This window comes from Sphingomicrobium nitratireducens, assembly GCF_026157035.1.
GTDB classification, from domain to species: domain Bacteria; phylum Pseudomonadota; class Alphaproteobacteria; order Sphingomonadales; family Sphingomonadaceae; genus Sphingomicrobium; species Sphingomicrobium nitratireducens.
In genome coordinates this window covers 274351-328790 of sequence record NZ_JANJZA010000001.1, presented here as the reverse complement: position 1 = coordinate 328790, position 54440 = coordinate 274351, and the positions used below count along the sequence as shown (strand labels likewise).

Annotated in this window: 59 protein-coding genes and 1 tRNA gene (2 of these 60 only partly in view); 32 read left to right on the top strand and 28 right to left on the bottom strand. The window is 67.5% G+C overall.

Translation table 11 applies throughout. The features are described from left to right. The 4 genes in view from purH to NNY25_RS01645 are tightly spaced (at most 18 nt apart) and all read right to left on the bottom strand, a layout consistent with a single transcriptional unit that may run on beyond the window. Positions 1 to 691, bottom strand: partial view of a bifunctional phosphoribosylaminoimidazolecarboxamide formyltransferase/IMP cyclohydrolase gene (gene purH, locus NNY25_RS01660; protein ID WP_265569616.1) — the start only. Its footprint begins 899 nt before the window's first position; only the first 691 of its 1590 coding nucleotides appear in the window; it begins with the start codon at positions 689 to 691; the stop codon falls past the left edge of the window. Between the two features lie 11 nt (positions 692 to 702). Next, a complete protein-coding gene (locus NNY25_RS01655) occupies positions 703 to 2355 on the bottom strand; it encodes a heparinase II/III family protein (protein WP_265569615.1) in 1653 nt (550 codons plus the stop codon). Next, a complete protein-coding gene (gene rpe, locus NNY25_RS01650; protein WP_265569614.1) occupies positions 2355 to 3014 on the bottom strand; it encodes a ribulose-phosphate 3-epimerase in 660 nt (219 codons plus the stop codon). The genes NNY25_RS01655 and rpe overlap by 1 nt, the downstream gene beginning before the upstream one ends. An 18-nt stretch (positions 3015 to 3032) precedes the next feature. Continuing rightward, positions 3033 to 4283: an RsmB/NOP family class I SAM-dependent RNA methyltransferase gene (locus tag NNY25_RS01645; RefSeq protein WP_265569613.1), complete on the bottom strand. Its 1251-nt coding sequence runs from the start codon at positions 4281 to 4283 to the stop codon at positions 3033 to 3035. Positions 4284 to 4311: 28 nt separating this feature from the next. On the opposite strand from NNY25_RS01645, the gene NNY25_RS01640 reads away from it, so the two are divergent. Continuing rightward, on the top strand, positions 4312 to 4479 hold the full coding sequence (locus NNY25_RS01640) for a DUF1674 domain-containing protein (RefSeq protein WP_265569612.1): 168 nt from the start codon (positions 4312 to 4314) through the stop codon (positions 4477 to 4479). On the opposite strand, the gene NNY25_RS01635 is transcribed toward NNY25_RS01640, so the two are convergent. Both NNY25_RS01635 and tsaD read right to left on the bottom strand, forming a co-directional pair. Continuing rightward, positions 4476 to 5465, bottom strand: coding sequence for an NAD(P)H-dependent glycerol-3-phosphate dehydrogenase (locus NNY25_RS01635; RefSeq protein WP_265569611.1), 990 nt, complete (start codon positions 5463 to 5465; stop codon positions 4476 to 4478). The genes NNY25_RS01640 and NNY25_RS01635 overlap by 4 nt on opposite strands. Next, positions 5462 to 6493 carry a tRNA (adenosine(37)-N6)-threonylcarbamoyltransferase complex transferase subunit TsaD gene (gene tsaD, locus NNY25_RS01630; RefSeq protein ID WP_265569610.1) on the bottom strand — a complete coding sequence of 344 codons (1032 nt, stop codon included), beginning with the start codon at positions 6491 to 6493 and terminating at the stop codon, positions 5462 to 5464. The genes NNY25_RS01635 and tsaD overlap by 4 nt, the downstream gene beginning before the upstream one ends. 92 nt (positions 6494 to 6585) lie before the next feature. Between tsaD and hemC the strand changes: the two genes are divergently transcribed. From hemC to NNY25_RS01600, 6 genes are all read left to right on the top strand, one after another. Then, positions 6586 to 7500 carry a hydroxymethylbilane synthase gene (gene hemC / locus NNY25_RS01625; protein WP_265569609.1) on the top strand — a complete coding sequence of 305 codons (915 nt, stop codon included), beginning with the start codon at positions 6586 to 6588 and terminating at the stop codon, positions 7498 to 7500. After that, positions 7497 to 8183, top strand: a complete 687-nt coding sequence (locus tag NNY25_RS01620; RefSeq protein WP_265569608.1) for a uroporphyrinogen-III synthase — start codon at positions 7497 to 7499, stop codon at positions 8181 to 8183. The genes hemC and NNY25_RS01620 overlap by 4 nt, the downstream gene beginning before the upstream one ends. Then, positions 8180 to 9034, top strand: coding sequence for a hypothetical protein (locus tag NNY25_RS01615; RefSeq protein ID WP_265569607.1), 855 nt, complete (start codon positions 8180 to 8182; stop codon positions 9032 to 9034). The genes NNY25_RS01620 and NNY25_RS01615 overlap by 4 nt, the downstream gene beginning before the upstream one ends. Before the next feature lie 94 nt (positions 9035 to 9128). Further along, on the top strand, positions 9129 to 10205 hold the full coding sequence (locus NNY25_RS01610) for a serine hydrolase (protein WP_265569606.1): 1077 nt from the start codon (positions 9129 to 9131) through the stop codon (positions 10203 to 10205). After that, a complete protein-coding gene (locus NNY25_RS01605) occupies positions 10189 to 10818 on the top strand; it encodes a prolyl hydroxylase family protein (protein WP_265569605.1) in 630 nt (209 codons plus the stop codon). The genes NNY25_RS01610 and NNY25_RS01605 overlap by 17 nt, the downstream gene beginning before the upstream one ends. Before the next feature lie 42 nt (positions 10819 to 10860). Then, entirely contained in the window at positions 10861 to 11616 is a 756-nt protein-coding gene (locus tag NNY25_RS01600) for an inositol monophosphatase family protein (RefSeq protein ID WP_265569604.1), read from the top strand. Here the strand turns inward: NNY25_RS01600 and NNY25_RS01595 are convergent. Genes NNY25_RS01595 through NNY25_RS01555 form a run of 9 tightly spaced genes read right to left on the bottom strand, consistent with a single transcriptional unit; the run spans position 11613 to position 19581 of the window. Continuing rightward, entirely contained in the window at positions 11613 to 12785 is a 1173-nt protein-coding gene (locus NNY25_RS01595) for a BaiN/RdsA family NAD(P)/FAD-dependent oxidoreductase (RefSeq protein ID WP_265569603.1), read from the bottom strand. The two genes, NNY25_RS01600 and NNY25_RS01595, sit on opposite strands and share 4 nt — an antisense overlap. A 33-nt stretch (positions 12786 to 12818) precedes the next feature. Next, complete coding sequence (hisIE, locus tag NNY25_RS01590) at positions 12819 to 13415, bottom strand: bifunctional phosphoribosyl-AMP cyclohydrolase/phosphoribosyl-ATP diphosphatase HisIE (protein WP_338112453.1); 597 nt, start codon at positions 13413 to 13415, stop codon at positions 12819 to 12821. Continuing rightward, positions 13412 to 14179 (bottom strand): imidazole glycerol phosphate synthase subunit HisF, encoded by a 768-nt coding sequence (gene hisF / locus NNY25_RS01585; protein WP_265569602.1) that lies wholly within the window; start codon positions 14177 to 14179, stop codon positions 13412 to 13414. The genes hisIE and hisF overlap by 4 nt, the downstream gene beginning before the upstream one ends. Then, complete coding sequence (locus NNY25_RS01580) at positions 14166 to 14888, bottom strand: 1-(5-phosphoribosyl)-5-[(5-phosphoribosylamino)methylideneamino]imidazole-4-carboxamide isomerase (protein ID WP_265569601.1); 723 nt, start codon at positions 14886 to 14888, stop codon at positions 14166 to 14168. Before NNY25_RS01580 ends, hisF begins: the two co-directional genes overlap by 14 nt. Then, complete coding sequence (gene hisH / locus NNY25_RS01575; protein ID WP_265569600.1) at positions 14885 to 15469, bottom strand: imidazole glycerol phosphate synthase subunit HisH; 585 nt, start codon at positions 15467 to 15469, stop codon at positions 14885 to 14887. The genes NNY25_RS01580 and hisH overlap by 4 nt, the downstream gene beginning before the upstream one ends. Beyond that, a complete protein-coding gene (gene hisC / locus NNY25_RS01570) occupies positions 15466 to 17100 on the bottom strand; it encodes a histidinol-phosphate transaminase (protein ID WP_265569599.1) in 1635 nt (544 codons plus the stop codon). The genes hisH and hisC overlap by 4 nt, the downstream gene beginning before the upstream one ends. Further along, positions 17097 to 18389 (bottom strand): histidinol dehydrogenase, encoded by a 1293-nt coding sequence (gene hisD / locus NNY25_RS01565; RefSeq protein ID WP_265569598.1) that lies wholly within the window; start codon positions 18387 to 18389, stop codon positions 17097 to 17099. Before hisD ends, hisC begins: the two co-directional genes overlap by 4 nt. After that, positions 18386 to 19270, bottom strand: a complete 885-nt coding sequence (gene hisG / locus NNY25_RS01560) for an ATP phosphoribosyltransferase (protein ID WP_265569597.1) — start codon at positions 19268 to 19270, stop codon at positions 18386 to 18388. Before hisG ends, hisD begins: the two co-directional genes overlap by 4 nt. Continuing rightward, positions 19267 to 19581 (bottom strand): YerC/YecD family TrpR-related protein, encoded by a 315-nt coding sequence (locus NNY25_RS01555; protein ID WP_265569596.1) that lies wholly within the window; start codon positions 19579 to 19581, stop codon positions 19267 to 19269. Before NNY25_RS01555 ends, hisG begins: the two co-directional genes overlap by 4 nt. 313 nt (positions 19582 to 19894) lie before the next feature. Between NNY25_RS01555 and trpD the strand changes: the two genes are divergently transcribed. The 4 genes from trpD to trpA are packed head-to-tail and all read left to right on the top strand — an operon-like array spanning position 19895 to position 24333. Then, positions 19895 to 20962 (top strand): anthranilate phosphoribosyltransferase, encoded by a 1068-nt coding sequence (gene trpD / locus NNY25_RS01550; protein ID WP_265569595.1) that lies wholly within the window; start codon positions 19895 to 19897, stop codon positions 20960 to 20962. Beyond that, positions 20955 to 22331 carry a bifunctional indole-3-glycerol-phosphate synthase TrpC/phosphoribosylanthranilate isomerase TrpF gene (gene trpCF / locus NNY25_RS01545; protein ID WP_265569594.1) on the top strand — a complete coding sequence of 459 codons (1377 nt, stop codon included), beginning with the start codon at positions 20955 to 20957 and terminating at the stop codon, positions 22329 to 22331. The genes trpD and trpCF overlap by 8 nt, the downstream gene beginning before the upstream one ends. Continuing rightward, a complete protein-coding gene (gene trpB, locus NNY25_RS01540) occupies positions 22325 to 23503 on the top strand; it encodes a tryptophan synthase subunit beta (protein WP_265569593.1) in 1179 nt (392 codons plus the stop codon). Before trpCF ends, trpB begins: the two co-directional genes overlap by 7 nt. Next, positions 23500 to 24333: a tryptophan synthase subunit alpha gene (gene trpA / locus NNY25_RS01535; protein WP_265569592.1), complete on the top strand. Its 834-nt coding sequence runs from the start codon at positions 23500 to 23502 to the stop codon at positions 24331 to 24333. The genes trpB and trpA overlap by 4 nt, the downstream gene beginning before the upstream one ends. A gap of 17 nt (positions 24334 to 24350) precedes the next feature. Here trpA and NNY25_RS01530 read toward each other — a convergent pair. After that, positions 24351 to 24425 (bottom strand) — tRNA-Gly (locus NNY25_RS01530). Between the two features lie 170 nt (positions 24426 to 24595). Here NNY25_RS01530 and NNY25_RS01525 point away from each other — a divergent pair. From NNY25_RS01525 to NNY25_RS01515, 3 genes are read left to right on the top strand one after another with little or no spacing between them, the layout of a single operon-like run. Continuing rightward, complete coding sequence (locus tag NNY25_RS01525) at positions 24596 to 25492, top strand: tetratricopeptide repeat protein (RefSeq protein ID WP_265571427.1); 897 nt, start codon at positions 24596 to 24598, stop codon at positions 25490 to 25492. Further along, the gene (locus NNY25_RS01520; RefSeq protein WP_338112452.1) at positions 25489 to 26121 is read left to right on the top strand and encodes an LON peptidase substrate-binding domain-containing protein; all 633 of its coding nucleotides are present in this window, start codon (positions 25489 to 25491) and stop codon (positions 26119 to 26121) included. The genes NNY25_RS01525 and NNY25_RS01520 overlap by 4 nt, the downstream gene beginning before the upstream one ends. A gap of 39 nt (positions 26122 to 26160) precedes the next feature. Then, complete coding sequence (locus NNY25_RS01515; protein ID WP_265569591.1) at positions 26161 to 26559, top strand: hypothetical protein; 399 nt, start codon at positions 26161 to 26163, stop codon at positions 26557 to 26559. Here NNY25_RS01515 and NNY25_RS01510 read toward each other — a convergent pair. Next, positions 26539 to 27762, bottom strand: coding sequence for an FAD-dependent monooxygenase (locus NNY25_RS01510; protein ID WP_265569590.1), 1224 nt, complete (start codon positions 27760 to 27762; stop codon positions 26539 to 26541). The genes NNY25_RS01515 and NNY25_RS01510 overlap by 21 nt on opposite strands. A 117-nt stretch (positions 27763 to 27879) precedes the next feature. Between NNY25_RS01510 and NNY25_RS01505 the strand changes: the two genes are divergently transcribed. The 4 genes from NNY25_RS01505 (at position 27880) to ribA (ending at position 33042) form a co-directional block, all read left to right on the top strand. Further along, positions 27880 to 30216: a DNA translocase FtsK gene (locus NNY25_RS01505; RefSeq protein WP_265569589.1), complete on the top strand. Its 2337-nt coding sequence runs from the start codon at positions 27880 to 27882 to the stop codon at positions 30214 to 30216. 98 nt (positions 30217 to 30314) lie between these two features. Then, positions 30315 to 30932: a LolA family protein gene (locus NNY25_RS01500; protein WP_265569588.1), complete on the top strand. Its 618-nt coding sequence runs from the start codon at positions 30315 to 30317 to the stop codon at positions 30930 to 30932. Positions 30933 to 31213: 281 nt separating this feature from the next. Next, complete coding sequence (gene xth / locus NNY25_RS01495) at positions 31214 to 32002, top strand: exodeoxyribonuclease III (RefSeq protein WP_265569587.1); 789 nt, start codon at positions 31214 to 31216, stop codon at positions 32000 to 32002. Continuing rightward, a complete protein-coding gene (ribA, locus tag NNY25_RS01490) occupies positions 31999 to 33042 on the top strand; it encodes a GTP cyclohydrolase II (RefSeq protein ID WP_265571424.1) in 1044 nt (347 codons plus the stop codon). The genes xth and ribA overlap by 4 nt, the downstream gene beginning before the upstream one ends. Before the next feature lie 3 nt (positions 33043 to 33045). Here the strand turns inward: ribA and NNY25_RS01485 are convergent, their stop codons facing one another. Beyond that, entirely contained in the window at positions 33046 to 33693 is a 648-nt protein-coding gene (locus NNY25_RS01485) for a YggS family pyridoxal phosphate-dependent enzyme (RefSeq protein WP_265569586.1), read from the bottom strand. Positions 33694 to 33714: 21 nt separating this feature from the next. Between NNY25_RS01485 and NNY25_RS01480 the strand changes: the two genes are divergently transcribed. Continuing rightward, positions 33715 to 34227 carry a thiamine phosphate synthase gene (locus tag NNY25_RS01480; RefSeq protein WP_265569585.1) on the top strand — a complete coding sequence of 171 codons (513 nt, stop codon included), beginning with the start codon at positions 33715 to 33717 and terminating at the stop codon, positions 34225 to 34227. On the opposite strand, the gene NNY25_RS01475 is transcribed toward NNY25_RS01480, so the two are convergent. Then, positions 34217 to 34966, bottom strand: coding sequence for a hypothetical protein (locus tag NNY25_RS01475; RefSeq protein ID WP_265569584.1), 750 nt, complete (start codon positions 34964 to 34966; stop codon positions 34217 to 34219). The genes NNY25_RS01480 and NNY25_RS01475 overlap by 11 nt on opposite strands. 197 nt (positions 34967 to 35163) lie before the next feature. Here NNY25_RS01475 and NNY25_RS01470 point away from each other — a divergent pair, with 197 nt between their 5' ends. The 4 genes from NNY25_RS01470 to holA are packed head-to-tail and all read left to right on the top strand — an operon-like array spanning position 35164 to position 39643. Continuing rightward, the gene (locus tag NNY25_RS01470; RefSeq protein WP_265569583.1) at positions 35164 to 35604 is read left to right on the top strand and encodes a DUF3576 domain-containing protein; all 441 of its coding nucleotides are present in this window, start codon (positions 35164 to 35166) and stop codon (positions 35602 to 35604) included. Positions 35605 to 35607: 3 nt separating this feature from the next. Further along, positions 35608 to 38127 carry a leucine--tRNA ligase gene (gene leuS, locus NNY25_RS01465; RefSeq protein ID WP_265569582.1) on the top strand — a complete coding sequence of 840 codons (2520 nt, stop codon included), beginning with the start codon at positions 35608 to 35610 and terminating at the stop codon, positions 38125 to 38127. Then, positions 38124 to 38621 carry an LPS assembly lipoprotein LptE gene (gene lptE / locus NNY25_RS01460; RefSeq protein WP_265569581.1) on the top strand — a complete coding sequence of 166 codons (498 nt, stop codon included), beginning with the start codon at positions 38124 to 38126 and terminating at the stop codon, positions 38619 to 38621. Before leuS ends, lptE begins: the two co-directional genes overlap by 4 nt. After that, on the top strand, positions 38618 to 39643 hold the full coding sequence (holA, locus tag NNY25_RS01455) for a DNA polymerase III subunit delta (protein WP_265569580.1): 1026 nt from the start codon (positions 38618 to 38620) through the stop codon (positions 39641 to 39643). The genes lptE and holA overlap by 4 nt, the downstream gene beginning before the upstream one ends. Here the strand turns inward: holA and NNY25_RS01450 are convergent. From NNY25_RS01450 to hemE, 9 genes are all read right to left on the bottom strand, one after another. Continuing rightward, positions 39640 to 40515 (bottom strand): ParB/RepB/Spo0J family partition protein, encoded by an 876-nt coding sequence (locus NNY25_RS01450; protein WP_265571423.1) that lies wholly within the window; start codon positions 40513 to 40515, stop codon positions 39640 to 39642. The two genes, holA and NNY25_RS01450, sit on opposite strands and share 4 nt — an antisense overlap. Next, positions 40515 to 41297: a ParA family protein gene (locus NNY25_RS01445; protein ID WP_265569579.1), complete on the bottom strand. Its 783-nt coding sequence runs from the start codon at positions 41295 to 41297 to the stop codon at positions 40515 to 40517. The genes NNY25_RS01450 and NNY25_RS01445 overlap by 1 nt, the downstream gene beginning before the upstream one ends. Next, on the bottom strand, positions 41294 to 41917 hold the full coding sequence (locus NNY25_RS01440) for a 16S rRNA (guanine(527)-N(7))-methyltransferase RsmG (protein ID WP_265569578.1): 624 nt from the start codon (positions 41915 to 41917) through the stop codon (positions 41294 to 41296). The genes NNY25_RS01445 and NNY25_RS01440 overlap by 4 nt, the downstream gene beginning before the upstream one ends. Then, positions 41907 to 43712 carry a tRNA uridine-5-carboxymethylaminomethyl(34) synthesis enzyme MnmG gene (gene mnmG, locus NNY25_RS01435; protein ID WP_265569577.1) on the bottom strand — a complete coding sequence of 602 codons (1806 nt, stop codon included), beginning with the start codon at positions 43710 to 43712 and terminating at the stop codon, positions 41907 to 41909. The genes NNY25_RS01440 and mnmG overlap by 11 nt, the downstream gene beginning before the upstream one ends. Positions 43713 to 43773: 61 nt before the next feature. Next, positions 43774 to 45057: a tRNA uridine-5-carboxymethylaminomethyl(34) synthesis GTPase MnmE gene (gene mnmE, locus NNY25_RS01430; protein ID WP_265569576.1), complete on the bottom strand. Its 1284-nt coding sequence runs from the start codon at positions 45055 to 45057 to the stop codon at positions 43774 to 43776. Next, the gene (locus NNY25_RS01425) at positions 45057 to 45797 is read right to left on the bottom strand and encodes a TerC family protein (RefSeq protein WP_265569575.1); all 741 of its coding nucleotides are present in this window, start codon (positions 45795 to 45797) and stop codon (positions 45057 to 45059) included. Before NNY25_RS01425 ends, mnmE begins: the two co-directional genes overlap by 1 nt. A 78-nt stretch (positions 45798 to 45875) precedes the next feature. Continuing rightward, positions 45876 to 47132 carry a transcription termination factor Rho gene (rho, locus tag NNY25_RS01420; protein WP_265569574.1) on the bottom strand — a complete coding sequence of 419 codons (1257 nt, stop codon included), beginning with the start codon at positions 47130 to 47132 and terminating at the stop codon, positions 45876 to 45878. Between the two features lie 170 nt (positions 47133 to 47302). Beyond that, positions 47303 to 47755 (bottom strand): CopD family protein, encoded by a 453-nt coding sequence (locus NNY25_RS01415; protein ID WP_265569573.1) that lies wholly within the window; start codon positions 47753 to 47755, stop codon positions 47303 to 47305. Between the two features lie 4 nt (positions 47756 to 47759). Then, complete coding sequence (gene hemE, locus NNY25_RS01410; RefSeq protein ID WP_265569572.1) at positions 47760 to 48794, bottom strand: uroporphyrinogen decarboxylase; 1035 nt, start codon at positions 48792 to 48794, stop codon at positions 47760 to 47762. A gap of 296 nt (positions 48795 to 49090) precedes the next feature. Between hemE and NNY25_RS01405 the strand changes: the two genes are divergently transcribed. From NNY25_RS01405 to NNY25_RS01365, 9 genes are all read left to right on the top strand, one after another. Beyond that, positions 49091 to 49672, top strand: a complete 582-nt coding sequence (locus NNY25_RS01405) for a Maf family protein (protein WP_265569571.1) — start codon at positions 49091 to 49093, stop codon at positions 49670 to 49672. Beyond that, a complete protein-coding gene (locus NNY25_RS01400) occupies positions 49669 to 50493 on the top strand; it encodes a shikimate dehydrogenase family protein (RefSeq protein WP_265569570.1) in 825 nt (274 codons plus the stop codon). Before NNY25_RS01405 ends, NNY25_RS01400 begins: the two co-directional genes overlap by 4 nt. Next, positions 50490 to 51083 carry a dephospho-CoA kinase gene (gene coaE, locus NNY25_RS01395; RefSeq protein WP_265569569.1) on the top strand — a complete coding sequence of 198 codons (594 nt, stop codon included), beginning with the start codon at positions 50490 to 50492 and terminating at the stop codon, positions 51081 to 51083. Before NNY25_RS01400 ends, coaE begins: the two co-directional genes overlap by 4 nt. Before the next feature lie 7 nt (positions 51084 to 51090). Then, positions 51091 to 51789, top strand: coding sequence for a DNA polymerase III subunit epsilon (dnaQ, locus tag NNY25_RS01390; protein WP_265569568.1), 699 nt, complete (start codon positions 51091 to 51093; stop codon positions 51787 to 51789). Positions 51790 to 51851: 62 nt separating this feature from the next. Then, the gene (gene hpf, locus NNY25_RS01385) at positions 51852 to 52415 is read left to right on the top strand and encodes a ribosome hibernation-promoting factor, HPF/YfiA family (RefSeq protein ID WP_265569567.1); all 564 of its coding nucleotides are present in this window, start codon (positions 51852 to 51854) and stop codon (positions 52413 to 52415) included. A 63-nt stretch (positions 52416 to 52478) separates the two neighbouring features. After that, complete coding sequence (locus tag NNY25_RS01380; protein ID WP_265569566.1) at positions 52479 to 52943, top strand: PTS sugar transporter subunit IIA; 465 nt, start codon at positions 52479 to 52481, stop codon at positions 52941 to 52943. Then, positions 52933 to 53400, top strand: coding sequence for a PaaI family thioesterase (locus NNY25_RS01375; protein WP_265569565.1), 468 nt, complete (start codon positions 52933 to 52935; stop codon positions 53398 to 53400). The genes NNY25_RS01380 and NNY25_RS01375 overlap by 11 nt, the downstream gene beginning before the upstream one ends. Then, on the top strand, positions 53397 to 53738 hold the full coding sequence (locus NNY25_RS01370) for a DUF1491 family protein (RefSeq protein ID WP_265569564.1): 342 nt from the start codon (positions 53397 to 53399) through the stop codon (positions 53736 to 53738). Before NNY25_RS01375 ends, NNY25_RS01370 begins: the two co-directional genes overlap by 4 nt. A gap of 177 nt (positions 53739 to 53915) precedes the next feature. Next, positions 53916 to 54440, top strand: the 5' portion of a protein-coding gene (locus NNY25_RS01365; protein WP_265569563.1) for a cell wall hydrolase. 147 nt of this gene lie beyond the right edge of the window; only the first 525 of its 672 coding nucleotides appear in the window; it begins with the start codon at positions 53916 to 53918; its stop codon lies beyond the right edge, outside the window.

Below are 54440 nucleotides of genomic sequence, written 5' to 3'. Positions count from 1 at the left end.
CGTAGAGCGCCGCCTTCTGGTGCGGGTTCTCGCCGTAGCGCAGGGTCGAGACGAGACTCGAGGCCATCGCGCGGCGCTGCGGGAAGAGTTCGCCCTGGTCGGCATAGGCGAACCACTGGCTGATCGCGGCGTCGTAGGCGGCGGTCAGAGCGAACGCCTTGGCCGCGAGCATCTTGCGGAATTCGAGCGTCAGCCCGCCATGCGCGTCGAGCTCGCCGATCACCGCGTCATAGTCGGCGGGGTCGGTCAGGATCGCGACGTCATGATGGTTCTTGGCCGCCGAGCGAACCATCGAGGGCCCGCCGATGTCGATATTCTCGATCACCGTGTCGCGGTCTGCCCCCTTCGCGACGGTCTCCTCGAACGGGTAGAGATTGACCACCACCATGTCGATCGGGCCGATCCCGTGCTCGTCCATCGCCCCGGCATGGTCGGGATTGTCGCGCACCGCGAGGATGCCGCCATGGACCTTGGGGTGGAGCGTCTTCACGCGCCCGTCCATCATCTCGGGAAAGCCGGTCAGCTCGCTGACATCCTTCACCGCGTGTCCCATCTCGCGCAGCGCCTTGGCGGTGCCGCCGGTCGAGACCAGTTCGGCGCCATGTTTCACCAGCGCGGCGGCGAGCGGTTCGAGCCCGGACTTGTCGGACAGCGAGACGAGGGCGCGGCGGATCGGCTTGTGCGGGGTCACGGGGGGTCTTTCTAGCTGGAGCGGCGGAATTGCCAGGCAATGTCGGAGCCGTGGCGCGAGACTTCGCCCACGACGACAAGTTGCTGCGACGCGCGCGCGTCGCCGCGGCCGTCGACATGGAGGCTCTCCTCGAGCGTCAGCATCGCGCCGCGGCAGCGGAAATTCCACGGCGGCGCGCCCTCGGAGCGCAGGATCGCGCCCATCCCGTCGGCGGTCGGCGTCGCTTCGATGCCGGGCGCGAGATGGAAGCGGATCGCGAAGGGGAGGTCGTCCTTGATCTTGCGGCGGCCCTTGGGGACCATGCGGTCCTCGCCGCGCAATTCCTTGCCGTCGTTGCCGAGCGACAGGCGGCGTGTGTGGAGCATACCGTAGCGCTTCTGGTAGCCGTCGTGCGTCGCCTCGATGCGGCTCGCGTCATTGTCCTCGATGCGGTCGATGGCGACGTCGGTCACTCCGCGCCCCAATTTACCGTCGGGCATGATCGCGGTCGAGTTGTGATCGTCGAGCACCAGCGTCGAATGCGCCGCGGTCGAGCGCAGCGCGGCGACCAGTTCCTCCGGCAAGCGCGAGGCGAACGGGCCGGGCCCGCCGCAATTGACGATCAGCCGCTGCTCGCCGTCCGACATCTCGAAGGCGAGGGTCGAGGCGCAGCCATGGTCCGCCATCGCCGCGAGCGGGGGCGGGGCGGCATCGAGCGAGACCACTGTGCCGAGCGCGGACAGGCGCTGGTAGCCCCAGCCGCGCGCCTGGCGCAGCGGACGCGCGCGCATCCCGCACCCTTCGACGATCGAGGCAATGTCGGCGACGTTGCCGGGATGGCCGCCCTGCCAGCTGGCGAGCCGCCCGTCGCCCATGGTGACGCCATGAAGCGCAGCGAGCGCGGCGGCGGCCGCGCTGTCGAAACTGTCGGGAATGGTCTGCTTGGCCGCGAAATAAGCGGCGCGCACCAGGCCCAGCCGATCGACCAGGAGAAGCTGTTCGGCGGGCGAGCGGCTCATCAGCCCGCCATCGTCGAACTGCGCCTGCGCCAGCGCGCGCATCAGCCCGGATTCGGCACGCGCGACGCGCGGCACCCCGCCCTCCATGGTCAGTGCGGCGACGGTCAGTCCGGCCCAGGCGGTGACGCGATCGAGCCCGGGACGCGCGCGGTCGGCATTGGCGTCGAGATGCCGCGCGCCGCGCGCGAGCGTGTTGAGCAGCGCCGAGCGATAGCCGCTGTCGCGAGAGGAGAGGATGTAGGGGGCATAAGCGGTCCAGAAAAGCAGCCGCTCGCCCCACAGCGGCGGGTCCCATGCCGCATCGGCCTTGGTCCCGTGCGCGACCAGCCAGCGCCCGGCGATCGCCTCGGCAAGCGGCGCACCCTGTTCGCGGCTGGCGGCAGCGCCCAGGTCGCGCAGCCAGGCGAATCCCTGCAGGTGGCGCGCGGGCGGCGTGTCGGTCCCGATCGCATGCCAGTCGAGATCGCCGAGGTCGAGCTGTGTGCCGCCATGGACGAGGATGCCGCGCTGGAGCGCTTCGCCCCGGCGCCGATTGCCCTCGACATGGTCGCGGGGGACGGCGGCGAGCCGGAGCGGCGCACGTCGGCCGCCGAGCAGGCGCCGGGCGATGCCGCCCTTCGCCAGCCGGCCGACAATGGCGCGCGCTTCGGCCCCCTGTTCGTCCATCAGGCCCCCTTGAGTGCGGCGATGTTGGACGCGTAGGCGTCAGGGCCCCCACGGAACACTGCGGTACCCGCAACGAGCGCCGTGGCGCCCGCATCGATGCAGCGCGGCGCGGTATCGGGATCGACCCCGCCATCGACCTCGATGATGACGTCAAGCCCGCGCTTTTCCACCTTTTCCGCGATTTTCTCGATCTTTTTCAGCTGCGAGGGGATGAACTTCTGCCCGCCGAAACCCGGGTTGACGCTCATCACGAGGACGAGGTCGGCCTCGTCGAGGAGATAGTCGAGCGCGCTCTCGCTGGTGCCCGGGTTGAGCACCACGCCCGCCTTCTTGCCCAGCTGGCGGATGCGCTGGAGCGTCCTGTGGCTATGGGCGCCCGCCTCGGGGTGGATGGTGATGATGTCGGCGCCCGCGTCCGCGAAGGCGTCGAGGAAGGGGTCGACCGGTTCGATCATCAGATGGACGTCGAACGGCTTTTGAGTGTGCGGGCGCAGCGCCTTCACCACGCCCGGGCCGATGGTGATGTTGGGGACATAGTGCCCGTCCATCACGTCGACATGGATCCAGTCGGCACCGGCATCGTCGATGGCGCGGATTTCCTCGCCCAGCTTGGCGAAGTCGGCGGACAGGATGGAAGGGGAAATGATCGGTTGGGCCATGGGTCCGATTAGACGGGATTAGGGGGCGCGGACAAGGTGCGCCGCGAAGAAACCGTCGAGCCCGCCCGCCTCGTCGAGCTGGCCGGGCAGGATGCGCCACCAGCCCTCGCGCGACGCCGCGATGCCAGGGAAGGGCGCGGGGTCCTGCACGAGGCTCCAGCCCTCGTGGCGATCGAGGAAGGCGCGCACCTGCTCCTCGCCCTCGGCGGGTTCGAGGCTGCAGGTGGCGTAGACAAGGTGGCCACCGGGCGCGACGAGCGCGGCAGAGGCGTCGAGCAGCCGCGCCTGCACCCCGGCCATCGCCTCGACAATGTTGGGGCGTGCGCGCTGGAGCACTTCGGGGTGACGTCGGAACGTCCCGCTCGCGCTGCACGGCGCGTCGAGCAGCACCGCGTCGAACGGGGCATCCGCGCGATAATCGGCAAGATCGGCAACGACGATGTCCGAAGAAAGCCCGGTTCGCGCCAAATTTTCGCGCAGTCGTTTAAGACGACTTTTCGACAGGTCGAGCGCAGTGACCTCGTGTCCGGCGGCGGCGAGCTGCATCGTCTTGCCCCCCGGCGCGGCGCAGGCATCGAGCACGCGGCGGGCCGATGAAGGCACCAGCCGGGCGGGAAGCGAGGCCGCAAGGTCCTGCACCCACCAGTTGCCCTCCTTGTAGCCCGGCAGCTTCTCGACCGCTCTGCTGTCGAGGCGGCGGTGACGAGGGGCGAGAATGACGCCATCGGAGAAAGCGGCCGCGGCGTCCTCGGCCTTGAAGGCGAGGTCGAGCGGGGGGCGATGGGCGAGCTGGCGCGTGGCTGCCGCGACAACTTCGGCGCCCCACGCTTCCTCCCAGCGCGACGCGATGTCGTCGGGGAGCCGCGCCTCGTCGGCAGAAGGCAAGTCCCGCTTGAACAGGGTTGAGAGCACGCCGTGCACCAGCCGGCGCGGGCCGCCGTCGACCAGCGGCAGCGCGGTCGCGATTGCCGCATGTTCGGGCGTGTCGAGCGCGATCCGCTGGGCAAGCGCCATCCTCAACACCATTCGCGCCTTGCTGTCGTCGGGAAGCGGCTGGCGGGTCGCGCCATCGATCAACGCGTCGAGCAGGGGCAATCGGCGCAGCACTTCGCCCGCGATCGCCTGCGCCAGTCCCGCATCCGACGGCTCGAGGTCGCGCGCATAGACATGGCCGGCATGATCAAGCGTCTCGTCGCGGCGCAGCACCGCATCGAGCATCTTGAGCGCAGCGCGCCGCGCGTCCGTTCCGACCGAATCCCGTCTTGGCATGGCGCCCCATAGCGAGCATTGGGGGCAGATGAAACGCCCTGACCACGTCAAGCCGCCCAAGCATCTCTCGCCCAGCCCGCCCGTGCCCGAGCCGGCAAAGGTGAAAGAAGCCGATGCGCCCGCGGGCGAAGAGGAGCGGCTCGACCCGACCCGCTATGGCGACTGGGAGAAAAAGGGGATCGCGATCGACTTCTAGGCGGTCTCGGGCCGCGGCGGACGGCTGAGCATTGCTTCGAACACGTTGTCGATCCCGGTCTCACCCTTGAGCAGCGACGTCACCGCCGCGACGATCGGCATGTCGATATTCTCGCGTTCGGCGAGGTCGTTGAGCACCGGCGCGGTGTGCGCGCCTTCGGCCACGGTGGTGCGATCCTTCATCAGCGCGGCAGGGTCCCTGCCCTCGCCGATGGCCTTGCCGAGCGCGAAGTTGCGGCTGGCGGTGGAGGAGCAGGTCAGAACCAGGTCGCCGAGACCCGACAGGCCCGCCAGCGTCTCCTCGCGCGCGCCGACTGCCGCCCCGAAGCGCTTCATCTCGGCAAAGCCGCGCGCAATGAGCGCGGCGCGCGCATTTTGGCCCAGCCCCTTCCCCTCGACGATGCCGCAAGCGATGGCGAGCACGTTCTTGATCGCCCCGCCGACCTCGGCACCCGCGACATCGTCGGTCGTGTAGACGCGAAAGCTCGGCAGGCTGATCCGTTCGCGCAATTCCTCGGCAAGGTCGAGATCCTCGCACGCCAGCGTCACCGCGGTCGGAAGCCCCGCCGCCACTTCGTGCGCGAAGGTCGGGCCCGACAGCACCGCAATCGGCGAGGTCGGGCAGACGTCGCGGGCGACATGGTGGAGCAACTTGCCCGACGACTGCTCGATGCCCTTCGAACACAGGATCAGCGGCATGTTCGGGCACGGCGATCGGCCGAGCACCGCGCGCATGTGCTGCGCGGGCGTGACCACCAGCCAGGCGTCGGCTCCGGACAGGTCGGAGAAATTGGCGGTCGCGCGGATGGTGGGGGAGAGCTTGAGGCCCTTCAGGTAGACCGGGTTTTCGTGGATGCGATTGACCGCGCTGACGACATCGTCCTCGAGCGCCCACAACATGACGTCATGTCCCTCGCCCGCGGCGACCTGCGCTAGGGCGGTGCCCCACGCACCCCCGCCGATGACCGCCAGTTTCTCGATCGTCATGCCTTTACTCCTGCACCACGCACCTTGTCGGCGTCCTCGTCGAGCGGCCAGCGCGCCCGCGCCGGCGTGTCGAGCGGATCGACCAGCCCGGCCGCGAACCGCTCTGCACCCGCCCAGCCGATCATCGCCGCATTGTCGGTGCACAGCCAGCCCGGCGGCACCGAGAAGGCGCGGCCATGCTCGCCCGCCAGTTGTTCCAGCGCACCGCGCACCGCCTGGTTGGCCGCAACGCCGCCCGCGACGACGAGGCTAGGCGCGTCGCTTTCTTCCAGCGCGACCCGCGTACGGTCGACGAAACAGTCGACCACGGCCTGCTGGAAGCTCGCGGCGATATCCGCGGGGCGATGCGCGCCCGAAGCGACCGCGCGCTGCACCGCACTCTTGAGGCCTGCAAAGGAGAAATGCGGCTCGCCCGACCCGACCATCGGGCGCGGCAGCGGTACGGCGTTGGCGTCACCCTCGCGCGCCAGCGCCTCGACCGCGGGACCGCCGGGATAGCCGAGGCCCAATTGCTTGGCCGCCTTGTCGAAGGCTTCGCCCGCCGCGTCGTCGATGGTCGTGGCGAGGCGACGATAGTCGCCCACGCCGCGCACTTCGAGCAGCTGGCAATGCCCGCCGCTGGCCAGCAACAGCAAGTAGGGAAAGTCGAGCTTCGGGTCGGCAAGGCGCGGCGAGAGGGCGTGGCCTTCGAGATGGTTCACGGCAACCAGCGGCTTGCCCGACGACAGCGCCAGCCCCTTGCCCGCGAGCAATCCGACCATCACGCCGCCCACCAGCCCCGGGCCCGCGGTCGCGGCGACGGCGTCGATGTCGCCCATCGCGACGTCCGCTTCGAGCAGCACTTGGCGAACGAGGTCGGGCAGGATCTCGACATGGGCGCGCGCAGCGATTTCGGGGACGACCCCGCCATAGGGGCGGTGGCGGTCGGCCTGGCCGACGACGGCCTGCGCGAGGATCTGCCGCTCGCTCGTGACCAGGGCGGCCGCGGTATCGTCGCAGGAGGATTCGAGTCCGAGGATGATCGTCATCACCGGCTCCCTTGCCCCAACGCGCGCAAAAGCGCCAGTCGCGGCGCCAAACCCCTTGCCCGCCGCGCTGCGAGGCCGCATGGGCTGGCGCGATGGAACGGCGTTTGAAACTCGGCACGCGCGGCTCGCCTCTGGCGCTGGTGCAGGCGCGGATGGTCGCCGCCGCACTCGAGGCCGCGCACGGCTGGGCCGACGGCACGGTCGAGATCGTCACGCTCAAGACCAGCGGCGATCGCATCCAGGACCGCCCGCTCGCCGAAATCGGCGGCAAGGCGCTGTGGACCAAGGAGCTCGATCGCGCGCTGCTGGCGGGCGAAACCGACCTGTCGGTCCACTCGATGAAGGACGTCGAAAGCGTGCGTCCCGACGGGCTCGGCATCGCAGCGATGCTCGAGCGCGCCGACACGCGCGACCGGCTGATCGGGGCGGACAGCGTCGCAGCACTGCCCGAGGGCGCGCGCATCGGCACGTCGAGCCCGCGCCGCGCCGCACAGCTCGGAAGCCTGCGCCCCGACCTTCTTGCCCAGACGCTGCGCGGCAATGTCGCGACACGCCTCGCCAAGGTCGAAGAGAAAGCGGTCGACGCGACGCTGCTGGCTGCGGCAGGGCTCGAACGGCTAGGCATGGACGTCGGCGCGCCGGTCCCGCACGACGTCATGCTGCCCGCTCCCGCCCAGGGCGCGATCGGCATCGACGCGCGAAGCGACGATGCCGAGCTGCGCGACTGGCTGGCCGCGATCGATCATCGCGACACGCACAACGCGGTGCTGGCCGAACGCGCGTTCGTGCTGGCGCTGGGCGGCGATTGCCACAGCCCCGTTGCCGCGCTCGCGACGGTCGAGGGCGACGAGATCGTCATGCGTGCCGAGCTCTATGCCGCGGACGGCAGCGAGAAAGTCTCGGACGAGGCACGCTTCGCGCGCGATGACCGCGAGACCCCCGCCGCCATGGCGCGCACCATGCTGGACCGCGCGCCGCAAAGCATCCGGACGCTGTTCTCCACATGAAGCCGCTCGTCATCCTGCGGCCCGAACCCGGTGCCAGCCTGAGCCTCGCCCGCGCCGAGAAGATGGGTTTCGACGAGATCGCGCGCATTCCTCTGTTCAAGGTGCAGCCGGTCGACTGGTCGCCGCCCGACCCCGACCGGTTCGACGCGCTGCTGCTGACCAGTGCCAATGCGCCGCGCCACGCGGGCGAGGGGATGGAAGCATACAAGAGACTTCCGGCGCACGCCGTCGGTGACGCCACGGCCGCCGCCGCGCGCACGGCCGGACTGATGGTCGACCGCATCGGCGACGAGGGTGTCGACGCGCTACTTTCCGAGTTGCCGGGCGATCTGCGGCTGCTCCATCTGTGCGGCCAGCACCGCCGCCAGCCGCGCGAGGCACGACAGACGATCGTGCCGGTGCCCGTCTACGCCAGCGTAGCGCGCGACCGTCCGGAGCATCTCGACCGCCTTCCCGGCAGCGTCGCCTGCGTCCACAGCGCGCGCGCGGGCCAGCATCTCGCCGCCCTCGTGGACCGCGCAGGTTTCGACCGCTCGACCATCGCCATCGCCGCGATCAGCGAGGAGGCGGCACGAGGCTGCGGCGAGGGCTGGGCCGAGGTCGCATCCTCGCGCAGCCCCGAGGATGCGAGCCTGCTGGCGCTCGCCAAGCGTCTGTGCGAGGATCGCGCCGCGAGGGCGTGAAGGGCGACACGATGACGATGCAGGCAAGAATGCTGTGGGGACTGGCGCTGGTGGTCGTCGGCGCCGCCGCCGCCATCTGGACTCTCGCCCGCTGGCAGGGCGCCGCGGAATTCCTCGGCGTGCGCGAGGAGGCACCGGTCGCAGCCATTGCAGGCGACGGCCCGGCGATGAGCCCGGCGAGCACGCCCGCACTGCAGTCGCTCGTCCCCAATGCCGTGACCGACAACAATGCCGCCGTCGCTGCCGCCGCCGAGAACGCGCAGGCGGCGATCGACGAGATCGACACGCTCGAGGAGCGGGTAAAGCGGCTCGAAGCGCAAATCCGCCGCGCGGAAGGCTCGGCGGGACGCGCGGACGCGCTGCTCGTCGCCTTCGCGGCGCGGCGCGCGGTCGAACGCGGCGTCGCGCTCGGCTATCTCGAGCATCTTCTCGTCGACCGCTTCGGCGCCAATTACGAACCCGAGGTGGCGCAGGTCATCACCTCGGCGCGCGATCCAGTCCGGCTCGACGACCTGATCGCGCGCTACGAGCGGCTGGGCCCGACCCTGCGCACCGGCAGCGAGGACGTGGGGGCCTGGCAACGCGTCAAGCGCGAGCTGTCGAGCCTTGTCGCCATCTACCCCGCCGGGCAGCCCAACCCCAAGCCGCGGGCACGCTACGACCGCGCTCTGGTCGAATTGCGCCTCGGCGACGTCAGCGCCGCGCTCGCCGAGACGATGCGCATGCCCGGTGCCGATTCGGCGGGGGAGTGGATCGAGGACGCCCGCCGCTACGTCACGACGCGCCGCGCGCTCGACCGGCTCGAGAGTGCCGCGCTGCTGTCCCGAGAGGAAAATGCGACCAACGGCTGAATTGCCCCCTTTCATCGCAATCAGCACTCGTTCATCAACCAATTGTTAACGAAGCAACGCTTTGTTTTCGGGGGATTAAGGACAAACAGGCTTCATGACGTCACGGGTCGCGTTTATTCCGCTTTTTCTGGGGTTGTTCGGCATAGCCGAACCGGCCCCCCTTCCTGTCGCCGCACAGGGCCTCTCGCCGACACCGGCTGCACAGCCCTATGTCGCGCCGCGGCCCGAGATCGAGGCGCTCAACGCGCAACTGCTCGAGCGGGTGCGCAGCTTCAACGGAACTTCGGGGATCGCCATCAAGTCGATCGACGAGGGTTGGGAGGCCGGCTGGCGCGAGGATCGCCTGTTCCCGCAGCAGTCGGTCAGCAAACTGTGGGTGACTTTGACCGCGCTCGACAAGGCCGACAAGGGCGAGATCGACCTTTCCAAGCGGGTTACGATCGGGCGTGACGACCTGACCCTGTGGTCGAGCGGAACCGCCGCGCGCGTTCTCAAGAGCGGCTGGACGACCAGCCTCGACAATCTCATGCACGAGGCGATCACCAAGTCCGACAACCACGCCAACGACAAGCTGATGTGGTCGGTCGGCGGGCCAGACGCGGTCCGCGCGATGATCGCCGAGAAGGGTCTTGGCGCGATCCGCTTCTACAATGGCGAACGCGCGCTGCAGTCCAAGATCGCTGGCCTGACGTGGCAGCAGAGCTATTCGGTCGGCAACAATTTCTCTCGCGCGCGGGCCAGCGTTCCCGACGCGACCCGGCGGCAGGCGTTCGAGGCCTACGTCTCGGACCCCTATGACGGCGCTGCGCCGATCGCCATCGCGCGCGCGCTCGCCCGGCTCGAGAATGGCGAGCTTCTATCGCCCGCCTCGACCGCCAAGCTGTTGACGACGATGGGCATGACCTCGACCGGCAAGCTGCGCGTGCGCGCGGGCCTCAAACCCGGATGGACGTGGAACCACAAGACCGGGACCGGCCAGAATTATCGCGGCCGTGTCGGCGGTCTCAACGATATCGGCATCCTCACCGCCCCCGACGGCAAGAGCTATGCGGTCGCGGTCATGACCGTGCCCTCGACCACCGACGGCAGCGCGCAGGAGCTGATGCGCGACGTCGCCAAGATGGTGATCGACTATCACGAGCGCTACGGCTCCGATGGTTTCCAGCTCTGAGGTCAGGGACAGGCTGCGCGCCGCCCATGGCGTCCAGGCGCTGCCGTCGAGCCGGCTCGACCTGTTCCAGGTCCCGGGCTTTCTCGATGCCGACCGCTGCGCAGCGATCACGAAGCTGATCGACGCCGACCGGCAGCCTTCGACCCTTGCCAACGATTCCGGCGAATACGGCTTTCGCACCTCGGAGACCTGCCATCTCGACGACGCGGTCGAGGTCGTCGACCATGTCGAGACGAAGCTGTCCGACCTGCTCGGCATGCCGCGCGAGTTGGGCGAGCAGATCCAGGGACAACGCTACGCGCCGGGACAGGAATTCAAGCCGCACACCGACACGTTCACGCCCGGCACGCCCGATTTCTACAGGCATTGCGCAGCGCAGGGGCAGCGCACGTGGACCGCGATGCTGTTCCTCAACGAACCCGAGGCAGGCGGCGCGACGCGCTTCAAGACGATCGGCAAGATCGTCCAGCCCGAGACGGGCAAGCTCCTCGTGTGGAACAACCTGCTCGACGACGGCCGCCCCAACGAGGCGACGCTCCACCAGGGGATGAAGGTACGCAAGGGCACCAAGTACGTCATCACCAAGTGGTATCGCGAACACCCTGCCCCCTAGGCCGCCTTCCCGTTTGCGGCGCAAGCCGCTAGTCGGGACGCCATGGACCGCTTCTTCTTCGACGCGCTGAGCCGCGCCGCGCGCGATGCCATCGAAGGCGCGGCGCGCGAGCCCGAGAACAAGGCTGTTAGCGGTTACGACCCCGTCACTGCCGCGGACCGCGCCGCCGAGCGCGCGATGCGCGTTCTGATCGAGGGGCGTTTCCCCGACCACGGCATCTGGGGCGAGGAATATGGCTGGACGCGCGAGGGCGCGCGCTACCACTGGAGCCTCGACCCGATCGACGGAACGCGCGCCTTCGTCTGCGGCCTGCCGAGCTGGGCGGTGCTGGTCGGCCTGCTCGACGAAAATGCCCATGTCGCCGGCATGATCGACCTTCCCGCGCTCGACGAGCGGCTGGTCGCGGTCGATGGAACGACCCACCATCTCACCCGCCATCGTGACGAGGCCGTGCGCACAAGCGGCTGCGACAAGCTCGACGATGCCCGTCTCGCCACCACCGATCCCGGCCTTTTCTCCGACGAGGAGCGCGCCGGTTTCGAAGTGCTCTCGGGCACCGCGCGGCTGACCCGATACGGGCTCGACGCGATGGCCTATGCGCGCATTGCCACCGGCGGGATTGACCTCGTCGCAGAAACCGGCCTTCACCCGCACGACCGCGATGCGCTGGTGGCCGTGGTGCGCGGCGCGGGCGGGCATGTTGGCAACTGGAAGGGCGGCGACGACCTGTCGGGCGGCGACGTCGTGGCGGCGGCGTCGCCCGCGCTTTACATCCAGGCGATCGAGCGGTTGCGCTAGGCGGCTTCGCCCGCCGCCACCCCCGAGGCCCAGGCCCACTGGAAATTATACCCGCCGAGCCAGCCGGTCACGTCGACCGCCTCGCCGATGCAATAAAGGCCCGGCACCTGCTTCGCTTCCATCGTGCGCGAGGAGAGTTCGGCGGTCGAGATGCCCCCGACGGTCACCTCGGCCTTGGCGAACCCCTCGCTGCCATTGGGTTCGAAGCGCCACGCGGCAAGGCGGGCCTCGGCCTCCTCGAGCGCGCGGTCGGACTGCGCCTGGAGCGGACCCGCCAGCCCGAGCTGGTCGGCCAGCGCCTCGGCAAGGCGTTCGGGCAGCTTCTCCGACAGCAGGCGGGAGAGCGTGCGGTTGGGCGCCCCGCGCTTGGCCCCGACCAGCCAGCCGGTCGGTGAGTCGGGGAGGAAGTCGACACTGATCCCTTCCTTGTTGCCGCGCCAATAGCTCGACACCTGGAGGATGGCGGGGCCCGACAGGCCGCGATGGGTGAACAAAGCCGCTTCGCGAAAGGCGGGCCCGCGCTCGGCGATGGCGACGACCTCGGCCGAGACGCCCGACAGGTCGCGAAACAGCGCTTCGCTCCCCGGCAGGGTCAGCGGAACCAGCGCAGGGCGCGGCTCGACGATCTTGAGGCCGTGCGCGCGGGCGAAGTCGTAGGCGAAGCCGCTCGCGCCGAGCTTGGGGATGGAGGGGCCGCCCGTCGCGAGGACGAGCGAAGCGGCCCGGTAGGTCTTGTCGCCGAGCGCGACGTTCCAAGCCTCGCCGACGCGCGAGACGTCGGGTTCCTCGCCGAAGGCGTACTCAACGCCCGCATCGCTGCATTCGGCCATCAGCATCGCGACGATCTGCTTCGCCGAGCCGTCGCAGAACAATTGGCCGAGCGTCTTCTCGTGCCACGCGATGCCGTGCTTCTCGACCAAGGCGAGGAAATCGGCCGGCGTGTAACGCGCCAGCGCGGACTTGGCGAAATGCGGGTTGGCCGAGAGATAGCGCTCGGGCGCGACATCGAGGTTGGTGAAGTTGCAGCGCCCGCCGCCCGAGATGAGGATCTTGCGCCCCGGCTCGCCATTGTGATCGACCAGCAGCACGCGCCGCCCGCGTCGACCTGCGACCATCGCCGCCATCAGGCCGGCGGCCCCTGCGCCGAGGATGATCACGTCGTGGCTCATGGCTGCGCGCCAAAGGCGTTCGCGGGCGCGGCGTCAAGCCTCGTGGCGGCGGGCAAGTTCCGCGGTGACTTCGTCGAGGCCGACCCCCGACGCTTCAAGCAGCACGGTCAGGTGGTAGAGGAGGTCGGCGCTTTCCGCGATCAGTTCCTCGCGGTCGCCGGCCGTGGCGGCGAGCGCGGTTTCGACCCCTTCCTCGCCGACCTTCTGCGCGATCCGCCTGGTGCCCTTCGCCAGCAGCCGCGCCGTGTAGCTTGCGTCGGCATTGCCCGCCGCAGCGCGCTGCGACACGATCCTCGCAAGCGTGCCGAGAAAGCCGGCAGGCGGCAGTCCGGTCGCGAAACAGTTGGCGTCGCCCTTATGGCAGGTCGGGCCTTCTGGCCGTGCGCGCACCAGCAGCGCATCCCCGTCGCAATCGACGTCGAGCGAGACGAATACGAGCCCGTTGCCGCTGGTCGCGCCCTTTTCCCACAGCGCCTGTTTCGACCGGCTCCAGAAGGTGACGCGGCCCGACGCCTTCGTTGCCTCGAGCGCGTCGCGATTCATGTAGCCGAGCATGCGCACTTCGCCGCTGTCGGCATCCTGCACGATGGCGGGGACGAGCCCATCCATCTTGTCCCAGTCGATGGTCACGTGCGTACCTCGAGCCCGCTCGCCGCGAGATGTGCCTTCAGGTCGCCGATCGCGATGCGCCGGTCGTGAAACACGCTCGCGGCCAACGCGCCGCTGCACCCGGCCTCGAACGCCTCGCGAAAATGGTCGGGGGTTCCCGCGCCGCCCGAGGCGATGACGGGCACCTCGACACATGCGGTGAGCGCGCCCAGCTGGGCGAGGTCGTACCCCCGGCGCACCCCGTCGCGGTTCATGCAGTTGAGGACGATCTCGCCCGCACCGCGCGCCGAGCCCTCCTTCGCCCAGTCGAGCATCGCGCGCCCGCTGTCGCGGGTCGCCTCGGGGCGACCGGTGAACTGCTTGACGCGCCAGGTGCCGTCCTCGTCCTCGAAGCTGTCGATACCAAGCACCACGCACTGACGTCCGAACGCGTCGGCGAGGTGGCCGATGAGGTCGGGATCGGCCAGCGCGGGCGAATTGACCGACACCTTGTCGGCCCCTGCCGCAAGGCAGGCCTCGGCGCGCGCGACGCTGTCGATGCCGCCCGCGACGGAAAAGGGGATGTCGATCACTTCGGCGACGCGGTGAATCCAGTCGGTGTCGAGGCTGCGCCCGTCCGCGCTCGCGGTGATGTCGTAGAAGACGAGCTCGTCCGCGCCCTCGTCGCGATAGCGCGCGGCGTGTTCCACGATGTCCCCGATCACGCGATGGTCGCGGAATTGAACGCCCTTCACCACTTTCCCGTCGGCAACGTCGAGGCAGGGAATGATCCTAGCCGCGGGCAATGGATGCCCCTTCCGATACGGTGAAACGCCCGTCCCAGATCGCCTTGCCGACGATTGCGCCCCCGATCCCCGATTTGCGCAGCAGCTCAAGGTCTGCAAGCTCGCCGACGCCGCCGGAGGCCTGCAATTCGACCATCGGCGAGGCGGCGACGATGGTGCGATAAAGGTCGATATTGGGGCCGCGCAGCATGCCGTCGCGGCCGATGTCGGTGACCAGCAGGTGGCGCACGCCTTCGAACCGCGCGAGCACGTCTTCGAGTGTCTCGCCGCTGTCCTTTTCCCAGCCGTGGGTCAGCACACGCGCCTCGCCGCCCGAGAGCCGGACGTCGAGCGCGAGCGTGATACGCGCCGCACCGAAGCGGTCGAGCAGGGAAAGAAAGGCATCCGGATCGGTCAGCGCGAGACTGCCGATCACGACGCGCTCGGCCCCCGCATCGAGCATCGCGGCGACCGTGTCGGCGTCGCGAAACCCGCCCGCGGCCTGCACCGGCCCCCGCGCCGCCATGCGGGCGATGAGCGCATGCTGGCGCGGCTTTCCGACCCGCGCGCCGTCGAGATCGACGACATGGACCAGGTCCGCGCCATCGGCGACGAAGCGCTCGACCGTCTCTTCCGGATCGGCCGGATAGGCCGTCGAGCGCGAGAAGTCGCCCTGCTCGAGCCGGATCGGACGACCGCCCAGAAGGTCGATGGCCGGATAGAATTTCATGACGCGAGAAACGCCTCCAGGTAGCGGGCGCCGGGCGCTGACGAGCGCTCCGGGTGAAACTGGGCACCCCACAGATTGTCCTTACGCACCGCCGCCGCGTGGCGTCCAGCATAAAGCATGGACGCTACGGAATAAGGCGATTCCGGTGCTGCAAAGCTATGCGCGAAGTAAAGTTGTTCATCCTGTTCGAGCCCGACGCCCGCGGCAACGTCCTTCACCCTCGTCCACCCCATATGCGGGACCGGCGTAGTCGGCGACGATGACAGTGCGGCGACACGGCCCGGCAATAGACCCAGTAGCGGGCGCTCGCATTCGTCCGAGGCCTCGAACAGCAATTGCATGCCGACGCAGATTCCGAGCGTGGGACGCACGCGCGCCTTGAGCGCGTCGACCAGACCGTGCGCCTCGAGCCGCTCCATCGCGTAGCCGGCATGGCCGACCCCGGGCACGACGAGCCGCTCGGCATTTTCCACTGCCCGCCGGTCGCGCACCAGCACGGGCTCTGCCCCCAGCCGCACGAAGCCGAGCCGGACCGATTCGACGTTGCCGTAGCCGAGATCGAGGATGGCGAGCGCGCTCACAGGCTGCCCTTGGTCGAGGGAATCCCCGCTCCCGCCCCGGTCGCGAGCCCCTGCCGGAGCGCGCGGCCGAACGCCTTGAAGCATGCCTCGACCTTGTGGTGATCGTTCTCTCCCTCGACACGCACGTGGATCGCCGCGCGCATGCTGTCGGCCAAGCTGCGAAAGACGTGCGCGGTCATCTCGGTGGGAAACCCGCCGACCGACGGCGCGGCGAAATCGCCCTCGAAGCGGCTGTAGGGTCGACCCGACAGGTCGATGCGCACGTCGGCGCTGGTCTCGTCCATCGGCAGCGCGAAGCCGAAACGGCCGATGCCTCGGCGATCACCCAACGCCTTGTCGAGCGCGCTCCCTAGCGCGAGCGCGACATCTTCGATCGTGTGATGCGCGTCGATGTCGGTGTCGCCCTCGCACGAAAGCGTCAGTCCGAACCCGCCATGCGCCGCGACCTGGTCGAGCATGTGGTCGTAAAAACCGATGCCCGTGTCGATCCGTCGCGGCGCACCCGGCGTGTCGAGGTCGATCTCGAGCGCGATGCGGGTTTCCTTAGTGTCGCGTGTCAACGCGGCACGGCGGGGAGCCGGGCGCTCTGGGGCGATCCCGAATACGGCGAGGACGGCGTCGTTTTCCGCCTCGGTGCCGACCGTGATCCGTACCGCGCCGGGCGCTGCCGAGGGGCGGAAGCGAACCTTCACGCCCGCTGCGGCGAGGCGGCGGGCGAGGGTGGCGGGGTCGGCGACGTCGAGGAAGAGGAAGTTGCCGCCTTGGCGCAGCGAGCGGATTTCGTCGACCGCCGCCAGCCGCTCCGAAAGGCGCGCGCGATCCGCGATGAGTCTCGCGATGCGCCCGGCATGCAGCGGCATGCGCTCGGGCGCGAGCGTCGACAGCGCCGCCTCGATCGAGGGGAGCGGGAGCGGGTAGGGCGGCGAGACCTTCGCGATCCACGTCACGATGTCGGGCGACGCGATCGCGCACCCGATACGCGCGCCTGCCAGCCCGTAGGCCTTGGACAGGGTCCGCAGCACGACGAGGTTCGGGATCTCGCCGGCCTCGGGCGCAAGGCTCTCCTGGTCGGCGAATTCCCCATAGGCCTCGTCGGCGACGACCAGCGTCTCGGGCAGCGCCGCCGCGATGCGCTTCACCACGTCGGGGGCGACGGGCGTCCCGGTCGGGTTGTTGGGCGTGCACAGGAACAGGAGTTTCGGCGCAGCCTCGCGCGCGGCGGCCAGCGTCGCTGCCTCGTCGAACAGAAAGTTCTCGCCCATACGCACCGTCTCGACCGACGCGCCCTGGATCCGCGCGAACTGCGCGTAGGCGGAAAAGGTCGGCTCGACGACGAGGATCTTGTCCTCGCCGGGGCGCAGGAAAGCGCGGCAGAGCAGGTCGATCGCATCGTCGCTGCCGCGCGTGACCCACAGCGAGGTGGGATCGCACCCGTAAAGCGCGGCGAGGCGCGCGCGCAGGGTGGCGGGTTGCGGCTCGGGATAGCGGTTGATCCCCGTTCCGCCGCCGAGCGGTTCGAACGGGTTCTCGTTGGCGTCGAGGCGGATCGTGCCGGGCACCGGCGCTCCTGCAAGGTCGGGGGCAGGCAGGTCGGCAAGATCGGGGCGTCCGAGGCGCGCGGCGAGGCTCACGAAACCGGCTCCGCCATGGCGCGGGCCTCGGCGGCACGCGCGTGCGCTTCGAGCCCTTCGAGCCGGGCCAGCGTCGCGGCGGGCGCGGCCAGTTCGCGCGCCGCCTCGTCGGTGACGCGCTGGACACTGATCGTCTTCATGAAACTGTGCACCGTGATCCCGCCGCTGTGGCGCGCCGCGCCGTCGGTCGGGAGCACGTGGCTCGACCCGGCAAGATAGTCGCCCAGCGTTTCGGCGGCGGCGCGCCCGACGAAGATCGCGCCGGCATTGGTGATGCGCTCGGCGACCCGCTCGGCCGATTTGTCGCCAAGCGCCAGCGACAGGTGTTCGGGCGCGTAGGCGTTGGCGATCAGGGCTGCCTCGTCGAGGTCGGCACAGGTCAGCGCGCGAACCGGCGCGAACCCGCCGCCCATCGCGCGCGCCTGCTCGCCGACCTGGCGCATCGCCGCCTCGGCAAACGCCCGGTCGGTGGACACGAGGATCGCCTGCGCGTCGGCATCATGCTCGGCCTGGCTGAGGAGGTCGGCGGCGACGATCCGCGGGTCGGCCTTCCCGTCGGCGATGACCATCAGTTCGGACGGGCCCGCGGGCAGGTCGAGGGCAGGGCCGCCCGGCCGCGCCGCGACCATCGCCTTGGCGGCGGCCACCCAGGCATTGCCGGGACCGCACACGAGATCGACCGCGGGAATGTCGCCCGCGCCGAAGGCCATTGCGGCGATCGCCTGCGCGCCGCCCACGGTCCAGATCCGTTCGATCCCCGCCAGTTCGGCAGCGAAGGCGATCGCCGGATCGAGCCCGCCGCCCTGGCGTGGCGGGGTGACGCAGACGAGTTCGCCAACGCCGGCGCAGCGCGCGGGGAGCGCCAGCATGAGGAGCGTCGAGAAGAGCGGCGCGCGCCCGCCCGGCACGTAGAGCCCGACCCTGTCGAGCGGGACCCAGCGCTTGGTCACCGTGACGCCGGGCATGGTCTCGACCGTCGTCGTGCGCGGGATGGCGACGCGGTGGAAGCGGTCGATGTTACGGCGTGCCAGCTCGATCGCCGCGATCGCGTTGGCGGGCAGCGTGCCGCGCGCCTTGCGCGCTTCGGGCGCGACCTCGACCGCCACCGGTGCGACGCCGTCCACGTCGCGCGCGATGCGGCACAGCGCGTCCCAGCCGCCCGACGCGACCTCGTCCGCGATCGAGGCGACACGCGCGGTCATCGCGCCGTCGCTGCGGCGGGCAGGTCGGGCGAGCATCGCATTGCGCTGGGCCTCGTCGGCGGCGCTCCAGTCGAGTATCTCGCTCACAGCATCATCTTTTCGATGGGCATGACGAGGATCGCGCTGGCCCCGGCCTTCTTCAACTGTTCGAGCGTCTCCCAGAAGACCGATTCCTGGCACACGGCCTGGACCGCGACATGGCCCTGCCGCCCGACCAGCGGCACGACGGTGGGCGCCTCCGCCCCCGGCAGGATGCGGCTGATGTCGGGGAGCGCGCTTTCGGGCGCGTTGAGGACGATATATTTGCTCTCCGCAGTGGCGATGACGCCGTCGATACGGGTCGTCAGCTGGTCGAGCTGCGCGGCGCGATCGGGGTCGATCGTCTTTGCGGTGCGCACCAGCACCGCCTCGCTGTCGAGCACGGTCAGTACGGGTTCGAGCCCGTTCGCTTCGAGCGTCTGGCCGGTCGAGACGAGGTCGCAGACATAGTTGGCGATGCCGAGGCGCGGCGCCAGTTCGACCGCGCCGCGCATCGTCACGACTTCGGCCGCGATCCCCTGTTCGTCGAGGAAGCGTCGCGTCAGGCGCGGATAGGAGGTCGCGATGCGGCTGCCCTCAAGGTCGGCCAGCGCGAAGGCCTGTCCGGCGGGCGCGGCCAGCTTGAGCGCGCAGCGTCCGAAGCCCAACCGGGCGATCACCTCGACGCCGACCTGCGGCTGTCCGAGCGCATATTCCTCGAGCACGTTCAATCCGACGATGCCCAGTTCGCACACGCCGTCCGCGACGAACGTCGGGATGTCGTCGTCGCGCACCAGCATCAGGTCGAGCGGGAAATTGGTCGCGCGCGCATTTAGCTGGCCCTTGTGCGCCTGGATCTTAAGGCCCGCCGATTTGAGGAGGTCCCGGCTCTGTTCCGCGAGGCGGCCAGACTTCTGGATCGCCATGTGGAGGCGGCTGCGGTCGGTCATTCGTCGTCGCCGTTCATACGGTCGAGGAGCGCGCGGTACCCGGCATTCTCCTCCTGCTTGAGGAAGCGTGCGACGCGGGTGATGGTCGTCGTCGAGACTCCCGTTTCCTCGTGGATCTGGCGATAGGTCCGGTCGCCGCGATCGAGCAGGCGCGCGACATGCCAGCGCTCGGCCAGCACGTGAAGTTCGGCGGGCGTGCACAGGTCGGCAAGGACCGCGCGCGCCTCGGACGTATCGGCGATCGACGCAACTGCCTCGGCGAGTTCGTCGATCAGCTGGGCGCGTGATTGCGCAAGGGGTGACTGGGTCATGAGCCTGTTACAACGTGTTAGAACGATGAAACGCGGATAGCGACGCGGTGCCGTGCTGGCAACCCCCGTTCGCTACGGCAAAAAGACCCGTTGACTTGGAACCCGATCCGGCCAAGTCTCGCATGCATGCGTGAGACCCGCCTCTCGACCCAGCTCGACCGCACCGCCGTTGCCGGCGGCCTGTGGTGGTGGCGCACGCCCTTCCTTTCGGCGGCGCGATGGCGCGGTCGGTGAACCTCATTCACCACCGATGACCTCTTGAAGACCCGCCGCAACCCGGCGGGTTTTTTGTTGCCCGAAAGGAAGAATAATCATGTTGATGACCGCTACCGCGCCCGCCGGCGCTGCCCGCCTGCCCGCCGACCGCGGGCCCGTGCCCAATCCGCTGCCGCGCCTGCTCGAAGGCGAATCGCTCGGCGACGAGGACGCGCAGCTATTGTTCGAGCGGCTCGTGCTCGGCCTGCTCGAGCCAGCCGAAATCGGCGCGATGCTGATCGCGCTGCGGATGAAGGGCGAGACCGCCGCCGAAATGGCGGGCGCCGCCCGCGCGCTCCAGTCCGCCGCGACCCCGTTCGAGCGGCCCGACTATCTGTTCGCGGACTGTTGCGGCACGGGCGGGGACGGGTCGGGGCTGATCAACGTCTCGACCGCCACCGCTCTGGTCGCCGCCGCGTCCGGCCTGCCAGTCGCCAAGCACGGCAACCGCTCGGTGTCCTCGCGCTGCGGCTCGGCCGACGTGCTCGAGGCACTGGGTGCCAGGCTCGATCCCGCGCCCGCTCGGTCACGCGAAATGCTCGATGAACTCGGCTTCTGCTTTCTCTACGCGCCCGCCTTCCATCCCGGGATGAAGCATGCCGCACCGGTCAGGCGTCAGCTCGGCGTGCGCACGATCATGAACCTGTTGGGCCCGTGCGTGAATCCCGCGCGCCCGCCCGTCCAGCTTCTCGGCGTTGCCGACCCGGCCCTCCTGAACCGGATCGCGGCGACGCTCGCGGCGACCGGCGTGACCCACGCGCTGGTGCTGCACGGCGCGGGTCTCGACGAAGTCGCCCTCCACGGCGAGACCCGCGCCCTCCTGCTGCGCGACGGGCGCACCGAGGACATGACGATCCGTCCCGAGGATGCCGGGCTCGAGCGCCAGCCGCTCGACGTCGTCACCGGCGGCGATCCTGCGACCAACGCGAAGCGGCTGCGCGCCCTGCTCGACGGCACGGGCGGGCAGGCGGATCGCGCCATCACCATCCTCAACACGGCAGCACTGCTGATGACGGCAGGCGTCGCTACAGACCTTCGTGACGGCGCGGCGAGAGCGGCCAATACGATCGACAGCGGCGCGGCCGGACACCTGCTCGACCGATTCGTGGAGGCGAGCCGTGGTTGACGTCCTCGCCCGCATCGTCGCGCGCAAGCGGCAGGAAATGGCGTCACGGCTCGGCGGCCAGCCGGTCGAGGCCGCGCCGACGCATCGCTCGCTGAGGGCGGCGCTTTCGAAGCCGGGCGTGCGCTTCATCATGGAGATCAAGCCGCGCTCGCCTTCGGGGCACCGCGCGCTCCACCACGAACGCGACGCGCTCGCCGCCTACCGCCCGGTTGCCGACGCGATCAGCGTGCTGACCGACGAGGAGGATTTCGGCGGCTCGCTCGACTTGCTCGAAGTCGTGCGGCGCGACTTTGACGGGCCGATCCTCGCCAAGGACTTCATCGTCGACCCCGCGCAGGTTTCCGAGGCGCGGCGCGCGGGCGCCGACGCAGTGCTCGCCATGCTCTCGGTCCTCGACGACGAGCAAACGAGGTCCGTCATGGCCGAGGCGCGGCGCTTGGGCATGGACGTGCTGGTCGAGGTGCGCGACGAGGACGAACTGGGCCGCGCGCTCGCGCTTGGCGCGATCCTCGTCGGCATCAACAATCGCGACCTTGCGAGCCTGCGGGTCGACCTCGCCACCACCGAACGGCTCGCCGCGCTCGTCCCCGATGACGTCATCCTCGTCAGCGAGAGCGGCATCGCCGGGCGACGCGACGTCGAGCGGCTCGCGCCGATGGTCGACGCCTTCCTTGTCGGCTCGGCGCTGATGGCCGCCCCCGACATCGACCTCGCCGCGCGCGCGCTGGTCCACGGACCGATCAAGTTGTGCGGGCTGACGCGCGAAGAAGATATCGCGCTCGCGTCACGCCAAGGCGCGACCCATGCGGGGCTGATCATGGTCCCGGGCACGCCTCGCGCCGTCGCGATCGACCGCGCCGCCACGCTGGCCGAGACCGCGCGCGCCTCGGGCCTGAAGACGGTGGGCGTGTTCCGCGACGAGGGACCTCGCGCGGTGGCGGACGCTGCCAGCCGGCTCGGGCTCGACGCGATCCAGCTTCACGGGCGCGAAACGGGCGCGATGATCGAGAGCCTGCGCCGCCACCTCCCCCGGTCGAGCGAAATCTGGACGCTGTGCGGGGTAGGCGACCACGCCGCCCCACCGCGTGGCGGCGACCGAACCCTGTTCGACACAATTGCAGACGGGCGCAGCGGAGGCACGGGTCACGCCTTCGACTGGAAAGCGATCGCGGGACGGCCGGACCTGCGAAAGGCGTTCCTCGCGGGCGGCATCGGTCCCACCAACGCGCGCGACGCGGCGAGGCTCGGCGCCTACGGGCTCGACATCGGATCGGGAATCGAGGCGCGCCCTGGCGAGAAGGATGCGGGCAAGGTCGCCGCCCTTTTCGCCGCGCTGCGCCCTGCCGACCGGAGGGCCGCGCGATGTTGATGCAGACCCGCTTCGGCGATTTCGGCGGCGCGTTCGTGCCCGAAATCCTGCTGCCCGCGCTCGAGCAGCTCGAAGCCGCCTTCCTCGACGCGCAGTCCGACCCGGCCTTCGCCGCCGAACTCGAGCACCTCCTCACCACCTATGCCGGGCGCCCGACCCCGCTGACCCGTTGTCGCAACCTCGGCAGCGAAAAGGTGCGCCTCTACCTGAAGCGCGAGGATCTGCTTCACGGCGGCGCGCACAAGACCAACCAGGTGCTCGCGCAGGCGCTGCTGGCGAAACGGATGGGCAAGTTGCGGCTGATCGCCGAGACGGGCGCGGGGCAACATGGCGTGGCGACCGCGATGGCAGGCGCGCTGATGGGGCTCGAGACGCGCATCTACATGGGCGCCGAGGACGTCGCGCGGCAGCAGCTCAACGTGTTCCGCATGGAGCTGATGGGCGCCGAGGTGGTGCCGGTCGAAAGCGGCGGGCGCACTCTCAAGGACGCGGTCAACGAGGCGCTGCGCGACTGGACCGCGAGTTTCGAGGACACGCATTACCTGCTCGGCACGGTCGCGGGCCCGCATCCCTTCCCGACGCTGGTGCGCGACTTCCAGAAGGTGATCGGCAAGGAAGCGCGCGAACAGATGCTCGCGATGGAGAGCCGCCTGCCCGACGCGGTCGTCGCGTGCGTCGGCGGCGGCTCGAATGCGATCGGCATCTTCACCGAATTCGTGCCCGATGCCGAGGTCGCGCTGATCGGCTGCGAGGCAGGCGGCGACGGCAAGGGGCGTGACGGCGCGACGATCGGGCACGGCAAGCCCGGCATCCTCCACGGCGCGCACACGATGCTGATGCAGGACGAAGACGGGCAAGTGGTCGACAGCCATTCGGTCTCGGCGGGCCTCGACTACCCCGCGGTCGGCCCCGAGCATGCGCACCTCGCCGCGACGGGCCGCGCCACTTATGTGCCGGTCACCGACCGCGAAGCGCTCGACGCGTTCCGGACTCTGGCGCGGCGCGAAGGGATCATTCCCGCCTTCGAAAGCGCGCACGCGGTGGCCCATGCGCTCAAGCTCGCGGACCAGGCCGAACGCGAGGGCAAGGAATTGGTGCTTCTCGTCAACCTGTCGGGGCGCGGCGACAAGGACATGGCGCAGGCGCAGGCGCTCCTGGGAGGCGGCGCATGACCCGCCGCTATGACGCCATGTTCGCCGCCTGCCGCGAAGAGGGACGCGGAGCGTTCGGCGCCTTCCTGATGATCGGCGATCCCGACCTTGGCGCCAGCGAGGCGATGATCGAGGCGGCGATCGCAGGCGGCGCGGACATGCTCGAGCTCGGTATTCCCTTCTCCGACCCGGTCGCCGACGGACCCGTCATCCAGGCGGCTGCTTGCCGCGCATTGGGCGCGGGGACGACGCCGAGCAAATGCCTCGAGGTGATCGCGACCATCCGCGCGCGCCATCCCGACATCCCGATCGGCATCCTCACCTACGCCAATATCGCGGTCGCGCGCGGGGTCGGGCAATTCGCGGGCGAACTGGCGAAGGCGGGCGTCGACAGCCTGCTCCTCGCCGACATCCCCTCGCTCGAGGCCGCGCCCTTTGCGGCTGCGATCCGTGCCGCAGGCATCGCACCGGTCCTGATCGCGGCCCCCAATACGCCCGACCAAGCCCTCGCGGCCATCGCTCGGCTCGCGGGCGGCTACACCTATTGCGTGGCGCGCAAGGGGGTGACGGGCGCGAAGGACGACATGGAACTCGACCATACCCGCCTGTTCGAGCGGCTCGCCGCCCTCGGCGCCCCGCCGCCTGTCCTGGGATTCGGCATCGGCACGGCAGCACAGGTCCGCGCAAGCCTCGACGCGGGCGCCGCAGGCGTGATCAGCGGGAGCGCTATCGTCGCGGCGGCGGCAAAGTCCGGAGACCATGCGGTCGCCGTCGAACGAGTCGTCGAAGACTTGGCCTCCGCAACAAAATCCAAACGGGCACCTAGACAGGCGCAGGCCTGTGCAAATTGATCGAATGCAAGGAAAAATGGAGCGGGCGAAGGGATTCGAACCCTCGACCCTCACCTTGGCAAGGTGATGCTCTACCCCTGAGCTACGCCCGCTCACTGGCGGACCGGATTCGCGTGGACCCGGTCGGGTGGAGGGGCAGATAGCGGCGAGCGTGCATGCGTGCAAGACCCTTCTTGGCTGCGCTTGTGCTTTTTGGCTGCTGCCCCATATGAAGGGCACGAAACGACAGGCGAAGGAGCGGGACTTGGTTGCACAGCTGGGCATGAGCGAAGCGGAACGCGAAGCGATCGAAGCGTTTCAGCGCGACGTGCTCGAGCCGTCGATGGACAGCCTCGTCATCCTCCAGTTCACCGCCGAGTGGTGCGGCCCGTGCAAGCAGCTGACCCCGATCCTCGACCAGGTCGCCGCCGACTATGCCGACAAGGGCGTGGTCCTCAAGCGCATCGACGTCGACACCGACAAGATCATCGCCGCGCAGTTCCGCATCCAGTCGGTGCCGACCGTCTACGCGCTGTTCCAGGGCCAGCCAGTCGCCGACCTCACCCAGTATCGAACCCCCGGCCAGATCTCCCAGGCGCTCGACCAGATGCTCGGCCAGTTGCCGGTGAAGGGCGAAGCGCAGGACCGCGCCGCCGAGGTCGAGCCGCTGATCGCGATGGGCGAGGACGTGCTCGACGGCGGCGACGGGGAGCGCGCGACGGGCATTTTCGCGCAGTTGATCGAGATGGACCCGGGCAACCCGAGGATCGTCGGCGGACTGGCCCGCGCATTGCTCCTCGCCGGAAAGGCCGACGAGGCGACCGCATTGCTCGATGCCCTCGACGAGAAGCTTGCCAACGACCCCGCGGTCACCCGCGCCCGCGCGATGCTCGACATCGCCGATGAGGGCGAGGAAGCGGTCGACACATCGGCCTATGTCGCGCGGATCGAGGCCGAGCCCGACGACCACGCGGCGCGCTTCGAGCTCGCCAAGGCGCTGATGGCCAAGGGCGATCGCGACGGCGCCGCCGACCAGCTGCTCGAAATCGTCAAGCGGGACCGCGACTGGAACGAGGGCGCGGCGCGGCAGAAATTCCTCGCCCTGCTCGAGGCTTCCGGGCTCGAGGATCCGTGGTCGGGCGCCCAGCGTCGCCGCCTCTCGGCGCTGCTATTCACATGATGGGGTCGCGTCCCGCACGGGTGAAGATCTTCCCGCTGGCCGGCGCGCTCCTGTTCCCGCGTGCGCAATTGCCGCTCCACATCTTCGAGGACCGCTATCGCGAGATGGTCGAGCATGCGCTGGAAGGCGACCGCCGCATCGCGATGATCCAGCCCCAGCACACCGACGAGGGCGCGCCGCTCCACCAGGCCGGCTGTCTCGGCGAGATCGTCGGCGTCGAGGAGCTCGAGGACGGGCGCTACAACATCATCCTCCAGGGCACCGAGCGGTTCCGCATGATCCGCGAAGCGGAAAGCGACGAGGCCTATCGCATGGCCGATGTCGACCTCGCTGCCTTCGACGACGGCGACCCCGATCCGCTTGCCATCGCGCAGCGCGCCGCGGTCGAGGACGAGGCGCGCGCGTTCGGCCGGGCGCTCGGGCTCGAGGTCGATTGGGAATCGGTCGGGCGGCTCGACGACGAGACGCTGGTCAACGCGATCGCGCAGGTCGCCCCGTTCGACATCGGCGCCAAGCAGGCGCTGCTCGAATCGCAAGACCTGTCGGACCGCGCGTCGCTCCTCATCCAGCTGATGCAGTTTCAGCGCCTAGCGCCCGGCGGCGCGGACAGCGACCAGACCTTGCAATAGCGTCCCCCTTCGCCATGCTGGCGTCCGGGGGAGACAATCATGGCACTTTTTGAACGCGTCTTTCGCTGGCTCTACGCCGCCTGGTTCATCTTCTGGGGCGGGTCGAGCCTGACCATGCGGCTGTGGGGCGTAGGCGTCGCACCGCCCGCTTCCCAAGGCGAGGCCAAGGCGCTGATGGACACCGTCAACGCGAGTTTCATGGGGCCGATCGCGGGCGTGTGCTTCGTCATCGGCGGTCTCATGCTGCTGCGCGCACGTACCGCGCCGCTGGGGATCGCGATCCTCGCCCCGTTCGTCACCTACATACTCTTCTTCCACCTGCTGCTGACCGGCAACGCGGGCTGGGGGATCGCATGGTTTGCCGGATGGGCCGCGCTCGCCTGGTGGCATCGCGGCGCTTTCCGCGCGCTGGTTGGACTAGATCGGCAGCCCGCGTAGGAGAAGCGGCAGGTCGCCCGAGGTGCCGCGCGCCTCGGCCATCAACCGGTTCTTCAAGGGGCCGATCCGCTCGACCATGCCCATGCCGAAGCGGCGCACCTTCGAGGCGAGCTTGCCCGGCACGCCGTAGAGCCGTGTGAGCCCGTCGGTCGCCATCGACACCATCATGACGTCGAGCGACCGCCAGCGCTGGTAGCGGTCGGCAAGCTGGGAATCGCCCAGGTCCATGCCCAGCCGCGCGCCTTCGACCAGCACCTGTGCGAGCGCGGCCACGTCGCGATAGCCGACATTGACGCCCTGTCCCGCGATCGGGTGCATCGCGTGCGCGGCATCGCCGACGAGGACGAGCCGCCGGTCGGTCATGCGTGCGGCATGGTGAAAGCCGAGCGGATAGGAGGAGCGCGGCGCGATCATCTCGACCTTGCCCAGAAAGCCACCCATCGCGCCGACAGCCTCGGCGGCGAATTCTGCGTCGCTGAGCGCGAGATAGCCTTCCGCATCCTCGCGTGGCACCGACCAGACGATCGCCGAGCGGTGGCCGTTGGCGTCATCGTTCATCGGCAGCGTCGCGAACGGGCCGGACGGATAGAAAATCTCCCACGCCACGCCCTCGTGCGAGCGCTCGTGGCGGATGGTGGTGACGATTGCGGCATGGTCGTACTGCCAGCGCGCCATGCGGATGCCCGCCGCCTCGCGGCTCGGCGAGTTGCGTCCTTCAGCACCGACCAGCAGCGGCGCGGCGACGATGCTACCGTCCTGCAGGGTGACCACCGCGCGAAACTCGTCTCGCACGACTTTTGTCGGGGTCGACTTCCACTTTAGCGTGATGTTCGCGCCCGCTTCCGCCCGCGCCAGCAGCGCTGCGCGCAGGTGGCGGTTCTCGTGCATGAAGCCGAGCGGTTCGCCGTCTTCCCCCTCGCTCGGATCGAAGCACAGCCCGCCCGGCTGGAGCCCGTCGGCGACCTGGATCTTCTCGATCGGGCTGCCGGGTTCGGGAAGGTGGTCGGAAATGCCGATGACGTCGAACATGCGGTGCGTCGAGGAGGAGATGGCGGTCGTGCGCCCGTCGAAACTCGCGTCCTTGCGCAGGGCCGGGTCCGCAGGGTCGATGACCACGCTGCGCAATCCTCCGCTGTCGAGCGCGGCGGCCAGCGCGAGGCCGACCAGCCCCCCGCCGAGAATGATGACGTCGGTCTGTTCCATCTCCCCTCGATAGAGGCACGCCCGCAACGAGGAAAGATGGCAGTCGCGCCATTCGCTTGACCGGGGAGTCCGCCGGGCGGCATGATGGGCGCGAAGACCGGGAGGGACGAACACGAGATGGCAACCGCCGCACAGCGCGCGCGCAAGCGCGACATCGGGCCGGACTGGCGCGACAGCCTGAAAGCGTCGGCGCGCGCCTTCCTGCGCCGGATGGCCGGGATCGTCATGCTGGCGGGGACGCTGGCGCTGGGCGTCGCGCTGGCCACGCACGATTCGACCGATGCCTCCTTCTCCACCGCCGCCGGCGGACCGCCTGCCAACTGGATCGGCGGGGTCGGTGCCTACGTCAGCGACCTCGTCCTGCTCCTGTTCGGGCTGGCCTCGATCCTCGCCCTTCCGGTGCTGGCGATCAACGGACTGCGCATGGCGCGGCTTGCCCAGCCGGGTCATGCGAAGCGATCGTTCGGGCTGACCCTGCTGTCGCTGGTCCTTGTCGGGATCGGGATCGGCCTGTTCGCGGGCGACGCCGTCAGCGGCCTTCCCGCAGGCTATGGCGGTCTCATCGGCATGGCGGGCGCGACCGGGATCGACGGCCTCGTCGGAATGGTCGGCGATGCGGCGGCCGAGCAGGCGATCGGGTTCGCGCTGGTCGCCATCTTCGCAATCCTGGGACTGGCGGTCGGCGTCAAGGCACTCGATTTGCGGGAGGAAGAAAAGGCGTGGGTGGCCGACCGGCTGGCGCGCGATCCCGACGCGGAGCCGCGCGCTGCCGCGGCCAGTCTCAAGCGCAAGCCGCGCGACCAACGCGTCGCCGAACCGCCGCGTTCGAAGCCCGAGGTCGCCGTCGCCGAGCCGGCGCGGCCCGTGGTGCGCGCCGATGCCGCCAAGGGGCGCGGCAAGGCCAAGCCGGCGCCCGGCCAGGCCAGCCTCGCGCTCGGCGACAATTATGCGCTTCCCCCGCTCGACCTTCTCGCTCCCCCGCCGGAGGACGGTCACGACCAGATCGACCGCGCCGCGCTCGAGCGCAATGCGCGCCTGCTCGAAAGCGTGCTCGAGGATTTCCACGTGCGCGGCGACATCGTCGAGGTGCGCCCGGGCCCGGTCGTCACCATGTACGAGCTCGAACCTGCGAGCGGGATCAAGGCGAGCCGCGTGATCCAGCTGGCCGACGATATCGCGCGCAACATGAGCGCGCTATCCGCGCGCGTTGCGACCATCCCCGGTCGCAGCGTGATCGGCATCGAACTGCCCAACCAGGATCGCGACATGGTGTCGCTGTCCGAACTGGTCGGCAGCCAGGCCTTCGCCGACCAGAAGATGGCGCTGCCCATCATCCTGGGGAAGAATATCTCGGGCGACCCGGTCATCGCCGATCTCGCGCCGATGCCGCATTTGCTCGTCGCGGGCACCACCGGCTCGGGCAAGTCGGTCGGCCTCAACTGTATGATCCTCTCGCTGCTCTACCGCATGAGCCCCGAGGAATGCCGCCTCATCATGATCGACCCCAAGATGCTCGAACTGTCGATCTACGAGGATATCCCGCACCTTCTCGCGCCCGTGGTGACCGAGCCGGGCAAGGCGGTGCGCGCGCTCAAATGGACCGTCGAGCAGATGGAGGAGCGCTACCGCATGATGGCGAGCCTCGGGGTGCGCCAGCTGGCGAGCTTCAACAAGAAGGTCGCCGAGGCGAAGGCCAAGGGCAACCCGCTCGGGCGCAAGGTGCAGACCGGCTACGACGCCGACACCGGCCAGCCGACCTACGAGACAGAGGAGCTCGACTACGAGATCCTGCCGCAGATCGTGGTGGTGGTCGACGAGCTCGCCGACCTGATGATGACCGCGGGCAAGGAAGTCGAATTCCTGATCCAGCGGCTCGCCCAGAAGGCGCGCGCGGCCGGCATCCACCTGATCATGGCGACGCAGCGCCCGTCGGTCGACGTCATCACCGGCGTCATCAAGGCCAACCTGCCGACCCGCATTAGCTTCCAGGTCACCAGCAAGATCGATTCGCGCACCATCCTGGGCGAACAGGGCGCCGAACAGCTGCTCGGCAAGGGCGACATGCTCTACATGCCCGGCGGCAAGCAGATCATCCGCGTCCACGGACCCTTCGTGTCCGACGAAGAAGTCCGCCTCGTCGCCGACCATTGGCGCGGACAGGGCCAGCCCGATTATATCCAGGCGGTTACCGAGGAGCCCGAAGATGGCGGCTACATGTTCGACGGCCAACCGCTGGGCGAGGACGATGCCGAGACCCAGCAATTCCGCCAGGCTGTGCAGATCGTCGCGGAGAGCCAGAAGGCGTCGACCTCCTACCTCCAGCGCCAGATGCGGGTCGGCTACAACACCGCCGCGCGCCTGATCGAGCGGATGGAGAAGGAAGGTCTTGTCGGGGCGCCCGATCATGTTGGTCGCCGCGAGGTGTTGATCGACATGGACGGGCATCCCGTCTGACCGGGCTGAACGCGAGGGAACTTGCCAGTTCAGTCCGCATTCAAGCCTGACACGCCAAGCTGGCGTCGAAAAGATACGAGTTTTCGAGGAGTTTTTGCATGCTGAACGGCAAGGCCTTTGCCCGTTTCCTGGCGCCTGTCGCCGCTGTCGCCATGGTCGCGAGCGCCGCGCCCGTGCTCGCCGCGAGCAACGCCACCATCACTCAGGTCGAAAAGCACCTGTCGAGTACGCGTACGATGACCGCGCACTTCACCCAGACCGACAACAAGCGCCGCAGCATTTCGGGCACGCTCTCGATGAAGCGGCCGGGCAAGATCCGCTTCGACTATGGCAAGGCGGCCAACATGCTGATGGTCGCGGACGGTAAGAACCTCCACTTCATCGACTACGAGGTCGGCCAGAAGTCGAGCTGGGAGATCGCCAAGTCGCCGCTCGCCGTCCTGCTCGACGACAATCCGGATCTCGACCGTATCGCCAAGATCGTGCCTGCCAAGGACGAGCGGATCGTGATCGTGCGCGCCCGCGACGCGCGTCGTCCCGAATTCGGGACACTGATCCTCGCCTTCATCAAGAACCCCGCCGCGCCCGCCGGTCTCCAGCTCGAGGGCTGGACCGCGATCGACGCGCAGAACAAGCGCACCGTCGTGAAACTCGACGGACAGCGTTACAATGCGGGCGTGCCGGACAGCCGTTTCACCTATCGCGAGCCCAAGTAGGCGGCGCGAAGCCGTTTGAACTAGGCGGTTTTTTCGGTGGCGATGCGCAACTGTTAATCTTGCAGCAATCTACACCAATGTAAAAAAGGATGGTGGCTGCCATAGAGCCGGGGTTTCCCCCTGTTACCCGGACAGGCAGTTATCACCTTGCGTGACGAACGCTTGGTCGGCCCTCGTTCCATGCCCCCGGAGCGAGGGCCTTTCTTTTGTCCGCCGCACGCGCCTTTGCCTCTTGCGCCCCAGCCGCTAGAAGGCGCTCACACTCTAGTTCGGGACCGTTCGTGACACGTCTTTCCATTGCCAGTTGGAACATCAATTCGGTACGCGCGCGCCCGCACATCGTCGAGCGCCTGATCGAGGAGGAGGCGCCCGATGTCCTGTGCCTGCAGGAAACCAAGGCGCACAACGACGTCTTCCCGGCCAAGTGGCTGGCGGAGATGGGCTACGTCCACCAGGCGCTCAACGGCCAGAAGATGCACCACGGAGTCGCGATCTTGTCCAAGCTCCCGCTCGAGGAGGATCTGCGGCACGACTGGCAGGACAATGGCGAGGCGCGCCATATCGGCGTGCGCGTAGGCGGCATCCGGCTCGAGAATGTCTACGTGCCCGCGGGCGGCGACATTCCGGACCGCGAAGAGAATCCGAAATTCGGTCAGAAGCTCGACTTTCTCGAACGCATGACCCGCTGGAGCGAGACGCTCGCCGAGCCGACGCTGATCGTCGGCGATTTCAATATCGCGCCGCTCGAATGCGACGTGTGGAGCCACAAGCAGTTGCTGAACGTCGTCAGCCACACGCCGATCGAGGTCGAAGCGCTCAAGCGCTTCCAGGACAGTCACGAATGGGTCGACTTGGGCCGCAGGTTCATCCCGGCGCCCGAGCGCTGCTTCACCTGGTGGAGCTATCGCAACAAGGACCACACGGTGAACGATCGCGGGCGTCGCCTCGATCACATGTGGGCGAGCCCCGAGCTTGCGCCGCAGGTGACCGCGCACCGCGTGCTCGAACCGTGCCGGGGCTGGGACAAGCCGTCGGATCATGTCCCGCTGATCCTCGAGGTCGAGCTCTGAGCCGCGACGACGCCACGGCGCGCGCGGTCGCCGCGCTTCGGGCCGGGCGACCGGTCGCGATCGAGGGCGGGCCGGCCTATCTCGCGCTCGAGACGGGCAGCGCGGCCATGCTCGACCTGCTCGACGAGGACGCGAAGGCGCCGCTGCTGCTGTCGGGCGGCCGCGCCGCAATCCTCGGCCTCGGCAACCGCCTGGCCGCGGCCGACCCCGGCGATCCCGTGCGCATCGAGCGCGCCAAATGGCTGGGACGCGATCAAGCGCTCTCGCTGGCCGATCCCGCCGAGGACGCCAGCCGCGCGCCGATCGGACCATTGAAGCCCCTCGGGCACGAGGGCAGCGACCGCACCGCGCTCACGTTGGCGCGATTGGCAGGGTTGCTGCCGGCGCTGTGGGTGCTGGATACCGTGCCGAGCGGCGCGGCCACGATCGATGCGCAGGCGCTCGAAAAGGCGCGCGGACAGGTCGAACTGGTCAGCCGCGCCCGACTCCCGCTTGACGCCATGCCGTCAAGTCAGATGGCGGTTTTCCGGGACTTTTCGAACGGGGAGGAGCATGCTGCCCTGATCGTGGGGGCATTCGCGGGCCGGCCGCCCTTGATCCGTCTCCACTCCGAATGCCTGACCGGGGACGTGTTCGGCAGCCTGAAATGCGACTGCGGCCCGCAGCTACGCGAAGCCCTCGACCGGATCGGCGAGGAAGGCGGGGGCGTCCTGCTCTATCTGCGCCAGGAAGGTCGCGGAATCGGGCTCGCCAACAAGCTGCGCGCCTATGCACTCCAGGATCGCGGGCTCGACACGGTCGACGCCAATCGACGCCTCGGCTTTGCCGACGACGAGCGCGACTATCGGCTTGCCGCCGCGGTGCTGCGCGCGCTCGGGATCGCCGAGGTCAGGCTCCTGACCAACAATCCCGCCAAGGTCGCCGGCCTCGAGGGCGAGGGCGTCCGGGTCGTCGAGCGGGTCGCGCATTACCTGCCGACCAATCCGCACAATGCCGACTATCTCGCGACCAAGAAGGCCCGCTCGGGCCATCTCGACTAGGGGTCAGCCGCGCGGTCCGAACAGGGCCGAGCCGACGCGCACGCAGGTTGCCCCCAGCTTGACCGCGCTTTCGTAGTCATCGCTCATCCCCATCGACAGGCCGTCCAGCCCGTGACGCCGTGCCAGTTCCGCCAGCAAGGCGAAGAAGGGCGAAGCCTCGAGTCCCTGCGGGGGAATGCACATCAGCCCGGCGAGCGGCAGATCCGCCGTTCGCACTTCCTCGAGGAAGTCGCCGAGATCCTTCACGGCGACCCCGCCTTTCTGCTCCTCGCCGCCGATATTGACCTGCACGAATAGCTCGGGCCGGACCTCTTCCTTCGCCAGCGCCTCGATCAACGAGCCACGATCCAGCGAGTGGATCACGTCGAACAGTGAAGCCGCCTCGCCCGCCTTGTTGGACTGGAGCCGTCCGATCATGTGGAGACGCACGCCGGGATAATCGGCCTTGAGCGCGGGCCATTTTTCCATCGCTTCTTGCACCCGGCTTTCGCCGAAGCTGCGATGCCCCGCGTCGAGCAAGGGACGGATTTCCTCGGCGCTGCGCGTCTTCGAGACTGCAATCAGTTCCACGTCGTCGGGCTTGCGCCCGGCGATCGCGGCGGCCTTGGCGATTCGTGCGCGCACGGTATCGAGGGGGGTCAATTCGCTCATGCGCGCGCTATAGGAAGCGCGATGGCCGACCGGAAGACCCCTTGGCTGATGACCGATGCGCGGATGGCAGAGGCGTTGTGGCGCGCGCTCGACCGCCTGCCCGAAGGCGCGGGCGTGGTGCTGCGTCACGATGTCGAGGCATTGGCCGAGAGAGTGGCCGCCCGCTGCAAGGCTCGCGGTCTGATCTTGTCGATCAAGGGCGATGCGGCGCTGGCAAGGAACGTCGGCGCCGCGATGGTGCACAAGCCCCACGGAGACCCGCTCGGCCTGCCGTTCAGCCTACCGGTTCACGACGAGGCAGAAGCGGTCGCGGCGCGCGAGGCGGGCGCGGCGCTCGTCTTCGTGTCGCCCGTCCACGCCACGCGCTCGCATCCCGACGCCAAGCCGCTCGGCCCCGAACGCGCCGCGGCGCTGGCGCGACTGGCGGGCATTCCCGCGATCGCGCTGGGCGGCTTGGACGAGACGCGGTTCGCTGCGCTCGATCAGTCGGTGTTTCAGGGGTGGGCCGGGATCGGCGCCTGGATCAGAACTTGAAGGCGGTCCCGACGTAGACGGCCTGGCTGTCGCGGCGGGTATCCTCGCCGACCGGTTCGTCGACGCGTTCCTGGTCGATGCGATAGCGCACGCCGCCGGTGACCGCGATGTTGCGGCTGATCTTGAGCGCACCGCCGACGTCGAGCGAGTAGCTCTCCTGCGGCAGCACGACCGGTGCCGGGCTGCCCTTGCGGTCCGCCGATACGGCGACGCGGCCGGTGAACTTCTTGGCGTTGTAGGCGAGGCCGACCCGTGCGCTGTCGCGGTCTTCCATGTCCGGAACCGCCGAACGCGACTGGGCGACATCGCCCGACACGGCAAAGCGTTTCCAGCCGACCGCTACGCCCAAATTGTAGCTGGCGGGCGTCAGCTGGGTCGAGGTCATCGACTTGCCGGCAACGTCGCGGGTTTCCTTCGACCCCGTCACGCGAAGCGGCGACTGGCTCGACGCGGCACGAAGCGCGACGCGGACCTGGCTGGGCTTGCGCTTCATGCCTGCCGGCGTGAAGGCGAAGTCGCGCGGCGATTGGCCGGCGAAGCTGGCCGCGAGGCGAGAATCGGCGTTGGTCGGCGTGAAGCTGGTCGTCGGATCGAAGCTGACCGAGACCTTCTTGCCCTCCGCAGCGGCCGAATGACCGGGAAGGGCAATGGCGAGTCCCGCGCCGCACAGGCCAAGAGTCGCGACGCCAAACGCGCGGCGAATCATGGACTTGGCAGTGTTGAGACCCTGTTCGGTCACGAGAAACGACTCCACTAGACCCAAGAGGATATAGCGAGTCGATCGCAATGGTTCCATGCAGGGGCGCGATTCGAGCGCTGGCTGTGACCCGGACACCACAATCGCGAAGGCGCCAATGGGTGCTTGGCAAGCCTCGCGCGCCCGTCTAACCCTCCAACCAGACCTTCCGAACGAAGTTTTTGAGAAAGAGAGTGTCCATGGTCCGCCAGCTCGCCCCCAAATGCCTGCTCATCGCCGCCGCAGCCTGCGGTCTTGCCGCGTGCGGCAAGGACAAGGTGGCGCCCGTCGCGCTCGCCCCGGCGCAGATGACCCAGATCGGCGTCAACGCCTATCTGTGGCAGGCTGCGGTCGACACGCTTTCCTTCGCCCCGCTGCTTCAGGCCGACGCCAATAGCGGCGTGGTCATCACCGACTGGTACACCAGCCCCAACGCGCCCAACGAGCGTATCAAGCTGACCGTCTCGATCCTCGATGCGACGCTGCGTGCCAACGCGCTGCGCGTCGCGGCCAGCCGCCAGGTCAACCAGGGCGGCACGTGGGTCGAGGCGCCGGTGTCCGCGGCGACCGTCCAGAAGCTCGAGGACATCATCCTGACCCGCGCGCGCGACATCCGCCGGACCACCGTTTCGGGCGGATAAGGCATGACCGACCGCTTCGATCCCGCGGCGGCCGAGAAGCGCTGGCAGGAGACCTGGGCGGAACGGGGCACCTTCGAGGCCGACAGCGCCTCGCCCAAGCCCAAGACCTACGTGCTGGAGATGTTCCCCTATCCCTCGGGGCGCATCCACATGGGCCACGTCCGCAATTACACGATGGGCGACGTCCTCGCGCGCTACAAGCGCATGAAGGGCTTCGAAGTGCTCCACCCGATGGGGTGGGACGCGTTCGGCATGCCTGCCGAAAATGCCGCCATGGAGCGCAAGGTCCATCCGGGCGGCTGGACGTGGGACAATATCAAGACCATGCGCGCCCAGCTCAAGACGCTGGGCTTCGCGCTCGACTGGAGCCGCGAGCTCGCGACCTGCGATCCCGCCTATTACGGGCACGAGCAGGCGCTGTTTCTGGACATGCTCGAGGCGGGGCTCGTCACGCGCAAGGAGAGCGAGGTCAACTGGGACCCGGTCGACATGACCGTGCTTGCCAACGAACAGGTGATCGACGGCAAGGGCTGGCGGTCGGGCGCCGACGTCGAGCGCAAGAAACTCTCGCAGTGGTTCCTCAAGATCACCGACTTTGCCGACGACCTGCTCGAAGGGCTCGGCAGCCTCGACAAGTGGCCCGACAAGGTGCGCCTGATGCAGGAGAACTGGATCGGCAAGTCGGTCGGCATGCAGTTCAGGTTCCAGCTCGCCGAACCGCTCGACGGCCAGTCGGACGTCGAAGTGTTCACGACCCGTCCCGACACGATCTTCGGCGCGAGTTTCGTCGCAGTTAGCGCCGACCATCCGCTGGCGCTCGCGGTCGCGCGGCACGACGGCGCGGCCGGTGCCTTCATCAAGGAATGCAAGGCGGGCGGCACGACAGCGGCCGAGCTCGAGACGCAGGAGAAGAAGGGGTACGATACCGGGCTCAAGGCGGTTCACCCGCTCGATCCGGATTGGCATCTTCCCGTCTACATCGCCAACTTCGTGCTGATGGACTACGGCACGGGCGCGGTGTTCGGCGTGCCCGGCCATGACCAGCGCGACTACGAGTTCGCGTCGAAATACCACCTCCCGATCAACCGCGTGGTCGCAGCCTCGATCGAGCAGGCCGGCGATCCGGTCGGCGATGAGGCCGACGCGACCGGCGGGGTCGCGGTGAATTCGCGCTTCCTCGACGGTTTGGAGACCGAGGCCGCCAAGGCCGAGATCGTCCGCCGCGCCGAAAGCGAAGGCTGGGGCACGGGCAAGACCGTCTACCGCCTGCGCGATTGGGGCGTCTCGCGCCAGCGCTATTGGGGCACGCCGATCCCGATCATCCATTGCGAGAAATGCGGTCCAGTGGGCGTTCCCAAGGACCAGCTTCCCGTTACCCTGCCCGAGGATGTCAGCTTCGACATTCCCGGCAACCCGCTCGATCGTCACCCGACCTGGGGCCATGTCGACTGCCCGAAATGCGGCGGCGAGGCGCGGCGCGAGACCGACACGCTCGACACGTTCGTCGATTCGAGCTGGTACTTCATCCGCTTCGCCAGCCAGCCCGACGGCCAGCCGTTTGACAAGGCGGAAGCGGAAGCGTGGCTCCCCGTCGGCCAGTATATCGGCGGGGTCGAACACGCGATCCTGCACCTGCTCTACGCGCGCTTCTGGACGCGCGCGCTGCAGCGCATGGGCAAGCTCGACATCGCCGAACCGTTCGAGGGCCTGTTCACTCAGGGCATGGTCACGCACGAAACCTATCGCTCGCTCGACGGACGCTGGCTCAACCCGGCCGAGATCGGCGTCGGCGAGGACGGCGACCTGATCGAGCTGGCGACCCGGACCGCAGTCACGCGCGGGCGCGTCGAGAAGATGTCCAAGTCGAAGAAGAACACGGTCGATCCCGAGCCGATCGTGGCCGAGCACGGCGCCGACGCGGTGCGCTGGTTCATGCTCTCGGACAGCCCGCCCGAACGCGATCTCGAATGGTCCACCGGCGGCATCGAAGGCGCGTCGCGTTTCGTTCACCGCGCATGGAAACTCGCACGCCAACCCGCGGGCAACGACGGCGAGGACAAGGCCATCGCCCGCAAACGACACCAGACCGTCAAGGCGGTCGGCGAAGCGGTCGAGGCGCTCCAGTTCAACAAGGCGATCGCCGCGCTGTACGAATTCGTCGCCGCGCTCGAGAAGTCGGCATCCTCGTCAGACCGCGACGAGGCGATCGGGACACTGATTCGTCTGATCGCCCCGATGGCGCCGCACCTTGCCGAGGAAGCGCACGCACTGCGCGGTGGCGACGGTCTCGTTGCCGACGCCGAGTGGCCGTCCTACGATCCGGCGATGCTCGTCGAGGACGAGGTGACGATGGTCGTCCAGGTCAACGGAAAGCTGCGCGACAAGATGGTCGTGCCGCGCGGGACATCGCGCGAGGACGCCGAGAAAATGGCACTTTCGCGCGAAAAGATTTCCGAGCTTCTCGACGGTCCGCCGCGCAAGGTGATCGTGGTGCCCGACCGGCTGGTCAACATCGTCGCATGAAGCGCGCGGCCGCCCTCCTGCTGATGGCTGCGGCCGGCATGGCGAGCGGATGCGGGTTACGGCCGCTCTATGCAGACGGGCCATCGGGCGCGGCCGGGTCGCGGCTGTCGCAGGTCGAGGTCGGGCCGATCGACGAGCGTTCGGGCTGGCTGCTGCGCAACGCGCTGGTCGACCGGCTCCAGCAGGGCGGCGCAGCGGCGGCCTACCGGCTCGACGTCGAGATCGACGACGACATCACCCGCTTCGGCATCCGCGGCGACGCAGCCGCGACGCGTGAACGGCGCACGCTGCGCGCACGTTTCCAACTTGTCGATCTCGCGACCGGAGAGACGGTCCTCGATTCCACGGCGGGGTCGGATGCCGGCATCGATATCACCAGTTCCGAATATGCGACCGTCGCGGCCGAACAGACCGCGGCGGAACGGCTCGCCAAGGAAGTCGCCGACGACATCGTCGGACGCCTCGCGCTCTATTTCACCCGGGCGGAGCCATGAAGATCCAGCGTGGCGGCCTCGATCGTGCGCTTGCCTCGCCCGATCCGGCGGTGCGGTTCTACCTGTTCCACGGGGCCGACGAGCCCAGTTCGCGAGCCCATGCGGAGACCCTGCTCGAGGGGCTGCGCGCCGAGAAGGAAGTACTCGACGCCGCAACGATACGGAGCGATCCCGCCAGGCTCGCCGACGAGGCAAATGCCATATCGATGTTCGGCGGGCGGCGCCTGCTGTGGATCGAGCCTGCGGGAGACGAGATTCTGCCCGGCGTGGAAGCCCTGTTCGAGGCGCCAGGCTGCGAGCATCCCGTAGTCGCGATCGCAGGGGCATTGCGCAAGACCAGCAAGCTCCTCAAGGCCGCCGAGGCAAGCCCGCGCGCCCTGTCCAATGTGTCCTATGCGCTCGAAGGACGCCAATTCGAAGAACTCGTCGAAAGGATGGCGCGCGACGAGGGACTCGAGCCTGAGCCCGGGGTCGTCGCCCGCATTGCCGGCATGTGCAATGCCAATCGCGCGCTGGCGGCACAGGAAGTCGCCAAATATGCGCTATATGCGGAGCCGCACGCAGGCGATTCTAGTCGTCCCCTCACGCATGACATGGTTGACCGCCTTGGCGCGGGTTCCGAGGAACTGGAACTGTTCGCACTTGGAGACCGCGCAATGGTCGGGGACATCAGGGCGGTGCAAGTCGGTCTCGACCAGCTGTCGGTAGGCGGGAGCGAGGCGATTACGATCCTGCGCGCGATGCAGCGACGGATCGTGATGCTCTCGCCGATGGTGGCGCGCATCAACGCGGGTGAAGCGCCTTCCGGCGTCATGGCGTCGATGGGTAATGCCATCTTTTTTCGCGAAAAACCGGCCGTTTCCGCGATGTTGATGGCCTGGCGGGGCGACCGTCTCGAACGGCTGGCGGAGCGCGTGATCGCCCTTGAGGAAGGTCTGATGCTCGAGGGTCGGCCGGCGCGCACCGCGCTGGGCCAGGAGCTGCTGACCGTCGCGCGGACGGCCCGATCGGCACGGCGCTAGATCGGTTCGCCCGAGAGGCGCTGGCAGATCATGTCGAGCTGGTCGAGCGTCCGATAGTTGAGTTCGACGCGCCCGCCGCTCGCGCCATGGACCACCTTGACCTTGAGCCCGAGCATGTCCCCAAGCTGACGCTCTAGCGCCGCGAGATCGGCGTCGACTGGGCGCGCCACGCCCGACGCTGACTTCGACTTTTCAGGAGTTTTCTGGGCTTTCGCTTTCCGTTCCGCGTCGCGGACGGAAAGGCCTTGGGCGTGAATTTCCCTGGCGAGCGCGAGAGGGTCGGGCGATCCGAGAACCGCCCGCGCATGTCCCATGCTGATATCGCCTCGCAGGAGCATTTCCTGTACTTCACTCGGCAGATCGAGGAGCCGGAGCAGGTTCGCGACGTGACTGCGGGACTTGCCGACGATGTCGCCGATCGCTTGCTGGCCGTGACCGTAGCGCTCCATCAGGGCGCGGTAGGCTGCGGCTTCCTCGATCGCGTTCAGATCCTCGCGCTGGACGTTCTCGATGACGGCGAGTTCGGCCGAGCTTTCCTCATCACTGTCCCGAACGAGCGCGGGAATCTCGTGAAGTTGGGCCTTTTGCGACGCGCGCCAGCGTCGTTCGCCCGCAATAATTTCGTAGCCACCTTCCGCTGCTTCGCGCACGATGATCGGCTGCAAGATGCCCTGGCGCTTGATGGATTCGGCCAGTTCGGTCAGCGCTACCTCGTCGAAGTGCCGGCGGGGCTGATTGGGATTGGGCCTGATGGCAGCGATTTCGAGCGACTGGACGCCGGTGCGAGGCGCCTGTGCAGTCCCGGCCCGGCGCGCCTGTGCGTCGTCGAGAAGGGCCGAAAGGCCCTTGCCGAGCCCGGTCGACTTCTTCATCAGGCCGCCTCCGCACGCGCCGGGAGGCGATCGATGATCTCGCGCGCGAGCTTCAGGTAGGCCGCGCTGCCCGGACATTTCAGGTCGTAGATGAGCGCCGGCAGTCCATGGCTTGGCGCTTCGGACAGGCGCACGTTCCGCGGAACAACCGTGTTGAATACGGTTGTGCCGAGGCAGGCACGTACGTCTTCCGCAACCTGCCCTGAAAGATTGTTGCGCCGATCGAACATGGTCAGCGCGACACCGAGAATGGCGAGGTCTGGATTGTAGCCGACACGGACCCGCTCGACGGTTTGGAGCAGCTGGCTAAGGCCCTCGAGTGCGAAGAACTCGCATTGGAGCGGCACCAGCAGATGGCGGGCGGCGATCAAGGCATTGACAGTCAGCAGCCCAAGCGAGGGCGGACAATCGATCAGACAGATGTCCCAGCGGCCGACCGGAATTTCCTCAAGAGCCTGGACGAGGCGGTGCGTGCGATCCTCAAGGCCGACGAGCTCGATTTCGGCTCCAGACAGATCGACTGTCGCGGAAAGAAGGTCGAGGCGCGGGACCTTGGTCGCGACCGCGGCGTCGACAACGCTACTTTCCCCGGTGAGGACATCATAGCTGGAGGCCTCACGCTGCGATGCGGAGACGCCCAGGCCCGTCGAGGCATTCCCCTGCGGGTCAAGGTCTACGAGGAGGACTTTCCAGCCGATCGCCGCCAGCGCTGTCGCAAGATTGATGGCGGTCGTGGTCTTGCCTACCCCGCCCTTCTGGTTGGCGACCGCGATCCGGATCATGCTTTCCCCCTCCGCCTAACGTTTCGCGCGAGCACGATTGCAGCTTCCCCATCGGTTGCACTCGGCTCCAGCGCGAAATCACCTTGCCAGACCTTGCGGGCGGCTTCCAGTTCTTCTTGAGCCTTGCGCCCCTTGGGAAGCACGAACTGCGTCTTTCGGGTCGCAAGGTGTATCGTATCACGAAAGAACTTGTCGATCGGGGCCACTGCCCTTCCGGTGATGACGTCGCCATGCCCCTGCCATGTCGTGGACCTGCATGGCACGACACGGACGCGGTCTCCGAAGGACAGGAGGTCGACACAATAGATTAGGAAATCCGCACGCAGTTTTCGCGGTTCGACGAGGGTCACGGGGCCCGGGTGGATGGCAGCGATCACGATACCCGGAAGGCCCGCACCGCTCCCGATATCGACCCAATGCGCGTCGGGCCTCGGATCATGAGCCAGCAACTGCGCACCATCTACGATGTGACGCTCGTCGATCTCGTCGTACGTCGACCTCGCGATGAGGTTTTGCTTTTCGGACTCGATCAGAAGTCGAGACTTGTACGCTTCGATCTTCTCGATTGTTTCACGTGAAACATCACGACCAGAGACCTTCCGCAACCGTTCAAGCAGCATGGCGCCGAGCCAAGGCAAGATGGATGGCGGTCAAGGCTGCAGGGGTCACCCCCCTCACCCGGCTCGCCTGGTCGAGCGTATCGGGACGCGCCGCATTCAGCCGCTCTACCATCTCATGTGAAAGACCATGAACGGTGTCGAACGCGAAGGCCGAGGGAATGACCTGCTGACGCGCGGCCTCCAGGGACGTCCACTCCCTCCGTTGGCGTTCCAGATACGGGGCATAGAGCGCATCGAAGAGGACTTCCCGAGCGGCATGCCCAGGACCAAGCCTTGTCGCGACAGCCTGTTCGCCTCCCGGCCTGCTCACCCATTCCGACAGAGGTCGCGAGTTGGTATCGTCAAAGCCAAGCTCGGATCCAGAAACCTTCTCCGCCAACAGGTCGAACATCTGCGCACGCATCTTCTCGCGGTGAGACAGCCGAGCGAGATGCTTCTGCCCTATCCCCGACCGGCGCGCCATCGACCCGAGACGCGTTGCGGCGTTGTCGGCACGCAGATGAAGTCTAAATTCCGCGCGCGCGGTCATCATGCGATAGGGCTCGGTCACGCCGTGAATAACGAGATCGTCGACCATCACACCTATGTAGCTGTTGTGCCGCTCGAACAGGAACGGCTCGTCGCCCCTCACGTCTGCCGCGGCGTTGAGTCCTGCCACGAGGCCCTGCGCTGCTGCTTCCTCGTATCCGGTCGTTCCATTGATCTGTCCGGCAAGGAACAGCCCGTCGATGTCACGATGGGCGAGCCGACGATCAAGACGCCTCGGGTCGGAGAATGCATATTCGACCGCATAGCCCGGGCGGGCGATCTCCACCTTCTCGAGCCCCTCGATCGACTGCATCATTTCCAGTTGGACATCGGTCGGAAGCGAGGTCGAAATACCGTTCGGGTAGACAAGGTGGTCGTCGAGGCCTTCCGGCTCGAGAAAGAGCTGGTGGCTGTCGCGATCGGCAAATCGACGAACCTTGTCCTCGATCGAGGGACAGTAACGCGGTCCCCTGCCCCCAATGTCACCCGCATAAAGCGGAGATTTCTCCGCATTTCTAGCGATAATCTTATGGGTTCGCTCATTGGTACGCGTGATGGCGCAAGCCAGCTGCGGAAGTCGCCGCGTGACATCCGAGGCGATCGACATCGTCCAGTTCGCACGATCAGAAGGTTGTGGTTCAAGCTTCGCCCAGTCGATCGTCCGTCCATCCAGCCTGGGCGGGGTCCCGGTCTTCAGTCGCCCCTGCACTAGGTCCAGATCAACGAATTGCCGACCCAACTCGCTGGCCGCCCGTTCGCCATACCGACCGCCATCGTGACGTTCCGATCCTCGGAAGATACGGCCACCAAGGAACGTGCCGGTTGCGACTACTACGGTTTTCGCAGGGATCTCGGTACCATCGGCACAGCGCACGCCGACGACCCGCCCAGACACGATCGACAAGGCAACAACTTCCGCAGAGATTCTTGCTACGGGATAAGATGACAAGCGATCCTGCACGGACGCGCTGTAACGACGCCTGTCCGCCTGGATACGAGGTCCCCACACAGCGGGCCCCTTACTAGCGTTCAGCATGCGATAGTGGATGGCAGCATCGTCGGCCGCCGGCGCCATTAGTCCCTCGAAGACGTCGAGCTCGCGAACGAGATGCCCTTTCCCCACACCACCTATGGAAGGATTGCAGGACATTTGCCCGACATTGTCGTCGCCATAGGTAACGAGAGCCACCGACACGCCCATGCGCGCTGCAGCCGCTGCAGCTTCGCTGCCCGCATGACCTCCACCGATGACCAGACAATCGTACATTCCTAGGCCTCTAGCCTCATTCACAGACAAAAAGCAAAATCACGATGTTTCACGTGAAACATTATTTACCGAGGCAAAAGCGCCCAAAGAGACGGTCGAGCACCGTATCTACGTCGCCACCGCCCATTAGGACGTCCACACAGGCCAGCGCATGACGAATTGATTCGGCCTGCAGCACGATGTCGTCTGGCACGACAAGCGTTCGCGCCACGTCATCGAGGATGGCAGCCTGCCAATTGGTCAACCCGATCTGGTCGGAAGTCGGGATCAGGGACGAACCGTGTGCTATTATGGCGTCGATCACACCTTCATAACCCTCGCCCGTCTTGGCAGAAAACGGCAAAGAACCAACTACTTTTATAGATCGAAGGTCGGCTTTCGAGGAAACGAGGATCGTTCGTGGATGATCGGGAGGGCTCTCGGGATCGCCCATCCAAACCAGGATGTCGGCATCCTCCACAGCGCCTCCGGTCCGCTCGATGCCGATCCTTTCCACCACGTCGTCGGTCTCCCGCAGCCCGGCTGTGTCGATCAGCGTGAACGGAATTCCGCCGATCGACAGCGGCACTTCGACAATGTCGCGGGTCGTGCCGTGAACATCACTCACGATAACCCGTGAATGACCTGCCAAATAGTTGATAAAGCTTGACTTTCCAGCATTTGTGGGACCCGCGACGACGACGCGAATACCCTCCCGCAAGGTTTCGATGCAGGGTGCTGCGGCAAGCCTCCTGGCATCCGTCTGCAATTGCGCGATCAATCCGCCCAACCGCCCCGCCTCATCCCCCGTTTCCAAGTCGTCGCCGACATAATCGATGGCGGCTTCCGCCCGGGCTGAGGCGTCGATCAGCCGCTCGCGGAGCGCCACGAGGCGGTCGTGGAGCCCTCCCCGCGCGATCCTGAGCGCCGAGCGACGCTGCGCCTCCGTTTCTGCCGCGAGGAGGTCCGCCAGGCCTTCTGCGGCGGTCAAGTCTATGCGCCCGTTCTCGAGCGCACGGCGCGTGAATTCGCCGGGCTCGGCCGCCCTGCATCCCTGGGAAGACGTCAAGACGTCGAGAAGCTTTCGCACCACGGCATTCGATCCATGGCATTGGAATTCGACGATATTCTCGCCCGTCGCAGTGTCCGGCGCCGGGAAGAAAAGCGTAACCGCTTCGTCGATGGCGGTCCCGTCTGCGGGATCGCGCAGCACCTTGAGGCTGGCATGGCGGGGCGACGGCAGCGATCCAGCCACCCGGCAGGCGATGTCTGGGGCATCGGGCCCGCTCATGCGCACGACGGCAATGGCGGCCGGAAGGCGTCCGCTCGACAGCGCGACGATCGTGTCGCGAGGGCGAGCGGTCATCAGCCGAACAGCTGGCCGACCCCCAACACGGGATCGGTGTAGCCCTCGTAGATCATCTTACCCGCGACCCACACGATCACGGCAAGGCCGAGATAGCCGACCCAGCGATGGCGATCGATGATCTTGGCGATGTAGTTGGCCGCGAGCCCCATCAGCGCCACCGCAAACAGGAGGCCGATGATGAGGATGCCCGGGTGATCCTTGGCCGCGCCGGCCACGCCGAGCACGTTGTCGAGGCTCATCGAGACGTCGGCGACGGCGACGGCCCAGGCAGCGCTGGCGAAGCTCTTGGCTGGCGCGAGGCCGCTATGCTCGTCGCCCGCGATCTCGGGGCTACCGGCGCTGTGTTCGTGCCCCTTGTCGGGGTGCAGTTCGCGCCAGAACTTCCACGACACCCACAGGAGGAGCAGCCCGCCCGCGAAGATCAGGCCGACGATCTGCAGCAACTGGACCACTACGAGCGCGAACACGATGCGCAGCACCAATGCCGCGGCGATACCGATCAGGATGACCTTCTTGCGCTGTTCGGGCGGAAGGCCCGCCGCGAGCGCACCGACGACGATCGCGTTGTCGCCTGCCATCACGAGATCGATTGCCAGCACCTGGAGGAAGGCCTGCCACGCAGCCGGTTCGCCCAGATTGCTGAAATCGTTGAGTATGTGTCCCCACATCTCGCCAAGGCCGCCCAACTCGGGCGCGCTATGCGCAGCCGCGAGAAGAAACGAGAGAAGGTCGGTCATGGGGGGCTAACCTCGGTTCGAGTGCGGAGTTCCACGCTGAGGTCGCGCATCAAGCAAAGTTGATACGCGGAAACAGCTCTACTGGTTCATGCTCGCGAAGAAGTCCTCGTTGGACTTGGCGTCCTTCATCTTGTCGAGGAGGAACTGCATCGCGTCGATGGTGCCCATCTGCATAAGGATGCGGCGCAGCACCCACATCTTGGAGAGCGTTGCCTGGTCGACCAGCAATTCTTCCTTGCGCGTGCCCGACTTGCCGACGTCGAGCGAGGGGAAGATACGCTTGTCGGCGACCTTGCGGTCGAGGACGATTTCGCTGTTACCGGTACCCTTGAACTCCTCGAAGATGACTTCGTCCATCTTGGAACCGGTATCGATCAGCGCGGTGGCGATGATCGAGAGCGAGCCGCCTTCCTCGATATTGCGCGCGGCGCCGAAGAAGCGTTTGGGACGCTGCAGCGCGTTTGCGTCGACGCCGCCGGTCAGCACCTTGCCCGAGGAGGGCACAACAGTGTTGTAGGCGCGGCCGAGGCGGGTGATCGAGTCCAAGAGGATGACGACATCCTTCTTGTGCTCGACGAGGCGCTTGGCCTTCTCGATCACCATTTCGGCGACCTGGACGTGGCGCGAGGCGGGCTCGTCGAAGGTCGAGGAAACGACCTCGCCCTTCACGGAGCGCTGCATGTCGGTGACTTCCTCGGGACGCTCGTCGATGAGCAGGACGAGTAGGAAAACCTCGGGGTGGTTGTCGGTGATCGCCTTGGCGATGTTCTGGAGCAAGACGGTCTTACCCGTGCGCGGCGGCGCGACGATCAGCGCGCGCTGTCCCTTGCCGAGCGGGGCGACAATGTCGATCACCCGCGCGCTCTTGTCCTTGATGGTCGGATCCGAACTGTCGAGCGTCAGTTTCTCGTCGGGATAGAGCGGGGTGAGGTTGTCGAAATTGACCCGATGGCGAACCGCCTCGGGATCGTCGAAATTGACCTGCGTGACCTTGGTCAGCGCGAAATAGCGTTCACCGTCCTTGGGGGCGCGGATCTCGCCTTCCACCGTGTCGCCGGTGCGAAGCCCGAACTTGCGGACCAGCTGCGGTGCGACGTAGATGTCGTCGGGACCGGCGAGATAGTTGGCCTCGGGGCTGCGCAGGAAGCCGAAGCCGTCGTTGAGGACCTCGATCGTCCCCATCCCCATGATCTGTTCGCCATTCTCGGCCTCTTCCTTGAGGATCGAGAACATGAGGTCCTGCTTTCGCAGGGTGGAAGCGCCCTCGACGCCGCGTTCCTCGGCCATCGCGACCAGTTCGGCGGGGGTTTTGAGCTTGAGGTCCTTGAGATGCATGCGTCTTTTCTCGTCGGTCTGGGAAACCTTGCGCGCAACGTGGGGATACGTGGCGCTGGACAAGCGGCCTTGGACGCATCGGCAAAAAGGGAATACGGGCCGGTGCAGCCGCTTCGCCCGCCCTAGTCGGGGGCTCGGGCCTAGTCAATCACAACCTCGATCAAGTCGCCTCAGAAGGGGCGGACGATGACCATCACGACAATAAGGATCGTGGCAAGCGCGGGCAATTCGTTGAGCATTCGCAGCGTCCGACCCTCAAGCGGACGCTTGCCCGCGGCGAGCCTCTTGCCATAGGCGCCGACCCAGCCCTGGTAGCCGGTGAGCGCGATCACGAGCAGCAGCTTGGCATGGAACCAGCCCTGGTCGAACGCGCCGAGGTGGAAGGCGAGCGAGAGGCCGAGCAGCCAGCTGAGCAGCATCGCGGGGGTGAGGATGATCTTGCGTGCGCGCTCCTCTCTTTCGGTCCAAGCACGGTCTTCGGCCGACCCTGGCGGTGTCGCATGGTGGTGGACATAATAGCGCGGGACGATGAACAGGCCCGCGATCCAGAAGATGACGAAGGTGACGTGCGCCGCCTTCACCCACGGATAGGCCAGGCCGAGAAAGCCGATCGCGCCGTCCATGTCCCTAAGCTCCCCTCAGCTGCGCCAGCAGGGCCTCGACATGCGCGATCGGGGTCGTCTTGTCGATCCCATGACCGAGATTGAAGACGTGGGGACGGTCCTTGAGCGCGTCCCGTACGGCATCCACCGCCCGCGCGAGCCGGTCGCCGCCCGCGATGAGGGCGAGAGGATCGAGATTTCCCTGAACGGGCATGCCTTGCGGCAAAGCGGCGTTGGCCCAGGCCGGATCGACCGTCTCGTCGAGGCCGACCGCATCGACCCCGGTCTGGCGTGCATAATCGACGAGCTTGGCACCGGCGCCCTTGGGAAAGCCGATGACGGGCGTATCCGGATAGCGCGCCTTGATCGCCGCGGTGATGCGCCGGTTGGGTTCGATCACCCAACGCGCGAATTCGTCGGGGGCGAGGCTTCCGGCCCAGCTGTCGAACAGCTGAACCGCATCGACCCCCGCCTCGATCTGGCCGGCGAGATAGTCGATGGTGACTTCCTCGATGCGCGCGATCAGCGAGGCGAAGCGGTCGGGTTCGGTATAGGCCATCAGGCGCGCGGGCGCCTGGTCGCGGCTGCCTTCGCCGGCGACCATGTAGGTCGCGACGGTCCACGGGCTCCCAGCGAAGCCCAGGAAAGTCGTCTCAGGCGACAGTTGGGACTTCACGAGGGTCACGGTCCGGTAGATCGGCTCGAGGCGCTCCATGACGGGCTGGAGGCCTTCCAGCGCATGATCAGCGAGCGGGGGCGCGAGCCGGGGACCTTCTCCCGCAACGAACGTCAGTTCCTGGCCGATCGCGTGGGGCACGATGAGGATATCCGAGAACAGGATCGCCCCGTCGAAGCCGAAACGGCGGATCGGCTGCAGCGTGATCTCGGCCGCGGCAGTCGGATCGTAGGCCATGTCGAGAAAGCCACCCTTCTCGGCTCGCAGCGCGCGATACTCGGGAAGATAGCGTCCGGCCTGGCGCATGAGCCAGACAGGCGGAGGGTCGCGACGTTCACCCCTGAGGACGGCAAGCAGGGCCTTGTCGGGCCGGTTCGGGTCCACCCTCTACTCTCCTTATATATTTAGAATAAAAGAATTGGGGTTGATATTGGGGCGTGGGCAGCGGGGTTAGCCCAACTGCGCGCCCTTTGCCAACAGGCGGTGAATCGACTTGACTCGAATAGACTCAACGAGTCGCCCGCGATGATTCACATTATCCACATTTTTCGACCCGGAATGCCCGATTTGTGGAGAAAATGACTCGATTCAGGCGGACGGGCGGGCGTTGAATCGAGCGGTTGGTTCATCAACACGAGCGCGCTAAACCTGTCCCGCCACTTTTCCACAAGATTGTGCCCATGGCCCTGATCCTCGCCTCGACCAGCCCCATTCGCCGCCAGATGCTCGCACAGGCGGGGGTCGAATTCATTGCGCAAAAGCCCGATTGCGACGAGGATGCCGTCAAGGATCGGCACGACGGCGACGCGGCCTCGCTGGCGCTGGCACTGGCGCGCGCGAAGGCGTCGAGCGTTCGTGCGGGCGCGGATGATCTCGTCATCGGAAGCGACAGCGTGGTGTCGGTCGAGGGACGATTGTTCGACAAGCCCGCGGATCGCGACGAGGCCGCGGCACATCTTCGCCTCTTCTCGGGCAAGCGGATGGATCTTTCCAGCGCGGTGGCGCTAGTGGCGAATGGCGACGTCTCGTTCGACCATGTCGACACCGCACACCTGTTCGTGCGCGAGCTGAGCGATGACTTCATCGAACATTATCTCGACGCCGACTGGCCCGAAGTTTCCTACTGCGTCGGCGTGTTCCGCATGGAAGGGCCTGGCGTGACCTTGTTCGAGAAGGTCGACGGGAACCACTTCACCATCCTCGGCATGCCGCTCTTGCCCTTGCTGGGCGCACTGCGGGCGCACGGCGCGATGCCGTCATGACGGCACGCGTGCCTTATGCCGAAGTGATTGGCGATCCGATCGGGCAGAGCCTGTCGCCGACCATCCATCGCTTCTGGCTGTCCAAGCTTGGCATCGAGGCCGATTATCGCCGCAAGAAAGTGGGGCGCAGCGACCTCGCCGACTATTTGAGCCGCCGCCGCAAGGATCGCGCCTGGCGCGGCACCAACGTCACCATGCCCTTGAAGCTCGACGCGCTGGCGGCAGCCGACAGTGCGAGCGATCTCGCCGTCGCGGCGGGTGCGGCCAACCTCCTGGTGCCGCGCGAGGGAAAGCTGCACGCCGCCAACAGCGATGTCGGCGCGGTCATCGACCTGTTGCGCCGGCTCGATGAACAGGGCCGTGCGATGCAGGCGGTCGCCCTGTTCGGGACGGGAGGCGCGGCGCGTGCGGTGCTGGTGGCGGCGCGCGCGCTCAATATCGCGGGTGCCTTCACCATCCACGCGCGCGACATGGCCAAGGGGGTCAAGCTCGCGGTTGAATTCGGGGTTGGCAGGGCACCGGTGCCGTTCGACACGCCGGCAGACGGCGACGGGATCGTCAACTGCACCCCGCTGGGCATGGCCGGGCGCGACTGCCTGCCGTGCGATCCGTCGCGGCTGTCCGACAAGGGCTGGGTGTTCGACATGGTGTCGGCGCCCGCGCGCACCCCGCTGATCGCAGCGGCGCAAGAGCGCGGGCTCGCGACCGTCGACGGGATCGACATGCTGGTCGAGCAGGCGGAGACCAGTTTTTCGCTGTTTTTTGAGACAGAAGCGCCGCGCGCGCACGATGACGAACTTTTCGCTATGCTGCGCGGATGAAGACGCTCGCGCTCACCGGGTCGATCGGCATGGGCAAGTCGACCGTGGCCAAGATGTTCGCCGATGCCGGCATCCCGGTCTTCGACGCCGACAAGACCGTCCGCGCCTTGCAGGGCGAGGGCGGCAGGCTGGTGCCCGAGATCGAGCATGTCTTCCCTGGTTCGACGCGCGACGGCGCGGTCGATCGCGACGCCTTGTCGGCGATGGTGCTGGGCGACCGCGACCGTCTTGCGCGCCTGGAAGCGCTGGTCCACCCGGCAGTCCACCACGAGCGCACCCGCTTCATTCTCGATAATGGCGATGCGGCCGCGCTGCTGTTCGACATCCCCTTGTTGTTCGAGACGCATGGCGAGGAAAATTTCGATCATGTCATCGTCGTCTCGGCACCGCCGAGGATGCAGCGCGAGCGCGTATTGTCGCGCCCGGGCATGACAGTGGAGAAGTTCGAGCGGATCCTCGAACGGCAGATGCCCGACGAGCAGAAGCGCGAACGCGCCGACTTCGTCGTCGACACGTCGGGCCCGATAGAGGAAACCCGCGCCCAAGTGGACCGGATCCTCGCTTGTCTTGGGCTCGCTCCGGCGCAATAAGGACGTCATGCGCGAAATTGTTTTCGACACGGAAACCACCGGCCTTTCCCCTGGGAACGACCGGATGGTGGAAATCGGCTGCGTCGAGATGATCGGCCGGGTCGAGACGGGCCGCACCTACCACTGCTATTTCAACCCGCAGCGCGCGATGCCGAGCGAGGCGGAGGCCGTTCACGGCCTGTCCGACGCGTTTCTCGCTGACAAGGCGCTGTTCGCCGACAAGGTCGAGGAATTGCTCGAGTTCATCGGCGATTCGCCGCTGGTCGCGCACAATGCGAGCTTCGACTTCGGCTTCCTCAACTACGAGCTGCGGACCTGCGGGCGCACCGAGGTGTGCATGACGCGCATGGTGGACACGCTGGTGCTCGCGCGCTCGAGACATCCGGGCGCCAAGCATAGCCTCGATGCATTGTGCACTCGCTTCGGTGTCGATCGCAGCCAGCGCGTCAAGCATGGCGCGCTGCTCGATGCGCAGCTGCTCGCGCAGGTTTATGTCGAGCTTACCGGCGGGCGCCAGATCGGCCTCTCGCTGGCGGCCGAACAGCAGGCCGGGGCCTCGCCGCAGGCGATCGCCGCCGCCGCCGGCGCCACACCGACGAGGCCGCGGCGCGAACCGCGCCCGCACGCGCCGAGCGAAGAGGAACTGTCGCGTCACCGTGCGTTTATTGCGAAGATGGACGACCCCTTGTGGGAACGGGTCGCGTAACCCATCTCGGTTGAACAGACGCTGCCCGTCCCCAGGGCTGCACCAACGGAAAGGAGGGGCGCATGGACGTCCGTGTCGCAGGTCATCAGGTGGAAACCGGTGAGGCCCTCCAGAACCATGTCAGCGACCGCATCGGCCACATGGCGGAGAAGTATTTTAACCGCTCGGTCGGTGCCAACGTCACGTTCGGGCGCGGCCCGCACGACGATTTCACGTGCGACATCGTCGCGCCCGTCAACCAGGGCATCGTGCTCAAGGCCTCCAACCGCGCCGGCGACGCGCACGTCGCGTTCGACGGAGCGGCCGACAAGATCGAGCGGCAGTTGAAGCGCTACGTCGACCGGCTGCGCGAGCGGCGCGGCGAGCCCGAAAAGGGTCGCGACTACGAGGCCGGCTACACGATCTTCGCGCCGATGGCCGAGGAAGCACCACCGATCGAGCATCCCGCCGTCGTCGCCGAGACGATGACCGATATCCCGGTCGCCAGCGTGTCCGACGCGGTGATGATGCTCGACCTTCGCAACACCAACGCTCTGATGTTCACCAACGGAAAAACCGGCGAATTCAACATGGTGTATCGGCGGGACGACGGCACGATCGGCTGGGTCGAACCGCGAAAAGGCTGACAAGCCGTAGGGTTTCGAGTAGGGAGCGCCCCGAGCGAGTATCCGGGGTGCAGCACGTACGTTATGAATCTGAGTAGTTTCATCGACTCCTCGTCCATCCGGGCGAACCTGTCCGCTCGCAACAAGCGCCAGCTTCTCCAGACGCTGGGGCAGGTCGCGAGCCAGCAGCTGGGGCTCGACCCCGGCCTGGTCACGGACGCTATCGTCGAGCGCGAAAAGCTCGGCTCGACCGGGTTCGGCGGCGGGGTCGCGATTCCGCACGGCAAAGTCAGCGGGCTCGACCATGTGTACGGGCTCGTCGCGCGGCTTGACCAACCGGTCGACTATCAGGCGATCGACAAGATGCCGGTCGACCTCGTCTTCCTGCTGCTCTCGCCGCCCGATGCGGGCGCGGAACATTTGCGCGCGCTGGCCGCGGTCAGCCGCCTCATCCGGCACGGCGACGCACTCGACCAGATCCGCGGCGCGCGCAGCAAGGACGCGATGGCGAGCGTGCTGCTCGGCGCCGACGAGCTTCATGCCGCCTGAGGCCAGTCCGAGCGGCGCCGAGGCGCACTGCCGGGCGCTCGAAGCGCTCTATGCCTCCGCGCCCATCAACGAGCGCTTCGACAGCCGCATCGAGCTACCCGAGCCGGGGCTGGCGCGGATCCGGTTCCAGGTCGAGGAACGCCATTTCCACGCTGCGGGCGCGGCGCACGGGACGGTCTATTTCAAGATGCTCGACGACGCGGCCTTCTACGCGGCCAATGGGCTGGTGACCGACCGTTTCCTGCTGACGACCGCGTTCAACCTGCTGTTCACCCGGCCGATGAAGGCGGGCGAGGCGGTGGCGGAGGGGCGCTGGGTGTCGGGCCGACGGCGCGTGCTGGTAGCCGAGGCGCGGATACTCGACAGTTCCGGCGAGGAGACAGCGCGCGGGACCGGCACGTTCATGCGCTCGCACATCGCGCTGTCGGGGCTGCCCGGCTACCGCCTGTCCGAATGAGCCCGCGGCTCGCCGCCGGAGTCGAAGCGCGTGCGCTGTTGCGCCGTGTGGGCGGCGAGGGCGGGTTCGGAACGATCCTGGCGAAGGGCGACGAAGAGCGCGGGTCGATCCTCCTTCACCTGCTCGAAAAGGGCGCGCATCGTGGGTTTCTGGAGCGTCGGCTGGAGCTCGACGGCAACTATAGATGGGGCTGCGTGGGGCCGGACGAAAATGCAGAATCGGCCAAAATCAAGGATTTCGCCGAACGGCGTCGCGTTAACGATCCGGACTTATGGTTAATCGAACTGGACGTCGCGGATGGCGAACGGTTCGTCGCTGAAATGATCGATTTGCCTTGATCCTGACGCACGCATGCGAAAATGGGCGCGCTAACTATTGCGGGGGGCATCCCTAGCCAGACGGCTAAGAGTTGCCACGCAGTCGGGGGACATCGCCCCGGGATGACAGGAAAACGGTTTAGGCCGCTTCCGGTTCCGGACGCGAGGTTCACCGCACAGTGACAGGACCTTATGAAGGTGACTTTGCGCACGGCGCTTCTCATCGCGGCCAGTCTGACGGCATCGTCGGTCGCACCCGCGCAAGTGGCGGATACCGCGAATCTCGCGATCGACGGCTCGGCGATCCTGCCCGGCACGGTCGCGTTCGCTCCCGAGGAAGAAGCCGTCGCAGCCGACCTCATCGAGGTCGATACCGTCGCCCTGCTCGCCGAGCAGGCTTTCGACGACGCCGCGGACACGGTCGAGGCCGAAGCTGAGATCGAACAAGCCGTCCTGCCGCAGGACCTGCCGGGCCTGGTCGCCGAATTCGCCGGTGGCGAACCGCGCGACGAGCAGATGGAATGCCTCGCCAAGGCGGTCTATTTCGAAGCCCGCGGCGAATCGCTCGCCGGCCAGCTGGCCGTCGGCGAAGTCATCGCCAACCGCGCCGAATCGCGCCGTTTCCCGGCGACCTATTGCGGTGTCGTCACGCAGCGCAGCCAGTTCAGCTTCGTCAAGGGCGGGCGCATCCCCGAACCGAACCGCGGTTCGTCGGCGTGGCGC

Excerpts from the sequence above, each read along its gene's own strand:
- coaE (WP_265569569.1), top strand. The coding sequence starts at position 50,490 with ATGAAGACGCTCGCGCTCACCGGGTCGATCGGCATGGGCAAGTCGACC.
- hemC (WP_265569609.1), top strand. The coding sequence starts at position 6,586 with ATGGAACGGCGTTTGAAACTCGGCACGCGCGGCTCGCCTCTGGCGCTG.
- NNY25_RS01440 (WP_265569578.1), bottom strand. The coding sequence starts at position 41,917 with ATGCTGCTTGAACGGTTGCGGAAGGTCTCTGGTCGTGATGTTTCACGT.
- hpf (WP_265569567.1), top strand. The coding sequence starts at position 51,852 with ATGGACGTCCGTGTCGCAGGTCATCAGGTGGAAACCGGTGAGGCCCTC.
- NNY25_RS01655 (WP_265569615.1), bottom strand. The coding sequence starts at position 2,355 with ATGGACGAACAGGGGGCCGAAGCGCGCGCCATTGTCGGCCGGCTGGCG.
- NNY25_RS01605 (WP_265569605.1), top strand. The coding sequence starts at position 10,189 with ATGGTTTCCAGCTCTGAGGTCAGGGACAGGCTGCGCGCCGCCCATGGC.
- NNY25_RS01645 (WP_265569613.1), bottom strand. The coding sequence starts at position 4,283 with ATGCCAAGACGGGATTCGGTCGGAACGGACGCGCGGCGCGCTGCGCTC.
- holA (WP_265569580.1), top strand. The coding sequence starts at position 38,618 with ATGAAGATCCAGCGTGGCGGCCTCGATCGTGCGCTTGCCTCGCCCGAT.
- NNY25_RS01480 (WP_265569585.1), top strand. The coding sequence starts at position 33,715 with ATGGCCGACCGGAAGACCCCTTGGCTGATGACCGATGCGCGGATGGCA.
- NNY25_RS01620 (WP_265569608.1), top strand. The coding sequence starts at position 7,497 with ATGAAGCCGCTCGTCATCCTGCGGCCCGAACCCGGTGCCAGCCTGAGC.
- trpD (WP_265569595.1), top strand. The coding sequence starts at position 19,895 with ATGTTGATGACCGCTACCGCGCCCGCCGGCGCTGCCCGCCTGCCCGCC.
- NNY25_RS01470 (WP_265569583.1), top strand. The coding sequence starts at position 35,164 with ATGGTCCGCCAGCTCGCCCCCAAATGCCTGCTCATCGCCGCCGCAGCC.
- NNY25_RS01595 (WP_265569603.1), bottom strand. The coding sequence starts at position 12,785 with ATGAGCCACGACGTGATCATCCTCGGCGCAGGGGCCGCCGGCCTGATG.
- NNY25_RS01450 (WP_265571423.1), bottom strand. The coding sequence starts at position 40,515 with ATGAAGAAGTCGACCGGGCTCGGCAAGGGCCTTTCGGCCCTTCTCGAC.
- leuS (WP_265569582.1), top strand. The coding sequence starts at position 35,608 with ATGACCGACCGCTTCGATCCCGCGGCGGCCGAGAAGCGCTGGCAGGAG.
- trpB (WP_265569593.1), top strand. The coding sequence starts at position 22,325 with ATGTTGATGCAGACCCGCTTCGGCGATTTCGGCGGCGCGTTCGTGCCC.
- NNY25_RS01520 (WP_338112452.1), top strand. The coding sequence starts at position 25,489 with ATGATGGGGTCGCGTCCCGCACGGGTGAAGATCTTCCCGCTGGCCGGC.
- NNY25_RS01415 (WP_265569573.1), bottom strand. The coding sequence starts at position 47,755 with ATGGACGGCGCGATCGGCTTTCTCGGCCTGGCCTATCCGTGGGTGAAG.
- NNY25_RS01600 (WP_265569604.1), top strand. The coding sequence starts at position 10,861 with ATGGACCGCTTCTTCTTCGACGCGCTGAGCCGCGCCGCGCGCGATGCC.
- dnaQ (WP_265569568.1), top strand. The coding sequence starts at position 51,091 with ATGCGCGAAATTGTTTTCGACACGGAAACCACCGGCCTTTCCCCTGGG.
- NNY25_RS01485 (WP_265569586.1), bottom strand. The coding sequence starts at position 33,693 with ATGAGCGAATTGACCCCCCTCGATACCGTGCGCGCACGAATCGCCAAG.
- NNY25_RS01640 (WP_265569612.1), top strand. The coding sequence starts at position 4,312 with ATGAAACGCCCTGACCACGTCAAGCCGCCCAAGCATCTCTCGCCCAGC.
- mnmE (WP_265569576.1), bottom strand. The coding sequence starts at position 45,057 with ATGACCGCTCGCCCTCGCGACACGATCGTCGCGCTGTCGAGCGGACGC.
- NNY25_RS01610 (WP_265569606.1), top strand. The coding sequence starts at position 9,129 with ATGACGTCACGGGTCGCGTTTATTCCGCTTTTTCTGGGGTTGTTCGGC.
- trpA (WP_265569592.1), top strand. The coding sequence starts at position 23,500 with ATGACCCGCCGCTATGACGCCATGTTCGCCGCCTGCCGCGAAGAGGGA.
- NNY25_RS01375 (WP_265569565.1), top strand. The coding sequence starts at position 52,933 with ATGCCGCCTGAGGCCAGTCCGAGCGGCGCCGAGGCGCACTGCCGGGCG.
- NNY25_RS01555 (WP_265569596.1), bottom strand. The coding sequence starts at position 19,581 with ATGACCCAGTCACCCCTTGCGCAATCACGCGCCCAGCTGATCGACGAA.
- NNY25_RS01515 (WP_265569591.1), top strand. The coding sequence starts at position 26,161 with ATGGCACTTTTTGAACGCGTCTTTCGCTGGCTCTACGCCGCCTGGTTC.
- NNY25_RS01405 (WP_265569571.1), top strand. The coding sequence starts at position 49,091 with ATGGCCCTGATCCTCGCCTCGACCAGCCCCATTCGCCGCCAGATGCTC.
- NNY25_RS01425 (WP_265569575.1), bottom strand. The coding sequence starts at position 45,797 with ATGACCGACCTTCTCTCGTTTCTTCTCGCGGCTGCGCATAGCGCGCCC.
- rho (WP_265569574.1), bottom strand. The coding sequence starts at position 47,132 with ATGCATCTCAAGGACCTCAAGCTCAAAACCCCCGCCGAACTGGTCGCG.
- NNY25_RS01370 (WP_265569564.1), top strand. The coding sequence starts at position 53,397 with ATGAGCCCGCGGCTCGCCGCCGGAGTCGAAGCGCGTGCGCTGTTGCGC.
- tsaD (WP_265569610.1), bottom strand. The coding sequence starts at position 6,493 with ATGACGATCATCCTCGGACTCGAATCCTCCTGCGACGATACCGCGGCC.
- NNY25_RS01580 (WP_265569601.1), bottom strand. The coding sequence starts at position 14,888 with ATGAAATTCTATCCGGCCATCGACCTTCTGGGCGGTCGTCCGATCCGG.
- NNY25_RS01635 (WP_265569611.1), bottom strand. The coding sequence starts at position 5,465 with ATGACGATCGAGAAACTGGCGGTCATCGGCGGGGGTGCGTGGGGCACC.
- NNY25_RS01380 (WP_265569566.1), top strand. The coding sequence starts at position 52,479 with ATGAATCTGAGTAGTTTCATCGACTCCTCGTCCATCCGGGCGAACCTG.
- NNY25_RS01400 (WP_265569570.1), top strand. The coding sequence starts at position 49,669 with ATGACGGCACGCGTGCCTTATGCCGAAGTGATTGGCGATCCGATCGGG.
- NNY25_RS01525 (WP_265571427.1), top strand. The coding sequence starts at position 24,596 with ATGAGCGAAGCGGAACGCGAAGCGATCGAAGCGTTTCAGCGCGACGTG.
- NNY25_RS01505 (WP_265569589.1), top strand. The coding sequence starts at position 27,880 with ATGGCAACCGCCGCACAGCGCGCGCGCAAGCGCGACATCGGGCCGGAC.
- lptE (WP_265569581.1), top strand. The coding sequence starts at position 38,124 with ATGAAGCGCGCGGCCGCCCTCCTGCTGATGGCTGCGGCCGGCATGGCG.
- NNY25_RS01510 (WP_265569590.1), bottom strand. The coding sequence starts at position 27,762 with ATGGAACAGACCGACGTCATCATTCTCGGCGGGGGGCTGGTCGGCCTC.
- hisG (WP_265569597.1), bottom strand. The coding sequence starts at position 19,270 with ATGACCGACCGCAGCCGCCTCCACATGGCGATCCAGAAGTCTGGCCGC.
- NNY25_RS01500 (WP_265569588.1), top strand. The coding sequence starts at position 30,315 with ATGCTGAACGGCAAGGCCTTTGCCCGTTTCCTGGCGCCTGTCGCCGCT.
- NNY25_RS01445 (WP_265569579.1), bottom strand. The coding sequence starts at position 41,297 with ATGATCCGGATCGCGGTCGCCAACCAGAAGGGCGGGGTAGGCAAGACC.
- rpe (WP_265569614.1), bottom strand. The coding sequence starts at position 3,014 with ATGGCCCAACCGATCATTTCCCCTTCCATCCTGTCCGCCGACTTCGCC.
- mnmG (WP_265569577.1), bottom strand. The coding sequence starts at position 43,712 with ATGTACGATTGTCTGGTCATCGGTGGAGGTCATGCGGGCAGCGAAGCT.